Annotated in this window: 46 protein-coding genes, 1 tRNA gene and 1 pseudogene (2 of these 48 only partly in view); 21 read left to right on the top strand and 27 right to left on the bottom strand. The window is 34.8% G+C overall.

Features of this window, described 5'->3' with window-relative positions:
- Window positions 1-911, top strand: partial view of a DUF3857 domain-containing protein gene (locus ACFELV_RS03790; RefSeq protein ID WP_375326821.1) — the 3' end only. Its footprint begins 973 nt before the window's first position; only the last 911 of its 1,884 coding nucleotides appear in the window; the start codon falls outside the window, past its left edge; its stop codon occupies window positions 909-911.
- A gap of 219 nt (window positions 912-1,130) precedes the next feature.
- Here ACFELV_RS03790 and ACFELV_RS03785 read toward each other — a convergent pair whose 3' ends face one another.
- The 9 genes from ACFELV_RS03785 to pheS all read right to left on the bottom strand — a co-directional run bounded on the left by ACFELV_RS03785 (window position 1,131) and on the right by pheS (window position 14,864).
- Complete coding sequence (locus ACFELV_RS03785; RefSeq protein ID WP_375326820.1) at window positions 1,131-1,946, bottom strand: hypothetical protein; 816 nt, start codon at window positions 1,944-1,946, stop codon at window positions 1,131-1,133.
- 663 nt (window positions 1,947-2,609) lie between these two features.
- Window positions 2,610-3,908, bottom strand: coding sequence for a nitrate/sulfonate/bicarbonate ABC transporter ATP-binding protein (locus tag ACFELV_RS03780; protein ID WP_375326819.1), 1,299 nt, complete (start codon window positions 3,906-3,908; stop codon window positions 2,610-2,612).
- A gap of 71 nt (window positions 3,909-3,979) precedes the next feature.
- On the bottom strand, window positions 3,980-5,710 hold the full coding sequence (locus ACFELV_RS03775) for an ABC transporter permease (protein WP_375326818.1): 1,731 nt from the start codon (window positions 5,708-5,710) through the stop codon (window positions 3,980-3,982).
- Between the two features lie 181 nt (window positions 5,711-5,891).
- Window positions 5,892-6,263 (bottom strand): 30S ribosome-binding factor RbfA, encoded by a 372-nt coding sequence (rbfA, locus tag ACFELV_RS03770; RefSeq protein WP_375326817.1) that lies wholly within the window; start codon window positions 6,261-6,263, stop codon window positions 5,892-5,894.
- 68 nt (window positions 6,264-6,331) lie between these two features.
- Window positions 6,332-8,836 carry a translation initiation factor IF-2 gene (infB, locus tag ACFELV_RS03765; RefSeq protein ID WP_375326816.1) on the bottom strand — a complete coding sequence of 835 codons (2,505 nt, stop codon included), beginning with the start codon at window positions 8,834-8,836 and terminating at the stop codon, window positions 6,332-6,334.
- 366 nt (window positions 8,837-9,202) lie between these two features.
- On the bottom strand, window positions 9,203-10,696 hold the full coding sequence (nusA, locus tag ACFELV_RS03760) for a transcription termination factor NusA (protein ID WP_375326815.1): 1,494 nt from the start codon (window positions 10,694-10,696) through the stop codon (window positions 9,203-9,205).
- A 15-nt stretch (window positions 10,697-10,711) separates the two neighbouring features.
- Complete coding sequence (gene rimP / locus ACFELV_RS03755; protein WP_375326814.1) at window positions 10,712-11,203, bottom strand: ribosome maturation factor RimP; 492 nt, start codon at window positions 11,201-11,203, stop codon at window positions 10,712-10,714.
- Between the two features lie 212 nt (window positions 11,204-11,415).
- Window positions 11,416-13,818 carry a phenylalanine--tRNA ligase subunit beta gene (pheT, locus tag ACFELV_RS03750; RefSeq protein WP_375326813.1) on the bottom strand — a complete coding sequence of 801 codons (2,403 nt, stop codon included), beginning with the start codon at window positions 13,816-13,818 and terminating at the stop codon, window positions 11,416-11,418.
- Window positions 13,815-14,864 carry a phenylalanine--tRNA ligase subunit alpha gene (pheS, locus tag ACFELV_RS03745; RefSeq protein ID WP_375326812.1) on the bottom strand — a complete coding sequence of 350 codons (1,050 nt, stop codon included), beginning with the start codon at window positions 14,862-14,864 and terminating at the stop codon, window positions 13,815-13,817. Before pheS ends, pheT begins: the two co-directional genes overlap by 4 nt.
- 127 nt (window positions 14,865-14,991) lie before the next feature.
- Here pheS and ACFELV_RS03740 point away from each other — a divergent pair, with 127 nt between their 5' ends.
- Window positions 14,992-15,732, top strand: a complete 741-nt coding sequence (locus tag ACFELV_RS03740) for a peptide deformylase (RefSeq protein WP_375326811.1) — start codon at window positions 14,992-14,994, stop codon at window positions 15,730-15,732.
- 49 nt (window positions 15,733-15,781) lie between these two features.
- Here ACFELV_RS03740 and ACFELV_RS03735 read toward each other — a convergent pair whose 3' ends face one another.
- Window positions 15,782-16,414: a hypothetical protein gene (locus tag ACFELV_RS03735; protein WP_375326810.1), complete on the bottom strand. Its 633-nt coding sequence runs from the start codon at window positions 16,412-16,414 to the stop codon at window positions 15,782-15,784.
- 474 nt (window positions 16,415-16,888) lie between these two features.
- Here ACFELV_RS03735 and ACFELV_RS03730 point away from each other — a divergent pair, with 474 nt between their 5' ends.
- The 8 genes from ACFELV_RS03730 (at window position 16,889) to ACFELV_RS03695 (ending at window position 24,877) form a co-directional block, all read left to right on the top strand.
- The gene (locus ACFELV_RS03730; protein WP_375326809.1) at window positions 16,889-18,082 is read left to right on the top strand and encodes a fatty acid desaturase; all 1,194 of its coding nucleotides are present in this window, start codon (window positions 16,889-16,891) and stop codon (window positions 18,080-18,082) included.
- Window positions 18,083-18,174: 92 nt separating this feature from the next.
- A complete protein-coding gene (locus tag ACFELV_RS03725) occupies window positions 18,175-18,414 on the top strand; it encodes an exodeoxyribonuclease VII small subunit (RefSeq protein WP_375326808.1) in 240 nt (79 codons plus the stop codon).
- Between the two features lie 147 nt (window positions 18,415-18,561).
- Entirely contained in the window at window positions 18,562-18,723 is a 162-nt protein-coding gene (locus ACFELV_RS03720; protein WP_375326807.1) for a hypothetical protein, read from the top strand.
- An 827-nt stretch (window positions 18,724-19,550) separates the two neighbouring features.
- On the top strand, window positions 19,551-19,808 hold the full coding sequence (gene acpP / locus ACFELV_RS03715; RefSeq protein WP_375326806.1) for an acyl carrier protein: 258 nt from the start codon (window positions 19,551-19,553) through the stop codon (window positions 19,806-19,808).
- Between the two features lie 71 nt (window positions 19,809-19,879).
- A complete protein-coding gene (fabF, locus tag ACFELV_RS03710) occupies window positions 19,880-21,139 on the top strand; it encodes a beta-ketoacyl-ACP synthase II (RefSeq protein WP_375326805.1) in 1,260 nt (419 codons plus the stop codon).
- Between the two features lie 127 nt (window positions 21,140-21,266).
- A complete protein-coding gene (locus tag ACFELV_RS03705; protein ID WP_375326804.1) occupies window positions 21,267-22,184 on the top strand; it encodes a hypothetical protein in 918 nt (305 codons plus the stop codon).
- 89 nt (window positions 22,185-22,273) lie between these two features.
- Entirely contained in the window at window positions 22,274-24,073 is a 1,800-nt protein-coding gene (locus ACFELV_RS03700) for an ABC-F family ATP-binding cassette domain-containing protein (RefSeq protein ID WP_375326803.1), read from the top strand.
- A 264-nt stretch (window positions 24,074-24,337) separates the two neighbouring features.
- Window positions 24,338-24,877: a hypothetical protein gene (locus ACFELV_RS03695; RefSeq protein ID WP_375326802.1), complete on the top strand. Its 540-nt coding sequence runs from the start codon at window positions 24,338-24,340 to the stop codon at window positions 24,875-24,877.
- Between the two features lie 230 nt (window positions 24,878-25,107).
- Here the strand turns inward: ACFELV_RS03695 and ACFELV_RS03690 are convergent, their stop codons facing one another.
- The 4 genes from ACFELV_RS03690 to ACFELV_RS03675 all read right to left on the bottom strand — a co-directional run bounded on the left by ACFELV_RS03690 (window position 25,108) and on the right by ACFELV_RS03675 (window position 28,776).
- Window positions 25,108-26,784, bottom strand: a complete 1,677-nt coding sequence (locus ACFELV_RS03690) for a peptidoglycan D,D-transpeptidase FtsI family protein (protein ID WP_375327503.1) — start codon at window positions 26,782-26,784, stop codon at window positions 25,108-25,110.
- A 30-nt stretch (window positions 26,785-26,814) separates the two neighbouring features.
- A complete protein-coding gene (locus ACFELV_RS03685; RefSeq protein WP_375326801.1) occupies window positions 26,815-27,219 on the bottom strand; it encodes a hypothetical protein in 405 nt (134 codons plus the stop codon).
- A gap of 38 nt (window positions 27,220-27,257) precedes the next feature.
- Window positions 27,258-28,223: a 16S rRNA (cytosine(1402)-N(4))-methyltransferase RsmH gene (gene rsmH / locus ACFELV_RS03680; RefSeq protein ID WP_375327502.1), complete on the bottom strand. Its 966-nt coding sequence runs from the start codon at window positions 28,221-28,223 to the stop codon at window positions 27,258-27,260.
- Between the two features lie 106 nt (window positions 28,224-28,329).
- On the bottom strand, window positions 28,330-28,776 hold the full coding sequence (locus tag ACFELV_RS03675; RefSeq protein ID WP_375326800.1) for a division/cell wall cluster transcriptional repressor MraZ: 447 nt from the start codon (window positions 28,774-28,776) through the stop codon (window positions 28,330-28,332).
- A 408-nt stretch (window positions 28,777-29,184) separates the two neighbouring features.
- On the opposite strand from ACFELV_RS03675, the gene ACFELV_RS03670 reads away from it, so the two are divergent.
- Entirely contained in the window at window positions 29,185-30,579 is a 1,395-nt protein-coding gene (locus ACFELV_RS03670; RefSeq protein WP_375326799.1) for a sodium:solute symporter, read from the top strand.
- 40 nt (window positions 30,580-30,619) lie between these two features.
- On the opposite strand, the gene ACFELV_RS03665 is transcribed toward ACFELV_RS03670, so the two are convergent.
- The gene (locus ACFELV_RS03665; RefSeq protein ID WP_375326798.1) at window positions 30,620-31,522 is read right to left on the bottom strand and encodes a TerC/Alx family metal homeostasis membrane protein; all 903 of its coding nucleotides are present in this window, start codon (window positions 31,520-31,522) and stop codon (window positions 30,620-30,622) included.
- Window positions 31,523-31,573: 51 nt separating this feature from the next.
- Window positions 31,574-32,146 (bottom strand): YqgE/AlgH family protein, encoded by a 573-nt coding sequence (locus ACFELV_RS03660; protein WP_375326797.1) that lies wholly within the window; start codon window positions 32,144-32,146, stop codon window positions 31,574-31,576.
- A gap of 210 nt (window positions 32,147-32,356) precedes the next feature.
- Between ACFELV_RS03660 and ACFELV_RS03655 the strand changes: the two genes are divergently transcribed.
- The 6 genes and pseudogenes from ACFELV_RS03655 to ACFELV_RS03630 all read left to right on the top strand — a co-directional run bounded on the left by ACFELV_RS03655 (window position 32,357) and on the right by ACFELV_RS03630 (window position 43,838).
- Window positions 32,357-33,052: a CvpA family protein gene (locus ACFELV_RS03655; protein ID WP_375326796.1), complete on the top strand. Its 696-nt coding sequence runs from the start codon at window positions 32,357-32,359 to the stop codon at window positions 33,050-33,052.
- Between the two features lie 103 nt (window positions 33,053-33,155).
- Window positions 33,156-33,909, top strand: a pseudogene (gene tatC / locus ACFELV_RS03650) (twin-arginine translocase subunit TatC).
- Window positions 33,887-35,170, top strand: coding sequence for a serine--tRNA ligase (gene serS, locus ACFELV_RS03645; RefSeq protein WP_375326795.1), 1,284 nt, complete (start codon window positions 33,887-33,889; stop codon window positions 35,168-35,170). The pseudogene tatC and the gene serS overlap by 23 nt, the downstream one beginning before the upstream one ends.
- Before the next feature lie 31 nt (window positions 35,171-35,201).
- Window positions 35,202-37,643: a VirB4 family type IV secretion/conjugal transfer ATPase gene (locus tag ACFELV_RS03640; protein ID WP_375327501.1), complete on the top strand. Its 2,442-nt coding sequence runs from the start codon at window positions 35,202-35,204 to the stop codon at window positions 37,641-37,643.
- Window positions 37,644-37,679: 36 nt separating this feature from the next.
- The gene (locus tag ACFELV_RS03635) at window positions 37,680-41,147 is read left to right on the top strand and encodes a hypothetical protein (RefSeq protein WP_375326794.1); all 3,468 of its coding nucleotides are present in this window, start codon (window positions 37,680-37,682) and stop codon (window positions 41,145-41,147) included.
- Between the two features lie 276 nt (window positions 41,148-41,423).
- Window positions 41,424-43,838 carry a putative mucin/carbohydrate-binding domain-containing protein gene (locus ACFELV_RS03630; protein WP_375326793.1) on the top strand — a complete coding sequence of 805 codons (2,415 nt, stop codon included), beginning with the start codon at window positions 41,424-41,426 and terminating at the stop codon, window positions 43,836-43,838.
- A 171-nt stretch (window positions 43,839-44,009) separates the two neighbouring features.
- Here the strand turns inward: ACFELV_RS03630 and ACFELV_RS03625 are convergent, their stop codons facing one another.
- Complete coding sequence (locus ACFELV_RS03625) at window positions 44,010-45,503, bottom strand: carboxypeptidase M32 (RefSeq protein ID WP_375326792.1); 1,494 nt, start codon at window positions 45,501-45,503, stop codon at window positions 44,010-44,012.
- A gap of 135 nt (window positions 45,504-45,638) precedes the next feature.
- Here ACFELV_RS03625 and metG point away from each other — a divergent pair, with 135 nt between their 5' ends.
- A complete protein-coding gene (gene metG / locus ACFELV_RS03620) occupies window positions 45,639-47,162 on the top strand; it encodes a methionine--tRNA ligase (RefSeq protein WP_375326791.1) in 1,524 nt (507 codons plus the stop codon).
- Window positions 47,163-47,165: 3 nt separating this feature from the next.
- The gene (locus tag ACFELV_RS03615; RefSeq protein ID WP_375326790.1) at window positions 47,166-47,663 is read left to right on the top strand and encodes a methylated-DNA--[protein]-cysteine S-methyltransferase; all 498 of its coding nucleotides are present in this window, start codon (window positions 47,166-47,168) and stop codon (window positions 47,661-47,663) included.
- Window positions 47,664-47,983: 320 nt separating this feature from the next.
- Here the strand turns inward: ACFELV_RS03615 and ACFELV_RS03610 are convergent, their stop codons facing one another.
- From ACFELV_RS03610 to ACFELV_RS03600, 3 genes are all read right to left on the bottom strand, one after another.
- A complete protein-coding gene (locus tag ACFELV_RS03610; RefSeq protein WP_375326789.1) occupies window positions 47,984-48,412 on the bottom strand; it encodes a hypothetical protein in 429 nt (142 codons plus the stop codon).
- A 407-nt stretch (window positions 48,413-48,819) separates the two neighbouring features.
- Window positions 48,820-48,896, bottom strand: a tRNA-Arg gene (locus ACFELV_RS03605).
- Between the two features lie 565 nt (window positions 48,897-49,461).
- On the bottom strand, window positions 49,462-49,800 hold the full coding sequence (locus ACFELV_RS03600; RefSeq protein WP_375326788.1) for a tRNA-binding protein: 339 nt from the start codon (window positions 49,798-49,800) through the stop codon (window positions 49,462-49,464).
- Window positions 49,801-50,121: 321 nt separating this feature from the next.
- Here ACFELV_RS03600 and ACFELV_RS03595 point away from each other — a divergent pair, with 321 nt between their 5' ends.
- Together ACFELV_RS03595 and cyaY are read left to right on the top strand one after the other, a co-directional pair.
- The gene (locus ACFELV_RS03595) at window positions 50,122-50,541 is read left to right on the top strand and encodes a hypothetical protein (RefSeq protein ID WP_375326787.1); all 420 of its coding nucleotides are present in this window, start codon (window positions 50,122-50,124) and stop codon (window positions 50,539-50,541) included.
- 538 nt (window positions 50,542-51,079) lie between these two features.
- Window positions 51,080-51,433, top strand: a complete 354-nt coding sequence (gene cyaY / locus ACFELV_RS03590) for an iron donor protein CyaY (RefSeq protein ID WP_375326786.1) — start codon at window positions 51,080-51,082, stop codon at window positions 51,431-51,433.
- Between the two features lie 135 nt (window positions 51,434-51,568).
- On the opposite strand, the gene ACFELV_RS03585 is transcribed toward cyaY, so the two are convergent.
- The 7 genes from ACFELV_RS03585 to recA form a co-directional block, all read right to left on the bottom strand.
- Window positions 51,569-52,237, bottom strand: a complete 669-nt coding sequence (locus tag ACFELV_RS03585) for a glutathione S-transferase family protein (protein ID WP_375326785.1) — start codon at window positions 52,235-52,237, stop codon at window positions 51,569-51,571.
- Between the two features lie 206 nt (window positions 52,238-52,443).
- Window positions 52,444-53,541 (bottom strand): redox-regulated ATPase YchF, encoded by a 1,098-nt coding sequence (gene ychF, locus ACFELV_RS03580; protein WP_375326784.1) that lies wholly within the window; start codon window positions 53,539-53,541, stop codon window positions 52,444-52,446.
- 204 nt (window positions 53,542-53,745) lie between these two features.
- Window positions 53,746-54,327: an aminoacyl-tRNA hydrolase gene (pth, locus tag ACFELV_RS03575; protein ID WP_375326783.1), complete on the bottom strand. Its 582-nt coding sequence runs from the start codon at window positions 54,325-54,327 to the stop codon at window positions 53,746-53,748.
- Between the two features lie 233 nt (window positions 54,328-54,560).
- Window positions 54,561-55,172: a 50S ribosomal protein L25/general stress protein Ctc gene (locus ACFELV_RS03570; protein WP_375326782.1), complete on the bottom strand. Its 612-nt coding sequence runs from the start codon at window positions 55,170-55,172 to the stop codon at window positions 54,561-54,563.
- 63 nt (window positions 55,173-55,235) lie between these two features.
- Window positions 55,236-56,567, bottom strand: coding sequence for a glutamate--tRNA ligase (gltX, locus tag ACFELV_RS03565; protein WP_375326781.1), 1,332 nt, complete (start codon window positions 56,565-56,567; stop codon window positions 55,236-55,238).
- 20 nt (window positions 56,568-56,587) lie between these two features.
- On the bottom strand, window positions 56,588-57,313 hold the full coding sequence (gene fabG / locus ACFELV_RS03560; RefSeq protein ID WP_375326780.1) for a 3-oxoacyl-ACP reductase FabG: 726 nt from the start codon (window positions 57,311-57,313) through the stop codon (window positions 56,588-56,590).
- Window positions 57,314-57,317: 4 nt separating this feature from the next.
- On the bottom strand, window positions 57,318-57,671 hold the end of the coding sequence (recA, locus tag ACFELV_RS03555) for a recombinase RecA (protein ID WP_375326779.1). Its footprint extends 669 nt past the window's final position; only the last 354 of its 1,023 coding nucleotides appear in the window; its start codon lies beyond the right edge, outside the window; the stop codon is at window positions 57,318-57,320.

Here is a 57,671-nt window from a genome sequence, read left to right as displayed (position 1 = left end):
CGATCCTACAAAAGCTTGGTTACAAAGTGCAGCCTATTGTAGTAATGAGAGGAATTTATAATATTTCTAATCCTGACTCATTACCCAATATCGATAACTTTAATCATGTAATGCTTAAAGTAACTAATAACGAACAAAAAGTATATTGGATTGATCCAACTAATCTAGTCAGCATGGCTCAAGGAATCTTTCCTGATATTGCAAATAAAATGAGTTTAATATTAGATTCTAATGAAGCAGGTTACGTGAAAATTCCAGCAATATCAGAGCAAAACTCAACTACTATCTATAATAGTGAATTAATAATCAACAATAATATTATAGATGAAGTTGGTCAAGCTGTGATGCATGGAGAAGCAGCCTTAGATTTTGCAGGAGCGGGACTATATTACTCAACCCAGCAGCTACGCGATATGACTTTTTACTTAATTAGTGGAGTACATCTTAATGAAGAAGACAAGAAATCTCTCGAATTACCCGACCTGACTTCTCGCATTGTAAAAGATCTTACTATTAAATATCACTTTCAACAAAAAAATCTACTTTTTAATACTAATAATGGTGCCGCTTTACGGTTAAGCGGAAGTAATGCAGTTAAGCATATGATCAGTATTGCACCGGATCAACTGTCAGATATTTTTATCGGTATTCCGGGGACCAATGAGAAACATATGCGAATAAAAAACACTATAATTAAACATTGTGAAAAGTTGAATTTTACACTAGACTCTCCCTGGTTATCCATTAATAGACTCTGTAAATATCAAGATAATGGCACAGAATTTATTGATAAAGTAATTATACGAAAAAGTTTTATTACCAATGAAGAATTAAAGACCCCTGAATATAAAAATTTCAAAGAACAGTTAGAAAATAATTTTGATGGAGCTGCGATAATCATCAGTGAATAAAATTATTGTTAATATAACCTAATTAGTCTACAATCTGGCCCGTTTACCTTTATAAACACACTACCCATATAATTTAAAACCGGGCCCACCCATTTATGTATTTTTACATCTACCTTATGAAGAGGGACGAGAAGTGACAGCAAATAGCCTTATTACTTACAAATAAAGAGCCCATTACACTTAATTCAGTAGTTTTCGTCTGGCTGCATTTTTTTGCACTTACCTAGTTATTGATGAGCTCTTATTGCGTTTTAGGAATGAGGGGATGGTGGGTAGTAGGGACCCCTTCCCTTTGACCGCCTGTATCAGCTTGGCAACGCCTGTTGTCTTTACTATATTCCGGGCCTCTTGGCGTGTCTCTAGTTCTTTTAGTTGTGCCTTGGCATTTTCCATGAATTGATCAAAACCTACGTTTGGTTTGAATGTTACTAGACCTGTTAGTTTTGAACTTGCCTTTTTCATGAATTGGTTAAAATCTGCGTTATCTATTGCTTGCTGCATTTCAGGTTCCTTGGTTAATGCACCAACTACTTTCTCAAGAATAACTTTTATTTCCGTAAATTGTTCAGAATTTTTGTCTTCTACCTTTCTCACTTTAGCTTTTAGGTCTGGATTCTTGCCTTCCCATTCCCTAAATGCTTTTTCTATCTTAGCTTCATTTTTTTTAGATCGCTCAAAAATCTTGGGTAACTCAGGGTATTGTTGTATCAACCTCTTCCTTTCTTGCTCTATGTTATACCCCGCTGCCGCAATATTGTACGCAAGCTTTTTAGCTGCATCCCGATCGCTTGTCTTATCTGCCCTCTCTCTCCATTTGCTGTTGGTGGGATTCCATTTTTCTGCTTCTTTAGCCTTATTTAGATCTTTTAATCTTTTATACTCACGAAAGCCTTCACCCAACTTCGGTCTATTACGTTCTTCACTTGCCTTTATTAAGTGCTCACGCCCACTAGGGGGTAATAGATATTTTGTAACCGCTTCTATTTCATCATTGGTTAATTGAGGCTTGATAGTATCCTCTATCTTTTCTGGCATTTTTGTACCTATTTATTATGCTTATTAACAAGGTAGCATATAGAAAAACATTAGTAGTTATTGTATCCTAGGAGATATCTACCCTGTTACCTCTTAACGAGTAACATCATATCCACCACTTTTCCCAACCTCTCTTAGCTTGCTAACAACTTATCCGTACTATACCTTCCGATTTTTCCTTCACCAGTCCATTATGCATAAGATCGCGAGCCTGTTGTGCTAGTATTGCTTGCTTATCCGCAGATACATTATCTGAAAAATGTACTGCTTTTTAGGAGTCCCCTTAATTTCTTCTACCACCTTATTCTCTCAATAAATTTTTATTAAGATAAATTAATAGTAATACAACCCTCAACTAATTAAAAATTATTTACCTAAATTCATTAAATAAATATTTAAAAGTGTTGCATTTATATTAAAATATATAAACTATTTACTAAAAATATAGAGAAACATAGCAAAATACCTCGCTATATTCTGCTATGCTAATATTACTAGAATCTAAATTTTTATTAATTATAAGAGAAGGGAATAATATTGTTGGACAGGTGATTTTAAGCTTAATTTCGCATAAAAGTTGCCCAAGGAAGATAAACAAGAGGTAAAGAAAATATTAGTAAGGATACGATATAGCATGAAGGAATATGTTGATCTCCCAGCTTCTTAAGCAGTAGGATTATCTAAACTAAAAATCTTCTTATTATCATCATAAGAAAAAATTTCTGCATACCGGCCCCATCCTATTATAGATTTTAAGGTAGTAATAGCATCCTCATCTGCTAGGGTATTTATAAGATAAGATTTAAAATGTGAGAAAGAGGCCTTATGATCTGATCTTTGATATAAAGTGTTACATATATAAGAGGCAATAGCTATATTATCAAGTAGATGCTTCTTGAAAATTTTTTTTCTCTCCTCTAAACTACTGGCAGCAAACAATTTGCCGGCTTGATTTAATTTTATATTGTCTGCAGTAACGATAGCAAAATCTAATATTTGCAATGCATTCACAATCTGTAATATTGCACTCATATCATGAATGTGAAACACCTCAAGCAAATCTGACAAAGGAGCATTCCCTTTATATGGCGGGCTAGCTAACGCTTCAATGCTACCAATTAATTGAGTAACTGAAGTTAGATTAATTTTTTGATCGATATTCTGATATTTATTACTTACTACCTTCAAAGGCTTTTCATAGGCAGATACCATACAGCTATATATTTTATCTACTACTACACTAAATTCTGTACTATGAATATCCCGCGGCCTTGTTAAGGCAATAGGGATTTCCGCTACTATTTTTCCAGGATTAGCGGAAAGTATTAATGCTCTATCTGCCATTGTGACGGCTTCTTCAATGGAATGAGTGACTAGCACTATGGACTGCATTTGTGTTTCCCCACGTTCCCATAAATCTAGAAAATCCTTCTTTAGGTTATTAGCTGTGAGAATATCCAGCGCAGAAAAAGCTTCATCCATAAGTAAAATTTCTGGCCTCAGTACTAACGCTCTTGCAAACCCTACTCTCTGCTTCATGCCGCCGGATAATTCTTTAGGGTAAGCTGATTCAAAACCATCCAGACCTATCATATCAATAGCATCTAAAGCTCTCTTACGCCGTTCATAAGTTGATAAATTTAAACTTTCTAACCCTAGTTCTACATTCTCCAAAACTGTCAGCCATGGGAAAAGAGCAAAAGTCTGAAAAATCATACTAATATTACACCGCTCTTTTATAGAGCCTTGGTTATACATTATGACTTTTCCCTGAACTGGTGGTATAAAACCAGCAATTATTCTTAACAATGTAGATTTCCCTGAACCAGACTTACCAAGGATTGCTACTATTTCTCCTGCTCTAAGGGTAAGATTAATATTGTCTAATATTTTTTTTTTGCTACTATCCTCTTTGGTAATAATGTGAGTAATTGATACCAATTCAAGTAAACTATCTGACATAATTTCCCTTTCTTGACCCTAAATATAATTTTAACAATCCAACACTTCAAAAGCAAAGAGTAGATATGACATTAAATTTTAAAACGATTGAGACAATATTCGTGTAAAGGTCTCCATACTAAACGATTAAACAATATTACCAATAAAGCCATAACTCCCATACCTAAAACTATTTTATTAAAATCTGCGGTAATGGTCATTTGTGCTATATAGCTTCCAAGTCCATAGGCGGTCATTGTTTGACCACCAAAAGTAATAATTTCTGCTACTATACTAGTATTCCACGCCCCACCAGAAGCCGTGATCGCCCCGACTATGAAATATGGAAGAATAGCCGGTAACATTACCTTATACCACCAGCTCCACCCTTTAACTCTTAAGATTATTGTTGCATCCTTAAGTTCATTAGGAATAGAAGAAGCTCCTATTATTACGTTAAATAATATATACCACTGCGTGCCTACTATCATCAACGGACTCAGCCAAATGTTGGGGTTTAAATGATAATGGCTAATCACTATAAAGACCACAGGAAACAATAAATTTACTGGAAAAGCGGCAAGAAATTGTGCTACGGGCTGAGCAAAGGAAGCTATTTTAGGATTTAAACCAATATATATCCCAATAGGAACCCATATAAGTGCTGCAATGATAATCAACACCACTACACGAGCCAAGGTCGCTAAGCCTAATTTAAAGACATATAGCACTTCAGCAAAGCCAATATCATAATATAAAAAACAACCTATATAATAAATAGAGACACCACCTATTACTAATAATATTATATACCATACGTAATCTAGCAGAGTAAGCAGAGGGTGAGAAGAATTAATTAACACATTGGTATTTCTTATACCATATTTATTGAATATGGGAGTGTATAATATTAACCTTCCAAGGTAATAAACAGGAAGAGCTAATTTTTTCATTATCCTACTTCTATGAAACAAACTCAATACCCAAGAAGTCGGCACATTACTACCAGGCGTCATTTTATAATGAAATTTATCAGCCCATGCATTTAAGGGCCTAAGTAGCAATTGATCGTATAATATAATCACTAAACTCATAGCTAGAAGAGCATATCCTATCGCATGCAGATTTTTCTGCTCAAGCGCTAAAGCGATATAAGAGCCAATACCAGGTAAGGTAATATTACTATTGCCTACGGTAATTACTTCGGAAGCCACCACAAAAAACCAACCGCTAGATATTGATATCCCAATATTCCCTACTAAAGATGGTATTGCATAAGGGACATTAATTTGCCAAAATCTTCTCCAACTGGACATTTTAAAAATATATGCTACTTCTTGTAATTCTTGAGGAATAGTTTTCAAGGAATAATAAAAACTAAAAGTCATATTCCAAGCTTGTGAAGTAAAAATAGCAAATATTGCCGCACATTCCGCTCCCATCACACTTGCTGGAAACAGGGCTAAAAAAGCTGTCACCGTAAAGGAAATATAACCAAGTATAGGTAAAGATTGTAAAATATCTAATAACGGGATAAAAATTTGCTCGCATTTCTTACTTTTCGCCGCAAGAGTACCATAAATAAAAGTAAATCCCAGTGATATTATCACCGCAATGAGCATCCTTAACAGGGTACGCAGTGAGTAGTTAAAGAGATTAGTATAGTCTAAGGTCACTGGTTCTTGTGTTAATATCGCGATAGGCGCGTTCATTTGTTTTAAGCCCCATGCAATAAAAATAAAGAAGAGTCCTAATATGACAAAAGTTAAGCCATTAAACAGCAGGCTATTATTATTTTTTTGAGAATATTTTATAAAATGCATAACTGCTTTAAATTATTCTAAGAAGACAATTCAACAAAGCAAATGAGTATACTCTATGGATTTCAAGAGTTGGGTTTTATTTTAAGCGGTAGGCGCGCGGACGGTACAAAGAGTATGTGAGCCTAATTAAAACCCCAATAAAATGAAAAAACAACTCTTGAAAGGCGAAAAGTATATACATCTATACCCCTTTATCTTTTAATAATTGCTCTACTTGATCCGCATTATCAAAACCATAATCATAATGAAAACGAATATCAGGAAAATATTTTAGATTAACTTTAGTGGCTACTAAGTGCCTGATAGCATATTTTGAGTTATTTAAGGCTGCTATCAGCTTTTCTGCACTTAAATTAGTATTAAAGGGTACAAAATAACAATCTGCTAATTTTAAATCACCAGTAACTATTACTTTAGTAATAGTTATAGGACAATCAATTAGATTTTCATCTAACTTTTTACCACGTCGTAATATTTCAGCTATTGCTGTATTAACTAATATTGCTACTTTATGTTGTCTATGCCCCTTAGCTTTATCTAAAGATGTTTTCATAACTTACATTACTCTTCCTTGACCTAAGTTGTGTTGACAAAATTTGTTAGTAAAATATCACCTTATTATTATAATAACTGTTTCTTTTCTTCAATAATTTCAAACACTTCTATCATATCGCCTTCTTTGATATCATTATAATTATCAAAAGCGATGCCACATTCAAAACCTTCGCGGGCTTCTTTAACCTCATCTTTAAAACGTTTTAGAGTTTTAAGTTTCCCTTCATGTACCACAACATTATCACGTATTAAACGCACTCCTGCCCCTCTTTTAATGATACCTTTGGTAACATAACACCCAGCTACTTTTCCTACTTTTGTAACCACAAATATCTGCCTAATCTCAACTGTGCCAATATATTGCTCTCTAATAATCGGAGATAACATACCACTCATCACTAATTTGATATCATCCAATAAATTATAAATAATAGAATAGTATCGGATATCCACCATATCTTTTTCTGCCATAATTAACGCATTACTATTAGCCCTGACATTAAAGCCAAGAATAATAGCCTTAGAGGCTCTTGCTAAGGTAACATCTGCTTCCACTATGCTGCCTACTGCTTGATGCAATATTCTTATTCTTACTTCGTCCGCTGGTAATTTTTGCAAGCTAGATACTATTGCTTCTACTGACCCATGCACATCCCCTTTAATAATTACTGCCAACTCTTTCACAAAGCCTGCTGCCCCTGAAGCTTTTAAGAATAATTCTTCAAGACTGGATCTTTGAGTGATAGAAATTTTCTTTTCTTTAGCAATACGCTCCCGATAATTTATAATATCTCGGGCCTGTTTCTTATTAGTCACAACATTAAACTGATCACCCGCTCGGGGTACTTCATTCAAACCGTAGATCTCTACAGGTATTGTTGGCCCTGCCACACTAACATTGACTCCTTTATCATTATTCATGCGCCTGATTTTACCATATTTGGTACCGGCCACTACTATATCTCCATTACGGAGAAGACCACGTTGTACCAACACAGTAGCAGCTGTGCCCTTACCTTTATCAACTCTTGCTTCTATCACTACTCCCGCAGTTAACCCACCATAATTAACCTTTAAATCTAACATTTCTGCTTGCAATAAAATAGCCTCTTCTAGCTTATCTAAATTAACTTTCTGTAGAGCAGAGACAGGCACTATCATAGTATCCCCCCCTAATTCTTCAGCAATTAAACCATAAGGTATAAGATCATTTTTAATTTTTTCTAGGTTTATCCCTGGCTTATCTATTTTATTTATCGCAACGATTATAGGAACATTTGCAGCTTTTGCGTGATTAATAGCCTCTATTGTTTGGGGTTTAATCCCATCATCTGCAGCTACCACTATTACTACTATGTCTGTTACTTTTGCACCTCGGGTCCTCATCTCTGAAAAAGCCTCATGCCCTGGGGTATCAATAAAAGTAATGGCTCTATCTCCCTCTAAATGCACCCTATAAGCGCCAATATGCTGAGTAATACCTCCTGCTTCTTTGCTAGCCAAGTCTGTGGATTTTAAGGCGTCCAGGAGGGAAGTTTTGCCATGGTCAACGTGACCCATAATCGTGACAATAGGAGCTCTACTTTTTAAATCCTCTTCTTTATCCTCTTCACTAATTAATATATTTTCAACATCCGACTCTTGAACCCTTTTGACAGTATGACCTAAAGTAGTCGCGACCAATTCTGCATTATCGGCATCAATAGTTTGAGTGGTAGTAGCTATAACTCCTAGCCGCATTAATTCTCGTATAACATCCGATGAACGCTCCGACATTTTAGCGGCTAGATCCCCTACCATAATTACTTCAGGAATCACTACCTCTCTATAGACCTTTTCTGGCGCCATGTATTGTTCAGCTTTCCGTTTTTCTTTTTCACGTGCTCTTTTTAAAGAGGCAAGACTTCTAGTTTTACCATCACTATCTTCTCCCTTAGAATCAAGCATATTAAAAATATCGGCTTTTTTTAGCTTTTTTGGTTCTTCAACCTTGATTTTTTGGGCTCCTACCTTACTATCACCCATCTTATCTTTTTCTGGAATATCGGCAATTAGAGGGGCAAAAGGCGTCGGTGCCGAGGTCTTAAGATGTTTGGAAACACTCTTATCTTGCCCTACTTCTTCCCGTATGGACGGTCCAACAGGTAAATTTTGTGGTACTTCATTAAGAGGTTCCGGTGTATCTACTACCTGCTCTACAACATTATTACTGCTATCTGGCGTTCGAGCAACAGCAGGGTTGATGCGCGCGAGCTGCGTTAAGGTAGAAACAAATTGATTATCAACATTCTTAGCCTTAGCTTTTTCTGCAGCACTTTTTAGCACAGCTAAACGTCTGTTAAATTCCTCTTTCGCTGCAGAGTCTACCCCTTGAGCATTAGTATTACTAGACCAATTTTTATTAAAAGATAAATCATTGGCGGTAGTACTACTCTTTTTAACCTCAACAATAGTTTTAGCAGAACTAACAACACTTCTGGGCATATTAGCATTTCCCACTGACTTGTTCAGGGTCAGTTTTGAACTGCCAAAGGTCAATCTTTTTGGTTTAGGGTCTTGGTTATCCGTCATAAATATCAGATCTCTTTAACTCATTATTAGTTATTAAAGTTCCCCTCCACCCTGCTACTGAATTCAATTTGACAAGAAAGCCAGCAAGTGGCAGTGAGAGGACAGAATTCTAGTATAGCTGTAGTAACTACTTTGCCTATAGCCTATCGTTCTTTAGTTGGTGATTTGGTCGTTAAAACGCGGCCTTCCCCTACGTAACAACCATCTATGTTACAGTTGTTCGGCGCGGCTTCATTTTTTTCTTCAAAATCCCGAGGGCTTTGTTGAACTATATGCAGGAAGTCTATTTTATAAACTTAAAAGAGGAGATAGAAAAAATAAGCGCATATATTACTTACTATCGTATGTTATGACTTGACCATGCTACTACTTGTTTTCACTAGTACGAGCGGTATCAATTATTAATGCCATATCTTCCTCTTTCATGCCTGAAGTAGATACTAATGACTTAAATTCACCAACTGTTAATTCACCTAAATCTTCTATAGTTTTGATTCCATACTCTGCTAACTTTAATATGAACTCTGGTTGTAATTCTAATACATCAATTAATTCCTGCTCAACCCCTAATTCCTCCAGCTTAGCAATAATCTTCTCATTTTTTATGTTGATATATTCTATAGCGCGGTCCTTAATCTCAGTTGCTAATTCTTCTTCAAACCCTTCAATATCCATCAAAGCTTCAATGCTACTAGAAGCAATTTGTTCTAAAGTAATAAACCCTTGGGCAGATAAAAGCTGTGCTATCACTTCTTCCACATCTAGAGCTTCCATAAATAATTCCGTGGTAGAACGAAATTCTTCATGCCGACGTTTAGATTCTTGTTCTTCGGTCATTACATTGATGTTCCATCCAGTAAGCTTGGAAGCTAATCTTACATTTTGTCCACGTCTCCCTATTGCCAAGCTTAAATTATCTTGGGATACTACAACATCCACAGTATTTCTATCTTCGTCAATCACAATTTTAGTAATTTCTGCAGGGGCAAGAGCGTTCATAACAAATTGAGCAATATTCTTATTCCATAATATTATATCTACTTTTTCTCCATTCAGTTCATTGGTGATTGCTCTTACCCTATTACCTTTAATCCCTACACAAGTTCCAATAGGGTCAACAGTAGAGTCAGCAGCAAAAACTGCAACTTTCGTTTTTGATCCAGGATCACGGGCAATCGCTCTTATTTCAATAATATTGTCATAAATTTCTGGCACTTCTAATTCAAATAGCTTTACTATCATTCTATCATCAGTACGAGATAAAAAGATTTGCGGCCCTTTCGCGACTAACCTTACATCTTGAACATATGATTTAATACGATCTCCTACCTTAAAGCTTTCTCCTCTAATTAGTTGATCTTTTTTTATGATCGCTTCGGCCCGACCAAGATCTACAATAATATTATTAAATTCTATTCGTTTGACAGTGCCATTGAGGATTTCACCTTTTCTTTCCTTAAAATCTTCATATTGCTTTTCTCTCTCTGCTTCAGTCACACGTTGTATTATTACTTGCTTAGCAGTTTGGGCTGCAACGCGCCCTAAGTCAATAGGAGGTAATAATTCATAGATTTCATCTCCGATTTTAGCATCACTTTTTCTCTCCATAACATCTTTTAAAGAAATTTGTGTAAAATAATCTTCTGATCTTTCTACTACTTCCAGCACCCTAAAAAGGCTAATATCACCAGTTTTTCGATTAATTTCTGCCTTTATATTATGATCATTTCCGTATTTCCGACGGCCCGCCACTTGTACGGCTTGTTCCATGGCCAGAATTAACGCTTCTTTAGGTATACTTTTTTCTCTTGCTACCGAATCTATGATCTGCAGAATTTCTATGTTACCGATATTAACCATAAAATTTATTGCCTTTTAAGATTTTTTATTTATTAAATTCCTAAACATTTCTTCTGTTAATACTAAAGATGCCTTTTTGATATGTTCAAATAAAATAATTACTTCTCCCGCACTAGTATTAAGATAAATTTGATTATTTTCAGCTTTAAATATTTTGCCTTGATATCGCGTTTGCCCGTTTAATAAATTTTTTAGTTTTATTGTCACTTCTCTACCTAAAAACTTAATATAATCTTGAAATTTTACTAAAGGTCTCTCTATCCCTGCAGAAGATACTTCTAAAAAATACTTAACATTAATTATGTCTTCTACATCTAACAAGGCAGAAACATGGTGACTTACATTATGACAATCTGCGACACAAATTGTTGATCCATCTAACCTATCTATTAGTATCTCCAAAACTTTATGGGCTGACCCCTTTAGAGTAACTTGTACTACTTCAAAACCCAACCCTTCTAAAGTTTCTTGTATTATATCAGTAACTTGTTGCTCTATAGCTTGCATTATAATTACTAATTCTAATTATTACTTGAAATTAAATATACATATAGTTTTGGTTGGGAAATCACGTAAGTTACTTCAAATTGCAAAAATAAATATGACACAGTTATCAGGAATCAATAAAAAAGGTGGGTTAAACCCACCTTTTTTATTAAGATTAAATAACATTTTATATGATACAATATTTTTATTATATTAGCAATAACTAAAAATTTTTATTCTCTTAATGTTGCCTGAAATTTCTGTTTGGCTCCCAAAATAATTACTGCACTCAACTGACTTAAATCTGACTCATTTAATGTACGATCGTCTGCTTGAAATTGTACTTTAATTGCTACGGATTTTTTGCCTAATGGTAATTTTTCTCCAGAATACACATCGAACAGATCGACAGTTTTTATTATTTTTTTATCAAGACTCTTTATATAAGTTATTAGCTCCCCAACGGGCTGACCAATATCAATCACAAAAGCATAATCTCTGCAAGTGGCTGGAAAATCCGAGACAAAAAACTCTGCTTTTGTGCCAAATTTTGATTTAGTAAATGGTATATTTGCAATATTAATTTCAAAAGCAAATACCTCTTCCTTAATACCAAAATATTTTAATATATTAGGATGAACTTGACCAAACCATGCTATTATTTTGTTTCCAAGCCTTATTACACTAGACCTTGCTGGATGATAATAAGATAAATCTCCTTTAGCAAATTGACAATTATCTATTTTGAGGTTCATGTAACTAAAAGCAATTTCTAAGTCAGATTTAATATCAAAAATATCATATAAACGCCCTGCCCCATGATAATTCGTTACATTATAGTCTCCGCATTTTATGCCCGACGCAAATAATAATTCCCCCTCTACGGTGCATGAGTTAAACACTGGCCCTACTTCCATTACAGCAATATTTTTAATAGATCTATCAAGATTTTTCTGGGCTATCTTTAATAAATTCGGGATAATAGAAGGCCGCATATAGTTATTATCTAAACTAATCGGATTTAATAAAAACAAATCCTCTTGCACTTCAGTAAATAATTGTGCTATTTTACCGCACATGAATGAATTTGTTACTACTTCATCATACCCACAGCTAGCTAAAACTCTTCTAAGGTCCCCTATTCTTCTTTGTTGCTCAGAGCAAATATTCCTTGAGTCTAGCGGCGGTAATTTAATTGATGTTATCTGTTCATAACCATACACTCGCATAATTTCTTCAACAATATCCTCTTTGATCTTGATGTCATGACGCCAGGAAGGTACTAAAATTGTAATTATGTCGTTAGTTAGAGATAGCTTACTATCTTGCTGTGATAGTATAAAGCCTAACCTTTCTAAAATACCACGAATTTCTAATAGGCTGAGGTGCATACCAGTTATTTTAGCAAAACAACTTACAGGAAACTCTAAAGATTTTTGAATAGGATGAACATTGCCTTCATAGATCACCTGCGAGACCTCTCCGCCACAAATAGCTACAATCATTTCAGTAGCAATATTTAAAGCCTTCATAGTAAAGGCTTGATCTATATTGCGCTCAAAACGATAACGGGATTCAGTCTCAATCTGTAACCGCCTACCAGTTCTAGTAATGTAGATAGGAGAAAAACAGGCAGCTTCTACAATAATATTTTGAGTATTGCTACTACAACTACTATGACTCCCCCCTATAATACCTGCAATAGCTTGAGGCTCTATATTATCATGAATTATTAAATCATTTTCCTCTAAAACGTATTCTTTCCCATTTAAAGCTATAAATTTAGTTTTTTCTTGCAGCAACCCTACTCGGATGTTACCTAAAAATTTATTTCGATCATAGGCATGCATTGGTTGGCCAAAACTATATAATATATAATTCATCACATCAACTATAGCTGAAACCGATTTTACTCCTATATTTTGTAATAACCGTTTTAACCAATCTGGACTTGCTCTATTTTGTACATTTCGGATCTCTCTCAGACAGAACAATGCAGCAACTGTTTTGTCTTGGATCTGTAGAGTAAGATTAGACTGAAATGTTTCTTTAATTTTCGGTAATTCTAACTCTTTGAGCTTACCAAGACCATAAGCTGCTAAATCTCTAGCGATCCCATAAACCCCAAGCGCATCACCCCGATTTGGAGTAACATTAACATTAAATACTGGGTCATCTAGTCCATAATATTTTATAAATGACTCCCCAACCTTGGCTACGGAGGGCAATTCTATAATACCTTCAGAATCAGGACCAAGTAATAATTCAGCTTCCGAACAAAGCATTCCACAGCTTTTTTCTCCGCGAATCACTGACTCCTTTATCTTGAAATTACCCTTGGGAATTCTGCAGCCAACCTTAGCTAACACAACTTTGAGTTGTGCTCTAGCATTACTAGCGCCGCAAACAATCTGTAAGATTCCTGCTTGAGTCTCTACTTCACATATTTGAAGTTTACTTGCATTAGGATGCGGCCTAGTATTTAATATATAAGCCACTTCAAAATCACTTAATTCCGCTCCTTTGTCTATTACCTCTTCTACTTCTAACCCCAGTGCAGTTAAACTCTGAGCAATTTTAGATACTGAAGCTTCAGTATCTAAAAACTTTTTTAACCAGGATAAAGTGAATCTCATCTTGCTATTCCTCCTAATCTCCCAACAAAATCAAACATAGAAAAATTATAATGTTTTAACCATCGTATATCACCTTCAAAAAACTGCCTGAGGTCTTTAATATTATATTTTAACATGGCAAAACGCTCAATCCCCAAGCCAAAAGCAAACCCTTGATATTTCGTACTCTCTATATTAACATTCTTTAAGACATTTGGGTGCACCATGCCACAACCTAATACTTCAAGCCACTTATCACTATTTGGCATTTTAATATCTACTTCTGCTGAAGGTTCAGTAAATGGAAAGAAACTTGGTCTAAACCGTATTTCTATATTAGTTGCTGCAAAAAAATCTTTGATAAACTCAATTATCACATATTTCAAATGCCCCATATTAATATCTTCATCAATTACTAAACCTTCAATTTGATGAAACATGGGGGCATGAGTCATATCATAGTCAGAACGATAAGTTCTCCCTGGGGCAATCAATCTAAAAGGCGGTTTACTATTCTCCATTACCCTAATTTGCACTGGCGAGGTATGAGTACGCAATAATAAGTTACGTTCTTCTTCTCGTGCTTTCAGATAAAATGTATCATGCATCTGCCGCGCTGGGTGGTCTTTATCAAAATTTAAAGCAGTAAAATTATACCAATCATTCTCTATAGTAGGACCACCTTGTACAATAAAGCCAAATTTTGCGAAGATGTGCGTTAATTCCTCAGTAACTTGGGTAACAGGGTGTATGCTTCCTTGCTTATATTGTCTTGCAGGAATTGTTAAATCTATCTTTTCTTCAGTCAAACGTTTTGCTAATTCAATCTCCTCTAACATAATTTGTCGAGCTTCTAACAAATGGGTAATTTGTAATTTCACTAAATTAGCTGCTGCTCCTAAATCCTTACGTTCTTCATGGGTAAGCACGCCCAGTTTTTTCAGTTCCTGAGTAATTAAGCTTTGTCTACCTAAAAACTCCACTCTAACTTGCTGTAATTCAGTAATAGTCTTAGTTAAATTTATTTTTTCCTCAGCAGAATTTAGTATTTTATCAATGTTATTCATAATATTCAAATTAGGGAATGTTAATATGGACTCAAGTTCAATATAAAATAATTCATTTACTAATAAAATCAAGGAGGATAGTATAAGAAAATAATCTATACCATACACCGTAATCAAGGAAGTAACGATGCTTAAAGTAAGACAAATTGGTGATGCACAACTTCATATACCTGCTCCCAATGCGGATCTCACTCAGTCCCATCTGCTTCAAAGTTATATAACTATTTTGCAAGAAGTAAATAATTTGTATGGCGGGGTGGGTATAGCATGTAATCAATGTGCAGGAATTAGTAACCCTATCAAACTTTTTTTAGTCGGAGTGGATGATCAAAAAGCAAGAATAGCTGCACAGGCAAGATACCCTAATGAAACGATCCCTAACATTACTATCATGCTCAACCCTAAAATAGTGAGTTATAGTCAAGAGACATATTACCCTTTATATGGCGAAGGGTGCCTAAGTGTTCTTGGCCCTTTGCGGGGCAAAGTACAAAGATATTCTAGTATTCAGGTGCAATATCAAACCTTAGAGGGCAATATTATTGCAAGACAAGCAACAGGATTTGAAGCCCATATAATTCAGCACGAATATGATCATTTACAAGGAATTGTTTATCTGCAGAGAATATTTGAGGATTGCACCTTATCACAAAAAGATTTAATTATTACTTTACTAAACAAAGAAATAAATAGTAGAAAAAATGACGATTCTTATAACCACCACTTAGGCACTAATAAACCGGTGCTTATTTTTGATAGGCAGGAAGAGCAAGTAGTTTTTGACCCTGTTTTGCTATCCTCGCTATTAACTCAATTAGACAGCTCTACCTTAATGGGAATAAAACAGTGTTTGCAATCACCCTGTTAGCTCTAATAAAGTAATGGCATAACCAACCAAAATAACAATATACTTATTTTTAACGACTTAACCCCCCGCTTGGAGCTTTACCTACTACTGTTTTTGTCATTACCTCACCAAACTTCTTAACACTCTCTGCCAATTTACCAATTGCTATAGCATTCTCTACACTAGTTTTAACTGCATTCTTTACTATCGTAAACACTGCATTGCATGCCTCTTTTATTACGTCCTTTAATGCATTTAGAAATTCATTCTCTTGGATTGCTTTAAGGGAACTTGCAAATTTCTTATTAATTGGTTCCTTAAGTTTTTCCAATTGTTCTGCAGCAAATTTTGCTAAACGCCCAATCGGACTCGAATCATATTCTTGTCTATTTATTTTTTCACATGCATCCTTTAGATGCGCGCTTGTGCTCTTGTCATCTAATTTGCTCCACTCTGTCTGAAAGTTCAAAATTTTTGTTGCAACAGGACTCCAGTACCCTTCTAGTTCTTGAAGTGTATTGGAAGGTAACTTACCATTTTGTTTAGCATTCTTTAGCGTTTTATCTATTTGATCTACACATAGAAAAATTTCTGTGAATCCTACATTAAGTTTTTTGAAAGTTTGAATATCTAGATTTGTTGGTGTATTAGTCTCTCTATTATCGCCTCCAAATGTGTGAGCAACAGTGTGTCTTGTTACCATGATTTTATCCTTCCTTAATTAGACCATGTCATTTAAATCGCTATCCAAATGAGCTAAATTAATAACTCTTTTGTAGTATCTTACCACATTTTCTATAACTTAATACTATATTTTCTTTTAAAACACCCAAAAAAATAAATATTCTGATATAATTTATAATTGCGTAAACACCGCTGACATAATGTACTCTTAAAACCGTAAAAGCTGAATTTAGGGGCTTAGGTGCTTAACTTTATGTATAAACTACTAATTAATATTTGCATATTATGGAATAATATATTAAAATAAGACTTTTAATATATAGTAGGGAAGATTAGCAGAATTTGGCTTTGACAAATAGGCAGTAAAGACTTATAAACTAAAAACTGCATTTGCTTAGTTCTCCACATATTTAGTATTAGACAATATGAGATCTTTGACTCATATATCTTTACATTTTATCCTATTATTTTATTTAAGTAATTATCATATATTATGCTAAAAAATATCGATTGGCGTGCTTTTTCTGTACTGATTATCCTTCCTTTTGTACTGTTATATTTACTAGTGCAATATTCAGCTAATTATAGTATAGGTCTATTTGAAATAGGCTTATTGGTCGCAGGGTATTATGGATCTAATATAGCAGTAGGGGTAGGTTTGCACCGTTTGTGGTCACATCATTCCTTTAAAACAAACAAGGTAGTAGAGTTCTTGTTAGCGATTATGGCTGCTGCCACGCTGCAAGGACCAGTGCTATCGTGGGCATCAAATCATTATAAACATCATAGCTATACTGACAAAGATTTGGATCCTCACAGCCCATTAAAATTTAATAATAAAATCCTTGGATTTATATGGTCGCACATTGGTTGGATGATAATCGGTGGTAGCTATAAATCAATCGATCGTATTACTATGGTGAAACTTAGAAGGAATAAAATATTAAAATGGCAGTTAAAATATTATTGGGAAATCGCTATATTGATGAATAGCATTGTTCCTATGCTTATTGGCTATTTAATTAATGGAACTCTGATTGCTGCATATGCAGGTTTTTTATTTATTACTATAGGAAGAGCACTACAACAGCATGCAACTTTTTGCGTGAATTCACTATGTCATTTTATGGGTAGCAAAAAATATTATAAAGGTACTGCTGGAGATATTTGGTGGATGGCTTTATTTCTATTAGGAGAAAATTGGCATAATTTTCATCATGCTTTTCCTTCTGATTATCGCAATGGCGTTAAATGGTATCACTTTGATGTGCACAAATGGATAATATATTTAATGAGTAAAATAGGGTTAGCTTGGAACTTAGAACGTACCCAGAAAATTCGAATCCATGCCAAAATGCATGAAGTAAGTTCCAGTTTATTAGAGGGTCGGAAACAGCAATTAGGTTTACTACAAAGTAAAGTTGAACAATTAGTAGAACATATAAGGATGAAACTGCAAGAGCTTGAAAATTCATCTATTTCTATCAAAGAACAATTAAATAAGTCGTTTATGGAAATTCAGGAATCACTTAAAAAGCTAGCGGAGCAATTACATTCGTCAATACAACTAACTGAAAAATCGTCCGACCAATTACTGAAAATTGCTAGTAAGAAAATTAAGGGCAGTGAAGAAGCAATTTATCAACTATATCACAAGCTGGATCAACAACAATATCTTAGTAATTAGTCTTAAGTTCTAGTGTACGCTTATATAATGCAAGTATACTGATTTTATCTCAATATTTGCCTTCATTAAAAATTGAAATATAATAGATATTTATGCAAAATTTACCTCCTATTAAAGAGATGAGCTTTGAAGCTGCCTTAATGGAATTAAAAGAAATTATCAAAAAAATTGATGCTGGAGAAGAGAGCTTAGAATCATCAATTAATAACTTTGAAAGAGGGATTTTACTAAAAGAACATTGTGAAAAAAAGTTACATAACGCCCGCTTAAAAGTTGAAAAAATTACCAAATTAGCAGATTCTACGGTGATATTAGAAACAATCGATCCTTAAAAAGACGTTACTAAATTATTTGTAATTGACCGCAAATAGACGATAGAATCAACTGCAAGAAAAGCGAGGCAGTAGCAAAGCCTATTTCGATTAAGCATTTTAATTTTTATATTAGACTTCTTGTAGAGCGCGCTTCTGGTAGGGAATTTGAAAGTCAACTCTTCGCTTCAAACTGCAGCGTACGGCAGTAGTAGTGAGGATTTGAGCCTAGATTCATTGCCCAAATTACCATCGCCAGTAGAGTTTCGAAAGAAGTCTATTGAATGGTGGTTAAGTTATAAGCCTGTACTTTTAATTAACAACCACTAACCTCAGCTCTTGACTTTTATCCAATATATATTATATTGCTCTGCTAGAAACAACCATAAGTTACATTACTAAATAATAAGGTGTTATAACTTTCATGCTGTAGTGAAGGATACTTGAATTTTCATCAAGAGCTACCTCTAAAAGCTTATAGGTAATACGCATGCCCAACAAACAAATCGGCCAGATTTATGGTATTACTAGTTATGCCATTTCCCAAAACTAAATTAGCACTAGGAGTACGAGTGTCAGCTACCTCCGCGTACAGACGTGTCACACTACTGGACAAAAATAGAAAATGGTTAAAAAAGTACAAAAATTGTTATCTGCTAAAGCTCGTTTTTAGCAATTATTATCTCAAAAATAACATTTTGTACTTAAAATAATATGTTTTTTTAACCATTTTCTATTTTTGTCCAGTAGTGTGACAGACGTATACGTGAGGAGCAGCAGATCATGAAGTACGACGAACGTAGATAATTAGTTTTCGTAAATGGTATTAAATAGCGCAGGCTATACATAATTTTTATTATCTCCGCCTAATATAGGATTGACTAGGGAAATGCATATAGAGAAATTTAAAAAGCATTAAAATTACTGTTATTTTACACTGGCATAAAATGTTTTTTTGTGCTAGAAAGTTTGAAGTTGTTATACCAAAGTGCAAAATATTATCTATATCTAATATCTTGATACTTAGTGCTGCTACTATCAATTGTCACAGACTAAGTTCTTATATTACACAAGAGAAGATATAAAAATTAAATATAAAAGTTTTGCACTTAAATATTTTTCTAAATTAATTTAAATAAGTTGTGAGGTTCTAAATTATGAGTACAGATAAGGATGTCGAAAACACTGTTATTAAGACTGTTGCTAGCTCATTAAAAATAGATGAATCAAAAATAACCCCAGACTCTAGGTTTATTGAAGACCTGAGAGCAGATAGCCTAGACACTGTTGAATTAATGATGGCAATAGAAGCAAAATTTGGCTGTGATATACCAGATGAAGATGCAGGAAAAATTCTTACTGTTGCTGACGTAATACGTTATATCGAAAACAAACAAGCGGTAGTGAAAAGTTAAATGAGCTTTCATTAGATTTAACTATTATTTTGATTTTATGTTAAGAACTAACACTCAAAAATAGAACAAGTATGTTAACTAGACGAGTAGTGATAACAGGCCTCGGGCTAGTTACCCCTCTGGGTAACAATGTTAAGTCTTCTTGGAATGGTATTATAGAAGGACGGAGCGGTATTAAATCTATCACAGGGTTTAATGTTGATAATCTTGCGTGCAAGATAGCTGGCATAATTGATAAGTCAGACTCTAATGGTTTTAACCCCGAGGCATATATTAACCCTCGCAGTCTACATAAAATGGATTTATTCATCCAATACGGAATTGCCGCAGCAGTAGAAGCAATAGAAGATAGTGGCTGGAAAGCAACCGATGAATTATCAGCAAATAGAACAGGTATAATATTAGGATCAGGTATTGGTGGTCTTAAAATGATTGAAGAAACCTCTGTAAAATTTCATACAGATAATAGTGGTAAGGTTAGTCCTTTCTTCATTCCCGCCTCACTAATTAATCTCCTGGCTGGGCACGTATCAATTCAATATGGTTTTACTGGACCAAATCATGCCTCAGCAACAGCATGTTCTACAGGAGCCCATGCGATAGGTGATGCAATGCGTATGATTCAATATGGCACTGTCGATGTTATGATTGCTGGCGGAGCTGAAGCTCCCATTACTCCAGTGGGAGTCGCAGGTTTTATTGCTGCTAGGGCTTTATCAACTAAATATAATTCCACTCCTGAAATCGCCTCAAGACCTTGGGATAAAGACCGTGATGGTTTTATTATGGGTGAAGGGGCAGGCGTAGTAGTACTGGAAGAATATGAACATGCCCTGGCAAGAGGAGCTGAAATTTATGGGGAAATCGTAGGATATGGTTCTACTGGCGATGCTTATCATATCACCTCACCTCATCCTGAAGGTCGGGGTGCCTATAGAGCAATGGTTGAGGCTCTGAAAGATGCCAAAATTAGCGCTCACTTGATTGACTACATCAATGCTCATGGTACTTCTACTCCAATTGGTGATGTTATTGAGTTATTAGCTGTACAAAAATTATTTTTAGATGCTAACCCAAAAATCCTTATGTCATCTACTAAATCTTCTACAGGGCATTTACTTGGTGCAACTGGTAGCATGGAGCTCATCTTTTCGTTGCTTGCAATCCAGGATCAAGTGGCCCCTCCTACTTTAAATCTGCATAATTGCATAGAGGAAGCTAAAATAGATCTAGTACCATTAGAAGCAAGACAGACAAAAATTAATTATGTGCTTTCAAATTCCTTTGGTTTTGGGGGAACTAACGCCAGCTTGGTGGTTAAACGAATATAAGAGAAAAGCTTTATTTAATCATTCTATTTTTATTATTTCACTTATCTTTTAATTTTTGTTAATATATATTTAATCACCTTTTAAGAATTGGTAATTGAATATCAACAATTAAAATTATGAGGATTAAATGTCTGAAGATAATATCTTAGAATCACAAAATACATTTGAGAATGAGATAAAAACTATTTTATTGACTCATAATGCAAAGTATGATGCGGTATTATTAACTGAAGCAATTCACACGCTAGAACTGATTAAGAAAGCAACGGCTCTACCGCAGACACTTTCTACTTCTCACATTAAAGACAGGTGGGAGAAGATATTACGCCATTCCTTAAGCCATTTTGTTACATTATGGTCGCATAATCCAGAGCTAAAACAGTCATTACTTGATGTATTTCACAAAAATATGCCAAAAGCTCATTATAAAGAAATTATTAAGATTATTGATAGAATTGAAAACCCACTAAAAGCGGACATACCACAATGGGGTCCCACTCAATATGAGTTTGATCATGAGCAGCACGAAGAAAAGCGCAGGGTAGAAAGGCAAGATATACTTAATTCTACAGTATCCGAGTTTAACAATATTGCTATATCACCATTCTTTCAAAAAGAAGTAGGGCGTACAATTAGCAAAGAATTTACAACATTCATTAATCACATGGTTCAAGCTATCGGGCAAAACAAGAACAATATTACTCAACAAGAGCAGATCCTGAACACTTATGTAAAAGAGATAGATAAATGGTGGGAAAAGCAACTCCAGTATATAAATAAGCCTATTTGGCAAAAGTTAAAAGAAGTTATAAATTGTACATGGGAAGTAATCAAGTCATCTAAGTCTCCTATTTCTCAAAAGACGCAAGAGACGCGAGATAAACTGCACAAAGCCGTTAAGAATCTAATCTTTCCTAAGCAACTTGCGAGGGCACTAGACAAAATACCTCCCAGTATCATGCTACGAGAAGACGGTATTAATAAAATATCATCATCAAGAGCTGATCTTAGACATAGTGCTAATAAAACACGCGGTAGAACATAGGTTTAGTATATATGGGATCCTATGTACCGGCTCAAGGTCCACATTACCAATATCAATCTATTATTCAATAAATTAATCATTCTCTAACCATGTCCCCCCCTATTTATTACATTAAAAATGGTAATTTAAGTTTTGCGGATAAAGCGATCTTATCCAACCTGACACTTTATATTTATCAAGGAGATAAAATTTGCCTTATTGGAAAAAATGGCTGTGGTAAATCTAGTTTAATGAAGGTAATTTCAGGAAATTATGAACTGGATAATGGCGAATTATTTCATGATTCTAGTACCACAATCAATTATTTAAATCAGGAAGTTAAGCCTAATTTAAACTTACCTATCTATGATTTCGTGCTAGATCAATTTACAGAAAATGACGTTGATCACGTGTATAAAATTAATATTATCCTCGAGAAATTACAACTTGATAAGTCTAGTAATTTATCTACATGCTCAGGGGGACAAATTAGAAGAGCACACTTAGCAAAAACATTAGTAGCAGAACCAGAAATTCTCCTACTTGATGAGCCCACTAATCATCTTGATATCTCAACTATAGAATGGCTTGAAGAATATGTCAAAGCTTATAGCGGAGCCATTGTATGCGTCAGCCATGATAGAGCCTTTTTAACCAATGTGACTAATAAAATTTGGTGGCTTGATCGAGGAAATTTACGAAAGTCAGATAAAGGCTTTAAATATTTTGAAGAATGGCAAGAAACAATTATTCAACAAGAAGAAGTTATTTTAAAAAAGTTAAATAAAAAATTAGGAGTAGAAAATGATTGGCTCCAAACTGGCGTCACCGCCAGGCGTAAACGAAATCAAAAAAGACTAGCCGACTTAAAGCACTTGCGAGAAATAGCTAAGCAGCAAGCCAGCAAGCTAGCACTATCCAAACAAAGGGTCAAAATAGATAATATTGAAGATGCTAGTAAAAGTAAATTCATCATAGAGCTGGATAGCGTATCGTTTTATTACCCTCAAACCAAAATTATTGATAATTTTAGCTTTAGGGTTAAGAAAGGGGAAAAAATAGGAATAATTGGAGCAAATGGTTCAGGAAAAACCACCTTGATTAAATTAATAACCAAACAACTTGCTCCACTCTCAGGGAAAGTAATACATGGTACTAAATTAGAGATCTCTTATTTTGATCAGCATAGAGCCTGCTTAAACCATCACCATACATTACAACAAATACTATGCCCTACAGGCGGAGATCAAGTATTCTTACCTAATAAAACTATGCATGTTGCCGGATATTTAAAGCAATTCATGTTTGACCCTAAGCTTCTAACGAATAAAGTCGGAACTTTATCGGGTGGAGAAGCTAGTAGACTGCTCTTAGCTAAAACTCTAATTAATCCTGGTAATTTGCTAATTTTAGATGAACCAACCAACGATCTTGATATGGATAGTTTAGAGATCCTATTAGATATTCTAGGAGAATACCCTGGCACATTATTAATAATCAGTCATGACCGGGATTTTTTATATAGACTAGTCACTAGAACCTTAATTTTCTCTAATAACAAAATTATTGATATAGCAGGTAGTTATGAAGATTATCGTCAATTAGTGCATCAAGATTTACCCCCTAAACAAGCAGTAAAATTAGGCAACTACCCTATCAAGGTTAGTCTTAAAGAAGAGGGCAAAGCTAAAAAATTATCCTATAAATATCAGCGACTGCTTGAAACAATACCAATAGAAATAGATGATTTAGAATTAAAGATTAAAAATTTAGAATTAATATTAAGTGATAATTCATTATTTTCTACTAACCCTATTAAATTTAATCAAGCCAGCATAGAGCTCGCCACATCTCGAAAAAAGATTGAAGAGTTATTAAACCAGTGGCTAGAGATTGAAGGCTTCAACTAGGATCTAGGAACATTTCTCTTTCAGCTTTGTTTTTATACCTTCTTTTAAACCTTCATACAACTTAATTCATTGGGCTTTGTTTGATATTAGTTTAAATTTATTAATATAAATGTAACACTACTTATTAATTTATATACTAATTTAGTACAAACAATTTTTAAATAGCTGTGCGTTATATTATTATTAAATTTATGCGCTAATATTAATCTGAAGACAATTCTATTAGATATTTAGTCACTAAATAATAAAAACAGTGGAGTAGTAATGCCAGGACCCAAATTAGGGGAAAAATTTCCACAAATCCTAAATTTCGAAGATTTCCTACAGCAATTAAAGGAGACTCTTAAACCAGTGTCACATCCTCATTATATATCATTAGAAGAGGCAGAAGCACTAGCAGTGGCATCTCCCAAAGATCAAGCTCTCCAAAGACATGCAAACTTAAAGCGTGAACTATACAACAGAGTTAGTACTCAGGTTGTGGTCCTAAGAGATAAGATGGATCAGAAGGATAAGGACGATTATAAGGAATTGAGAGAATTGCAAACCACAATAGAGAAGGCCATAAAGAAAGACCCTGAATTAAAAACAAAGCTGATCCCTGAGGAGGTAGCAGCACATTTTGTAAATATTAAAACATCTATAGAGAGCAGAAATAGCATAGCGAAGATAAAAGCAGCAGCGCTTAAGATAGCTGAGGAGAAAGATCTGCCGCAAAAGATGAAAGAAGAAAAATCAAATAGCCCAAATAAGAGCGTTCCTATAATGAAGCAACTTAAAAACAAGTTGGGCATGTCAAAATAATTGGTTTTGTCTCATATGAGCTCAAGGTTGCGTACCGGCACTATCTTGATGTTTGGAGCAATATATAGGTATGCTGCTCGTACCTGAAGAGTTAGTATACGAAGGTCAACTTCAAGAAGAGCTAGAAGTGCCAAAGCCCGAGGAGCACAGCGTGCATATTAGTACGTGAGCACCGCAAATCTTTAGGCACGATAGAGCTCAATTCTTAAATTTCATCGAGTATAGCTCTTCTATAATTCTTCCCCCTGATAAATAGGCTCTATCCCATATAACGATACTAATCTTTCCAAAACTCTTCCAACCGTAGGCGCAGCCGTCCACCGAGCAGTGGCAAATCCAAATGTTTCTTTAGTACCTTTTGGTTCATCAAACATAATATATATGACGTATTGAGGATTATAGGAGGGCAGTATTCCTAAAAATGATGAAGCTCTACTATTTTTAAGGTACCTTTTTTTACCAGGCCCGGAAGATAGTTTTTCTGCTGTCCCCGTTTTACCACCCACTAAATAACCTTTAACCTCAGCTCGTGCTCCTGTTCCTTCTTTTACTACTGCTCGAAATAACTGTCTCATTTGCTTAGAAGTTCGCTCAGAAAAAACTCGTGTCCCCATAATCCTGTCTCTAGGTTTTTTTACTAAGCTAAGCTCATACAATATCCCGCCATTTATTACCGGGATTACTGCTTGGATAAAATGTAAAGGACTCACTGATAAACCATAGCCATAAGACATAGTAGCGGTCGTCAGATCGCTCCATCTTTTATCAGAGGGAAATAATGGTGTACCTCTTTCTGGAACCTCAATCTTCAGTTGATCTAATAAACCTAATTTCTTTAAATATTCCTTAAACTGCTTCTTTCCAACCTCAAAAATAATTTGAGTAACTCCTATATTTGACGAATGTAGAAAAATTTCTGAAACACTATGCCAACCTGGCATATAATGAGTATCTTTTATATTAAACCCCCCTACTTGCAGATAGCTAGTATCATAAGCATCATTCATCGTGATACAATTAACATCAAATGCTACTGCCATAGTTAAAGCTTTAAAGACAGAACCCATCTCATATATTCCAAGACTTGCCATATTAAATAATTCGTCTGGTTTAGCGAAATTAGGATAATGGGGATCAAAATCCGGCTTACTCACAAATGCTAGAATCTCGCCATTATTAGGATTAGCAATTATGCCTACTGCTCCTTTAGCATTAAATTCCTTAGCAGTACGCTCTATCTCTTCATTTAAAATATTCTGTAACCTCACATCTATAGTTAATTCTAAAGGTTTTTTCAGTTGATCTTCTTTACTTCTATCGGGGTCGGAATTAGTCAAAAACTGATCATAGGCTCGCTCTAAACCTGCTATACCTACCAAATCCCTATTAACATATCCTATTACATGCGATAGCAGGTTAGAAAAAGTATAAACTCGTTTTTGTTCCTGCTCCAATACAAAGCCCGGCATCCCTAAATTGGCTATTGCTTCTTGTTCCTTTGGTAATAGATCTCTTTGCACCCATACAAAAGTTTTATCGGTTTTAAGGTCAGCAAGTAACTTAGCTTGATCAAGCTTAGGTAGAATTTGTGTTAATTTGTCTAAACATTGTGTGGGATTAATTACTTTTTGAGGATTGACATAGAGAGACGCAGAAGGTAAGTTTACAGCTAATAAAGTACCATTACGATCTATGATTTCCTTACGAAATGTATTTTTTATCGAATACTCAGTTTGTTTTACATAATCACTAGTGGCTATCATTATTAAGCGGTATGACAAGCCACAAAAAAATAACGCAAAACACCCACTAACAGTTAATAATCTAATTTTTATATTGTCAACCGAAACATCCCACAAAATAATATCGCTAAAATTTCTAGTGACTTTTATTAAAATATTTTTAATAACAAACATTAAATTAGTAATCTGCATAGATTATTCCACCTTCTTACTAGACACCGTTTTAATATATCTATTATTATTATGGGTTTTATAGCGCCATTTAGTAGTGGTTTTAGTCAAATATTGTAGATCTTGTGGCACCGCAATGACATATTTAGTCGCGACGCGAGATAAAGGATCACTAACCATTTGGGCCACCTTAATATTATCTAATTGCAAATATAATAACATTAATTTTCTAAGTCTAACTGGCGAGGTCAGATATGCTTGTTCTGCTTTTAAGATATGTAACATATTATTCTCTTCTACTAGCTGTTTGGAAACTGTACTAACCTGATAATGTAAGCTAGCAACTTTATCTTTAATAGAAAATAAACCATAAATAGCTAAAGCTATAATAATTACCACTATATAACTTATTATCCTAATTAACATCATGATACAATTCTCCTTGAAAATATCGGCATTAAGAAATTCTAGGTTCTTATATCTTGTCCAACTCTTAATTTAGCAGAGCGGGCCCTTGGGTTGTTGATGATCTCACTTAATGGTGGGCTTAATGGTTTTTTTGTCAGTATTCTGAGCCATTTATTACTATTCTCCCTTTGATCTTGTTCGGATTTGACTGAATATTTAGAGTAAGCTACCAATTTAGGGGAATTGGCTTTAAAAAAATTCTTAACGATGCGATCTTCTAGAGAATGAAAAGATACAATAATTAATTTGCCCCTCTTGGCTAAAATATTTTTACAGTTATTAAGGAACTGTTCTAACTGAGCTAATTCATCATTAACGTAAATGCGTAGCGCCTGAAAAGTTTTAGTCGCAGAATCGATTTTACCTCGCCTAAGACCTATGGTACTATGGACAATGCTTGCTAACCTTGAGGTGGTAGTTATAGCTTCCTGCTGTCTCTGCTCAATAATTTTGCGAGCTATTTTCCGGGAATAAGTTTCATCGCCATATTGATAGATAACATCTGCTATTTCTTGCTCAGTAGCATTATTAATAAAATCTGCAGCACTATAACCGCTACTACTCATCCGCATGTCAAGGGGTCCCTCATGAGTAAATGAAAAACCTCTGTCACTAGAATCAAGTTGCATAGAAGACACTCCTAAATCCATGACAATGCCATCAAATCGTGCCGACCCTAATTTAATAACACTACCTGCAAAATCTGACTGAATAAATTGCATTCTACCCGGATAATCGTTGATTAACTGCTGTGCATAAATTTTAACATTTGGATCCCTATCAATTGCTACTAAATTGCCATTACAAGCCTCAAGTATCATCCTACTGTAGCCCCCAAAACCAAAAGTACAATCTAAATAATTACCCTGATCATTAGGCTGTAAAAATTCCTTAACTTTATTTAGCATCACTGGTATATGGCGTAATTCCTTGTGATCTTGCTGCCCAGAATTAGGCTCTCCAATCTGCAAATTTTCTATATCGTGTAGTGAATTCCCCTGATATAATTTAGTCTTAGGGCGTTTTGTAGCTAAATGCTTTAAACTATTTGACAAGTTGTGACCCATCTTCTTAAATATTTTTTAAAGTTAAACGATTACCTTGAGCGATCTTCCTAGCAGCAGCCAGATATACTTCAAAATTTTGAGGGCACCACATTTCAAAAATCAACCCTTTACCTACAAAACACACTTGCTCTGTGATATTAGCATGTTCTACCAAAGCTTTGGGTAATACTACCCTTCCTTCACTATCTAAGGTAAGTTGCACCGCTTCCCCTAGAATGATTGTTTCAAAAGCATCACGTTCTTCCGAATATGGATCCAGAGTCTGAATTATCTGGCTTAACTCTTCCAGTCTTTTGATACTACACGCCTCAACACATTTATTCCTAAAAGATGGGTAAGCGATAACCCCCTTAAATGACTGCTCTTCCAAAATGGACCTATAACTCGCAGGTATTGACACCCGTCCCTTCTTATCAAGATTATTAATATATTTAGATAAAAAAATACTCATCGATATTTTTATTTGGTACGGGCCTTTTGTCAGTCTAAGCTTTTAATATTTCCCAATAACGCTACAATACATTTAATATAAGTTTGGTAAAATTTGGGATAAAATGGGATTATATGGTATTTCCAAGATATTAGACTACAACTATAGAGTCAAGAATTTTCAAATAGCTCTCGAATAAATTATATTTTTTCTACAAGGGAGTGATATAGAAGCATCAAATGGCGCTTTATTGAGCAAAATTATAAGAAACCGCAGACAAATCAATGCACTATATTAATTGCTAGCACCGGTTATTTAACGTATACTCTGCTCTTAATCCGTAGGAAATCTAGGTTCTGTTCACAAAACCTAACTATTAACTAGTGGTATATAACTGAAAGCAGAAAATAGCAGCAAAACTGAGGTTAGATGACTATTGACATTATCATGGTATTTTCATACTTAATATTGTTACTTATTGTAGGTATATATAATAAATCAAAGCTTACTAGCTTTACCAATTATGCAAATATCCGAAATAATATTAGCAATAATAAATTATTCCTAATCGCCACTATTTTTGCATCTTCTGTTGGCGGAGCTACCACTTTTGGACTATCAGAAAAAGCGTTTTCTGGAGATATCTCGTATACATATGGTTTAATACTTGCTATACCAGTGGATATATTAATAGCTATCTACCTAGTACCCCAAATCATCAAACATTACGGGGCTCAGAGTATAGGGGATATAATGGCTATACATTATGGAAGGCTAGGACGCTTTATTGCAGGTCTTACTACTATTATTGTATCTATAGGTTTTGTGGGAGCACAAATAAGCGTCAGCGGTTATATTTTCCAATATTTATTACACATTAACTATATAGAAGGAGTAATACTAAGTTACGGTATTGTTATCATCTATACTACTTTAGGCGGAATACAATCAATAATATTTACTAATCTAATACAGTTTTTTGCCATGATAATAGCTATTCCGATTATAGCAATATGTGGCCTCCAAGAGATTGGGTTTCTTAACTTCTTTCAACAGATTCCTCCCCAGAAAGTATATCTTTTCCATAATCATAGCTTTGATAATGCTTTACTTCTCAACACCATCACCGCGATGCTGGGTTTTTATGTAATGAATTTATATCCCCATTTCATTCAAAGAACCTTAATGAATAAAAATTCAAAAGAAACCAGCAAAGCGATATATATAAAATCTGCTATATATGCCGTATTCTTAGTATTTGTTACTATCAATGGGTTAATTGCTTATTATCTCTTTCCTAATCAAACTTCTACTCTTGCTCTTCCTTATCTTATTGGCCAGGTAGTACCTGCAGGATTACAAGGAATTGTTATAATTGGATTATTAGCAGCAGTGATGTCTACTGCTGATTCTGATTTAAATATCACGACTATAGCTTTAATAAAAGATTTGTTAAACCCTTTATTAAAAATACAAGACCAAGGGCGCTTATTAATAATTGCTCGAATTACTAATGTGCTAATTGGCAGTATTGCCATAATAATTTCTTTAAAATTTAATAATGTAATTGATTTAGTAGTATTTATTACAGGATTTTGGGGCCCTATCATATTGATTCCTTTAATATTTTCTCTATTCGGTATTACTATATCAACATTTATGATGGTTATCAGTGGCAGTATCGGCAGCATCACTTTTCTTATGTGGGAAAATCTGGGGGGTAGACAGTGGTATGGAGTCAGGGGAGTATTTGTTGGCACTATGGCAAGTTTAATGATATCTTGTATAGGTTTAATATGGAAAAGAGTAAAGTTATCTCATTAATCTGATATTTTTATAGGTAGTGGCATAATTATCATACACTTCAACTTTTCTTTCTCGCCATAAATAGTGAAACCCCTATACCGCCCGCTAACAGCATAATAATTACCAGTAATGAGAAGTAAGAGGAGATATTAATGAAATGCATCACAAATATTTTAACTCCAATAAATATTAAAATAATTGCTAGAGAATATCTTAGATACTTAAAACGCTCTATAAGGTTAGCTAAACAAAAAAACAAATTACGTAAACCTAATACCGCAAAAATATTAGAAGTATATATTATAAAGCTATCATGAGTAATAGCGAATATAGCGGGGATACTATCAAGAGCAAACACTGCATCCATTGCTTCTATAATTATTAAAGACCCCAAGATAGGGGTGATACTTACTTGCCCATTTTGTATTACAAAATATCTATAACCCCTTACTGTATCAGTAAGATTACAATATTTCTGTAAAAACTGATAAATATAGGATTGCCTGATATTAAATTTTTCTTTACTTACATAAAATGTTTTAACACCCGTAATGATAAGTATTCCTCCCAGCACATATAAGAGCCACGAGAATTGAGCAATCGCTACTATACCAAAGTAAATTATTATTCCTCTAAAAAATAGGACCCCTAGCACTCCCAAAAATAATATTCTATGTTGGTACATTAAAGGGATAGAAAAAAACTGGAAAATCATTGAGATAACAAAGATATTATCCAACGACATGGCTTTTTCTATAAAAAAACAAGTGAAATACTCTAGAGCTTTCTCGCTCCCACTATCAAAGAAAATAAACATGCCAAAGGCACAGGATATAGCTAGATAGAACAGACTAGAATAAATACTTTGACGAAAAGTAATTACCGTATTGTGTTTATGAGTAAAGCCTAGATCATGAATTAATAATCCTACGATTATAATAGTAAAAATTAGCCAACCCACTCTCGTCTCCTATAATTAATCCCAATTCTTGAACTCCATTGAGTATATTATTTAAGCATTACCGACACGTGAAGTAAAATGAGATTTTTTTATACCGAGCTTTTCTAAAGCATTATTCCACTTATTTTCAGGATTATCAGCAAAGATGAATTCTTTATCAGTATCCAGCACTATCCATAAATTATCTTTAAGTTCTGCTTCGAGCTGTCCGGCTTTCCAAGAAGTATAGCCAATAATAAATAGACTATTTTTAGGCCCCTGCCCCGCAGCAATATCATAAGATATTTTATGATTAGAGCTAACAGCTAAGTGATTTTGAAATTTTAACAATAAATTTTTATCATAATCATCAGAATGTAGAAAAAACCCACGTTCATGTTCTACTGGTCCGCCTAAATATATAGGCATTACAATATTGCTTGGTACTTGATCATCTACTATTTTAAAAAATGATTTAACCTCTATTTGATTAACTAAATGATTAAATATCAAACCCATAGCACCTTCTTCAGTATGAGATAACATATAAATAAGGGATTTATTAAATATACCCTCAAACATATAAGGGGTAGATATTAAAACCTTACCAGATAAATTATCAAAAATCTTATCATTGACGCGCATAAAGCCTATTATAATTTCAAAATATTATTATAATTTTTCATATAACATGAGCTGTTGATATATATAATATAAAATCCTCTCTATTCAATAGAAAAATTTTAGGTTGTGTTGACAAATTTTTTAGTAGATTTTTTGAAAAAATTCTTACCGAAAATATAAATGTCCGGCTGCAAGAGGTAAAGAAGTCTATTTAATCAAAAAAAGCAAGATATGCTCACCTGGTTTGATCTCACAATATTAACCATAATTACTGCTTCCTCCTTGTTAGGATTATATGGTGGCCTGATAAAACTTATCATTGGTACATTAGGGTTTATATGCTCAATTATTATTACTTATTTTTTCTCCCCATACCTCACTAAAGTTATTACTAAATATTTGGGTGATTCTATAACTTTAGAAATCGTATCTGGTATTATTTCTTATATTATCTCTTTAATAATATGTAGTCTAGTAACTAGTAAATTTATTACAATAGTATCTGTTATTAGAGGGGGGATGATTGATAGAACTCTTGGACTTACTGCTGGTTTCCTTAGAGGAACTATAATCGGTTTACTATTATTCAAGACTGTAGTCATTCTCTTTGCTGATAGTTCTTTCAAAACCAAGTCCCTAACAGACATTCTCCAAAATGCTACTATAGATAAGTACCCAAATTGGCTGCAAAATTCTGCTACGACCCCTTATTTTCATACAATAAGTAAAAATTTGATGGATATTCTACCTTTACACCGGTTAGAATTAATTAAATTACCTTATCACTCCAAAAAAGCTGATTCTAAGAATGTGCCTAAAAAACCACACTTTCCTAAGAATTCCACCCCTAAAAATATGCACATTATGAAAGAGCTCAATCAAGTGCTAGACGAAATGCTTATAGACAGAAAAGATAATAAAGATTAAAAAGATTAAAAAGATTATAATCAATTCAAGATAACTGGTACCGTTATGACTATTTTATCGTTACATGCTTAAATGCCTATCAACTTACTATGCGAGATAATATATGAAGTCTTATACTATTATAGAGCATTTTTCAGAGCTAAAAACTAGAATTTTTAGAATATTTTTGGCTTTCACTATTTGTTTTATTATCTGCTATTATTTTAGTAATAATATATATAATATTTTATTAGAACCGCTTGCTAGATTAAGTGAGAATAGTACCAGAAAAATTATTTACACTGGTCTGACTGAAGCATTTTTTACTTATATCACACTAGCAGCTTTTTTTGCATTATTACTTACTATGCCACTTATTGCGCTAGAATTTTATTTATTTATCAGACCGGGCCTATATAATAATGAAAAAAAATATGCTGCCATTTTACTGGGGATGTCTCCTATCCTCTTTTGGAGTGGTAGTATATTTGTATTCCATTTTGTGATGCCGCGAGCATGGCAATTTTTTCTAAGCTTCGAAAATAATAATATTATTGTTCCAATAATACTAGAAGCAAAAATTAGTGAATATTTACATTTAGTAATTCAATTAATCCTTGCATTTGGTATAGCTTTTCAGTTACCAATTATCATATTAATATTGAATTTATTAAAAATATTACAAGCTAAAGATTTAAGTAACAAACGAAGATTATCGATTGTCATTAATTTTATTATTGCAGGAATCATAACGCCGCCGGATATATTAAGCCAGTTTGCCCTTGCAATACCAATGATTTTATTATATGAGGTGTCAATTATTATGTGTAAACTTGTAGAAAACCGAGGAACCCAATGTTAGATATAAAGTGGATTAGAGAAAACAAACAAAAATTTGATGATTTACTGATTAAACGCGGTATTCCTCCGATGTCTGATCAAATTACTAAATTAGATGAGAATAAACGTCAATTAACTAATTTAATTCAGCAATTGCAGCATGCACGCAAGAAAAAATCAAAAGAACTTGGTAGTATTATGGTTAACAAATCGACTGACGACCTTGAGACAATGAAACGTGATGTAGACGATATTAATGAAAAATTAGAAGAATTACATTCAAAATTAAATAGTAACCAGGAACTACACAATATATTAGAGTTACTCCCTAATCTCCCTGATGATGATGTACCATGTGGTACTGATGAAAGCATGAATAAACTTATTAGAACAGTTGGAGAAATTACTCCTAAATTATTTATCCCTAAGCAACATTTTGAGCTTGGAGAAAATTTGGAAATGATGGATTTTGTTAATACTGCCAAAATATCTGGTAGCCGATTTGTCACCCTACGAGGAGATCTAGCGCGGCTAGAACGCGCTTTAATCAACTTTATGATGGATACCCATACTCAAGAGTTCGATTTTACCGAATTATCTCCGCCATCACTAGTACGCTCAACTGCTATGTATAATACCGGACAATTACCAAAATTTGCTACTGATTCGTTTGAAACGGTCAATGATTATAGACTTATTCCTACTGGTGAAGTCTCTCTGGTGAATATGGTGGCTGATACTATCATTGCTAGAGAAGAATTACCGATTCGTTATGTTGCACATACTCCTTGCTTTAGGTCTGAAGCAGGAAGCAGTGGCAAAGATACCAGAGGTATGATCCGCCTGCATCAATTTAGTAAAGTTGAATTAGTCACCATTACTACCGCGGACGAATCCAAACAGGAACATGAATATATCACTAATGCTGCAGAAACACTGCTAAAAAAGCTTGATTTACCATATAGAATTATGCTGCTCTGTACTGGGGATATGGGGTTTGCTGCCAACAAAACCTATGATATAGAAGTATGGTTACCAGGACAAAAATTATATCGCGAAATCTCTAGCTGCTCAAATTGTGGAGATTTTCAAGCACGCAGAATGAAAGCACGATATAAAGAGTTTGGCAGTTTGGACATGACTTTTGTTCATACTTTAAATGGCTCAGGCCTACCAATTGGGCGTACAATAGTTGCGATATTAGAAAATTATCAAAATGCCGATGGGTCAATCACTATTCCAGAGGTTTTGATAAGCTATATGGGAGGAACAAAAAAAATTCATAATTGTAAAGAGTAAAAATTTTTATTAGGTATAATTAGTGTTCACGATAACTCAAAATTCTAGAAAAGTTGATAAGGCGTTATACAATAATGCTGCTGAAGAATTTATTCCAATTGCTTGTCACTATAATGCTGATACCTTACTAACTAAAAATGGCGAGTTATTGCAAACTATCCAAATAAATGGTATTAATTCAGAAAATATAAGTAGCAAATTGTTTAACTTACGTGAAGTAGTGCGTAATGCGATCAAAAAAAATATTAAGGGTAATAATTTTGCTTTTTGGATACATACTGTAAGACGTAAAATTAATTTGGATGACCCAGCTCCTTATAATACGCTATTATCTGCTAATATTCATAATTTATGGCAGCAAAAAAATTTTTGGGATGATAAATTTATTAACACTTTATATATAACCATAATTTACGACTCCGCTAAACTGAAGGTGACAAATTTTGGCACTTTTCTTACTTCTTTATCTTTTAACAAAATAGTAGAGTTTCAAAACAACTATCTGGATAGCGTTTTTATCAAATTAAACAGCACAGTAAATGCCATGCTTGCAGATTTACAAGATTTTGGAGCAGTAAAATTAGGAATTATCTTTGAAGAGGAAGAATCTTATTCTGATCTAATGTTTGTATATCATAGAATTATCCATCTTAATGAAGAATATTCGTTAGTACCAATTGCTAATTTATCGCAAATATTAGCCTCAAATCAGTATGCAGTTGGGAGCGATAAAATTGAAGTTATCAGTCAACACCATCCTAAAAAATTTGCTTCCATCATTTCTATAAAAGAATACCAAGAAGTATCATCAGCTGCTCTAGACAGCTTTTTACAGATACCGGTAGAACTAATTGCTACTGAAATATTTTACTTTGTTGATAAACAAGAAGTAACTAAGCACTTTAAAGAGCAAGCCTATATTCTACAAGTAAGTAGAGATGAGAAACTGGCAGAAATTACGGGGCTAGATAAAATAATGAATCTTGATGATCTCCTCTCTAATCAATTTTGCAAACAACAAATTTCTATTGCTATCATTGCTTCAGACCTAGAGAAATTAGATAGGTCAGTTGCCCAAGCATCTAGGGAGCTTTCCAAAATTGGTATCGTCCATATCCTAGAAGATATAAATTTAGAACAAACATTCTGGGCTCAGCTTCCTGGTAATTTTTCCTACCTTCGTAGGATGGCCCCCACTATTATCGATAATACCGCAGCTTTAGCGTCACTACATAATTTTCCTACAGGTGCACATACAAATATTTGGGGCCGCGCAGTTACATTACTAAGGACAGAAAAAGGCACCCCTTATTTTATGAATTTCCATAATAAAGACAGTAATAGAGGTAATACATGTATTTTTGGTACACCGAACACTGGTAAAACTATTTTAACAAATTTTTTAATTTCTGAAGCTACTAAATATAATCCAACCATAGTTTATATTAGCAATAATGATCACTCAAGGATTTTTATTGAAGCCCTTGAAGGGACATGGGTCAACCAAGATCACCATTTAATCAACCCTTTCTTAGTAGATGACACTCCTGAATCCCGAAATTTTATTAGAGAATTTTTAAAAATTATTTGTAATAACAATTTTTCTCCTCTCCTAGACGCAGAATTAAATTTTTTAGAAATAATTATTGATAAGATTTATAGTATAGATAAAAAAGACCGTGATTTTACGGTAATTTTACAGCAGATAGATTTTTCTACAGAAAGCGGCACCCTAATCAAATCTAAATTATCTGATTATGAAGCAGGTGGATTATATGATAAGGTGTTTAATAATGATAAATTTCTAGTACGGGAGTCTGGGGTAATAGGGTTTAATTTATATTCTTTTACTGACCAATCCTTTACTGAGCGTTTTTATCCGCAAGACCGAAAACTGATCGATATATTCGCTCTAAAGTTAGAACGCCATAAAAGTTTATGTGCAGGATTAATATATGCATTAAATTATCATTTAACTCTTATAGGACAAAAACCAAAAATCTTGGCAATTGATAATGTAGAATCCTTGTATAAACCAGAAAGTTTTGTTAACATATCCCCCATGATTTCAGAAAATTTATTTAAAAATAACGGCATTTTAATTAGTAACTTTAATTTTGAATATCTACAATTTCTAAAGCCTAACGCTTTACAAAGCTGGTTAAACTTAATGGATACTAAAATAATTTTACCTTCAGAAATAAGATCTGAATATTTAGAAAAAATTTTAGAATTAAACGCTTCAGAAATAAACAAATTATCGAAATTTTCTGTTGTGTCACGAATGTTCCTAATGAAGCAAAATGACCAAACTGTTGCTTTAGAGTTAAGTATTGGGGGCTTAAGTGGAATCACTAAAATTTTATCCTGTAGAGAACCAGAAATACAAATATACCAAAAAATATTAGAAAAATACCCTGGTCATCCTGATGATTGGATTAACCCATTATATAGAGAATTAGACCAAGGTTAATCACCATATGGTCTAAAATAAGAAGAGGACTAATACGTGCTAAAAAAATATTATCTAGCGTTTTTCTTATTGATCTATTCTCTTTCTGCATATTCATCATCAGTTTGGGATGACATCGCTCAATGTGTTACAGATCTATGTAATTGTGGTAGTGATCCAATCACTGAAAAATGGAATCAGAACAATCTTCGATATAACGTAAAACTCAACCGTATATGTGCACCTTGGGGTAAAGAAGCAGGGCGAGACAGTGATAATTGCTTAATGAAATATGAAATGCCGCAGCCAGGTATTGGATTTTATCATCAATATTGCGCTCAAAAAACACCTGATAGCACCTTTTTCAACCCAAAAATTAATATCAGAGCTGTCAGCTGTGACGCCTTTGCTTGCTGGAGCAACTCTACCACTTTAAAATGGGATGGCGAGTGTGTATTATGGCCTGGCCCTTATCTTATACCTTTGCTAAGAATTTGCGCTCGCGTTGCAATGCCCAGCGTTCCTCCTGACGAATTCCATAAAAAAGCAATACCCGCAGATCCTGGTTATACCAAAGGAATACATTTAAATGAGTTTGGAGCCGAGGTACCTGACTTAACAATAAAAGATGAGCAGGGTAATGTATTGAACTTTGACAAACCAAAATTATGTGCTTACGTGGATCCTGGTTTAGTCAATATTCTATCAGAGAAAGGCTTCAATACAGATCTACTAGATTGGAATCCAAATAGTCAACCTCTCCATAAAACAAACACCTTACACCCTGTAATAGCAGTACTGGTCTGGTTATTTGATGAGGGAACTCCAAACATAGCAGAAATGTTAGGCAAATTATTAGAATCAACAGGTGCCGACAAGGTACCAAACATTAAGGTCTTAGAACTTATACTCAAGACTATAGGACAGCTTGTTGAGAAGGCTAAATTCGTGGTAAAAGCTTTATTACAACAAATCGGGTCATTAAATAGTGTGGTAGAAGATGAACAACTTGGGTGCGTTGAAATACCTCTTGGCCCCTACCCTCCTCCATATTGCCCTACCTTAGAGTTTATTATTCCTACTCCTACTATTAGCCCTATATGTAGTAAAAAAAATGCAGATGGCAAATTCAAGCAAAATTCTCAGGACCCGTGTGTAGTATCACGCCTTAATAATAATATCATTAATAACGTAGTACGTATTAGTCTTGATAATTTAGTGCCTCTTTGTAAGGACGCAAATATAGATTCTCCCAAAACTGACCAATGTGTAACAATAACTCCCTCCTCCTTATCTCCTAAAGATACCCACGATAAAACGGAGCAACGTGATACTATCAAACCATGCCCAGACACAACCGGAAGTGGATTTTGTGTTAAAACCACAATACCTTTGAAATGCAGTGTTACCTCTCCAGACATCGGCTGTCAAGATGGTTTCCGGGTAGTCTATGGCCAGAAAATAGGCGATACTATTAAACAATATGATTATTATGTTGATGATCTAGTAGATTGTAATAGTAGTGAGGCATCAGGGAAAACTGCTTGTCAATTAGTATGGGGAGTCAATACTGGCGAATTCATTGATGTACCCCTTCCTTTTCCTCCGACAGAAGGCCCATATGATATACTATCTTTGAAAAAAACTGGAATATCTCTTCAAGACAACCGTAATATAGCTGCGCCTGTTGTTAGAAATTTTGCTGTCGCGATTGCTAGAAATACTCTACCAGATCCTGACATCGCCCCCTCTCTTCCGCGAGACCCAAAATCAATTTGTGTTTCTGAAGACGGGGAGCTAGTGGGTTGTGCTAAACGAGTGTTAGATGGCTATGTAATGAAAGTTTACCCGTGTGATAACTCGCCTGATCCTAAATTGCAATGCAGCACTAAGAAGTATTTTACTCCTGAATTTATTGCAGCACTAGAAGTATTAGGTAAAGACGGTAAGAAGATTAATTCTACCAGTAGAGTTGTGGCCCCTTTAACGGTTAATACTATCCCTAAACTACTACCAGGTACCACAGAAAAAGTAATAAATTTAGCTGGTCTACAATTCTCTTCTTTCATGGCTTTTATTTCTGACGATACCAGCAAATATATTGCTATACCTTTTTCTTCGTTGGATACACATGTATTAAATCCATTAACCAGGTACGGAGATTATGAAGGATCTCAAGGTAACAAAATTCCTATTGACCGCCAAACAATGAGACCTATGGAGGCTGGACGCTATTTAACCGGATTGGAATATAAACATGGTCAATATATTCAAGGAGGTACACATGCTTGTTTACAACCAAAAGATATGGTCAAATGTACTCCTGGTAATTATCCTGATAGTAATCCCCCTCAAGAAGCTAATTGTGTATTAACTAAACTCCTTGAGGCAGATATAGTTGATTGTGATCACTTTTTCTCTGAAGTTATTATGAAAAGCTACTCAGCTCTTAGAATATGCAATCCAGATCTTAAAGAAGGCAAAAACCAACCTGGTTGCAAGGTATTAGAATCTCTAGATGGGGAGAAACAAAAGAATAGCGTAACAATCTATCAATGTGGATCAGTAGTATGCTATGAAAATAATATTCATCCTGGCACAGAAATATGCAAAATTTCAGTGGATGTGAAAGATAGGATTACGCCTGATAGGTTTACCCCTGACTCATCAGGCATACCGATCAATAAGGAAGGTCAAAATTTTACTTTAAAGTATCAAGGTGCTACTACAGTAGATACTCTAGAGGGTACTCTAAAGAGTACTCCAAATTATGATATCAAGAATATTTCACAGGGTACTCCAAATTATGATAAAAAAACACAGGCAATTAGAGACAAGACTCTTTTAGAGTTAGGTTTATGTGTACCATATCCTGTCCCTACCTGTAACGCCATTACTTCCCCAACCTCTGATAGCGGTAATGCTACCTGGCCTGAAACAAAGATAGGGCAACAAGCTACCGGTGTATGTCAGGCTGGTTTTGTATCTGCGGCTTCCCTTAAACGTTATTGTATATCAGATTTGCAACACCAACCCCCGCAAGTAGAATGGGAGACGTTACCTCCATATGCAGGTTGTCAGCCCGTCTATTTAGTGAATGGCCTGCAGTCTAAATTTACCCGTAATGCCTTGTATCCAAATTTCCCTCATAAGGAAGAATATGATAAAACAACAAAGATAGGTACTATCTCAGTAGGTGACCGAGCTGGAGCTCAAAATTTAGATCTAACCAACAATTTAGCAAGTCCATTATGTTTAAGCTACGACTTTGATATAAATATAAATGCACTAGAATATTTTACACTAGGTGATAATATCAATAATTATTTCGAGGGCACACATCTATTAATATCACTCAATAATCACACAATTTACGGCTTAACTTCTAGCAAGGACGAGAGATTGATTCTTGTCGACGTTAATATATTATCTCAATTAATTAATGACTCAAATAATATTAAAATTTGTATCAAGACAAAAAATAGTAAAAACTTAAAGCTAACCATGAAATATAAGCTCAAATAACCGCAACCTTAGAAGGGAAGTAGATCTATTCTACCCCTTGCTCCATCCCCTTAACCATAATCTAAGTTATTTAATATTTTCTTGCATTCCTAAAGAATCTTAAAGTGTGTATTAAAACTACAGTCTTAATATTTTTTAAGCAATTTGTTATATTTTTTATAATTATATTAGAAATAAGTTATAAAAAGAGCTTTAATATTTCTTAATAACCTTTAACGATTAGAAGAGTTATACATAGTCAATCGAACTATAATCTTTGGCAAGGAGGAAAATATTATGGGCATTATAACTAAGTCACAACAAATTACCACGTTGCAACGTCCTACCTGGTTGGCAAAAGCAGGAATGGGCAAAGGTGTTGATAACGATCGCCAACATTTGGGCATTATTCTAGACGCAGAACAAGTCATTAAAGTACGTCAGACTAATAAAGACTTTACTGATAAACTGACTTTACGTTTGCTCAATGACGGTACCAAGCTCAGTGATGGTACCCAAACGGAAAGCTGGGTCTCTTTTGGTAGCGATTGGGTGGAAGTTAGTGCTAAGGCGGCGTCAGTGCCATTTATTGACACTCCATATACCGCTAGCCCACATAGCCCTATAATCCCGGCAGTGGAATTCGAATACCCAGATATCGCAAAAACGCTACCGGTGTACCATAAAGGGGAGAATGAAAGTGAATTTTTTACTCTCTGGGATAGACAAAATGCCGAATTCGCATTAATAGACTCACAATATGCAATGATTTTGGTGCCCAGCGCCGACAAAGACTACTTAAAGTCTATAGGTAAAGCAGATAATAAGGCTGCAGATAAGGTAGATAATATAGATGGGCTAATTGATTATTACACAGATATTTTCTCTCACTACAATGAGTGGGCTGGGCTCTCGTTTGAACCACAGCGGCCTACTGATCTTAATATTGCTAACCGTTATTTTTTCAAGGAGGATAAAGGCGCTGGAGCTTTTTATTCCGATTCCAAATGGATAGCAGACCCTTACCCTAGTCTTATAGACACCTGGCTTCCGCCGGGGGATCAGTGGGCTATCCTCCATGAAGCTGGCCATACCCTTGAGGTCGGGATTCCGAGCAGGGATTTGGGTTATGGTGCCGTAGACATAGGTACCAATATTTATGCTGCCTCCTATCAGAAGATGACATTGGGAGACCGCAAATACAAAGAAGTAGGATGGATGCGCGACCCGAGATTAGAGAAAGACATCCCCGATTTTATTAACACTGGCAAGCCATTGAATGAATGGGACGCACTAACCAAGCTTCATTTTATGATGATGATGGTAGAAAAAGCAGGCTTGAATGCCTTTACGCACTTCAACCAGCAATATCGCCTACTCAGCAATAGCAGCGACTTTGTAAGAGAAGATCACGAACTGCTCGATATGCTTTCAGCAAGCTTTGCTGTTGCAGGAAACCAAGTAGACGTAACACCGTTTGTGCAATTAGTAAAAGGCTACCTCACACCATTCCAGCGTGGGCACAACAGTCTCAGTCACGCCAAGGCTGTTTACCCGCTAAATCAACTAGTGCAAGAACCTAAGTTGACTGAGTTGCAGCAAGAATTGCATCTGATCACCCCCTTTAACCTAGTGGATGTTCAGCAATTACGATTCTCCGGAATAAAGAACGACGTGAAGCTGCGGCTGAACATTGATGATTTCAGGCAAATTTCTGGTGAAAATCTGATCCTGTGGGATGGGGGCCGTGAAGCAGCGGAACTGCCAATCAACAGTCAGGATCTGGCACTGGGTAAACTGCCAATTGGTGTTTACACTATGCGCCTGCCAACCGGTAAAGACAAAAAGTACGACATACAGAGCAACTACCTAGTAGTAAAACAAGATGACCACAACCAACAGCAAGTGGATTTTGTACACAAAATCGGCTCACCCCTAGCAAACCAAACAATCGATATTTTGGGCTTGGGATATGCGTTGATTGCTACCGTGCGGGTAGATCACTCTAAAGGTAAGGTAATGATGGATGTCGTTAGCCAAAATCCAAACATTGAACATCAAGTCCCGAACTATTCACAAGTGGTGGTACGTAATAAAGTTAATGTAGAGAAGTTCAGCAAAGCTATACCGGGTGCCAATGCCACGTTAAGCCACGACGAGATTTCATTCTCCTTCGGTGATAAAATCGAGATTTATAACGATAATCTGTCAGCTGGCATGCATTCGAGACCATCCTCTGATAGTATACTCGATCTGCAGAGCAAAACTAATATTCTGGAGATCACGCCAAGCGGCTTAAAGAATGAGGCACTGGGCAAGGATTCGCAAGACTCATTGCTGCTGTGTCTGGAGAAGGCAGCAGCAGCGCTGCGTGGCGACCCCTTAATGCTTAATGCTAGCTTTGCTGGTCCCAAGGATGACATCTATTTGGCAATTGATACCTTTACCAGCCCACAACGTGAAGAATTGTTAGAGAAATACGCTGATTGCATTCCAACTAACAATGCCGCACCAAGCGATAAACTTACTGTCCAGAGTAGTAAAAAAATTAATTTGGTTCAGCTACAAAAAGACTTAGAACCACATGAGCATGATATCTCTGCTATGAGTCAAGCCAACTCTAGTAACATTTTGCCAGCTGCAACAACGCAAATACTAGATGTGCTAGGCGCAACCCAGGGTATAGATATGGCCCCGACAATGGAACTATAACATAATACTAAAGAGGGTTTATATTCTCTTTGTATATTACAATTTTCCTCTTGATGGGGAAAGCTTGAGATTACTTATCCTTATGATGCATTGGCCTCATAAGGATAAGTAAAGATCCTCAAAAGTAAGACATAGGCAGAAAGTTGACGCGTCAATTAAGATCTTATCTCTCTAATCAGTTAAATATTTCTGTTTTAAATAGGTTAAAAATATCTGAGGCTGCACCTCTGCCTTACCTGTCGCATCCTCAAGCAATTTACTAGTAGTTTTTAATGAGCCATATTTTCTAATATTATTATTTAAGAAATGATTGATATTACTGAAATCTCCTCCAATTATTTCTGCCTTGATATTACTATTTTTTATTTGTGCTTGGTGCATTAGCATAGAGGCAATAATCGCTCCATTAGTATAAGAAGGAAAATAACCAAAACTGCCCATCGGCCAATGAATATCTTGTAAACATCCTTCTCTATCATTTTTCGGCCTAACCCCTACATATTCGTGCATCTTATTGTTCCAATAATATGGTAAATCATCTAATGATAATTCCCCTTTAATTAATGCTTCTTCCAGCTCAAATCTAATAATCACATGTAAAGGATAAGTAACTTCATCAGCCTCTACTCTAATATAACTCCTGGACACTCTAGTAACTAATTTGTAAAGATTATCAGCACTATATTCTGCTCCTTGCAAATTAAATTCATCTCTCAGCAAGGTAGCTAAGAATTCACAGAATTCCCTTGAACGTCCTACTTGCATTTCCATAAACAAGGATTGGCTTTCATGAATTGCCATACCTTTCGCGTTTCCCACAGGTTGATTTTTATATGGTGTAGGTAGATTATATTCATATAATCCATGACCTGTTTCATGAATCACTCCCATTATGCCAGAAATAATATTATATTCATTGTATCGATTGGTTAATCTTATATCATAAGGTGTACCTCCACAAAATGGATGGGCTGATTCATCTAATCTACCAGTAGTAAAGTTAAATTCCATGATCTCCATTAATCCTTTGGCGATTAGTTTTTGTAAATCTTTACTAATAGGTTTGGTCATTGGCAACACTTTGTCATTGCTTTGCTTTGCAATTACCTGATCAATTAAGGTAGGTAGGGTAGTTTTGATCTCATTAAACACTTTCCTAATGTCTTCCGACTTACGACCTGGATCATATTTATCTACCAAAGCCTCATATGCACTACAATTTAACGTAGGAGCTTTAGCTTGCGCCATTTCTTTGGTATAATCTAATACTGACTGTAAATAAGGTTTAAGTAACTGATAATCATTGTTTTGTCTAGCCTCCCGCCAAATCATTTCACATTTGGTACTGGCCATAATATATTTTGTTCTTAAATCCTCATCTATACATTTAGACTCAATAATAGATTTTTTTATTGCTTGCACATTAGCTAATTGCCATTCATCCAACAACTCGGCATCTTGAGTACAAGAGTCGACTAATTCTCCTAATTTACTTGATGTTAATATAGAATGTGTTAAAGAAGATAAATACGCTATTTCTTTAGTTCTACTATTAATTGCCCCTACTGGAATATTCACTGAAATATCCCAATAAAGCACCGAAATCACATTATCGATATGCGAGATTTTCTCTAATTCTTGTTTTAATAAAATATAATTTTTCATTTATTACCCTGATTCAAATGATTTTTATAGTATACTTAATTAATGAAAAATATTATATAGTTAATAATAATCTCAATTCGATATACAAATATCACGCCACCCTAACAAAGAGCAACTCATAAAGTTATTTTTATTATGCAAAATACCTACTATATCACCACCCCTATTTACTATGTGAACGATGTCCCTCATATAGGGCATGCGTATACTAGCGTAGTGTCTGATGTCATGGCCAGATTTATGCGACTATTAGGGAGAGACGTCAAGTTCTTAACCGGTACTGACGAACATGGACAAAAGGTAGAAAAAGCGGCGATTGCCCGTAATATGGAGCCACAAAAATTTACTGATCAAGTTTCCCAGCATTTTCGTAATTTAATGTTATCCCTGAATATCTCTAATGATGATTTTATCAGGACTACAGAAGCACGCCATAAGCAATCAGTAAGACATTTATGGCAACAATTAGTCAGTAGCGGTAATATTTATCTTAGCTCTTATAATGGTTGGTATTCCATGCGTGATGAAGCGTTTTATAATGCCTCTGAAATAGTAGATGGACTAGCTCCTACTGGTGCTCCTGTTGAGTGGGTAGAAGAACCAAGTTACTTCTTTCGCCTGTCAAAGTGGCAAGATAAATTGCTGGAGTTTTATTCCAATAACCCTAATTTTATTAAACCAGTGACGCGATATAATGAAGTAATTAGCTTTGTTAAATCTGACCTTCATGATCTCTCTATTTCGCGTTCTACTTTCGAATGGGGTATTAAAGTCCCAAATCATGAGGAGCATGTGATATATGTATGGTTGGATGCTCTTACTAACTATATTTCTGCGCTAGGATACCCAGATACCCAAGGTAATTATAATAAGTTTTGGCCAGCTGATGTGCATGTCATGGGGAAAGATATCTTACGTTTTCACGCAGTATACTGGCCTGCCTTTCTTATGGCTGCCGGGCTTGAGCCTCCTAAGAGCATAATGGCACATGGATGGTGGACTAATGAGGGGCAGAAAATCTCTAAATCTTTAGGAAATGTTATTGATCCTCTAAAATTAATAGATGAGTTTGGCCTAGACCCCGTAAGATTCTATTTAATTCGCGAAGTAATACTAGGATCGGATGGAAACTTTTCCCGAAATAATTTTATTAATAGAGTCAATAGCGAATTATCTAACAAGATCGGTAATTTGTTACAGAGAACATTAACTTTGATCTATAAAAATAATGAAGGCAAAATCCCATTAATCAGTGCTGCTACCCTAAATAAAATTTATGATTTACCCTTAATGCTCAGAGTGGAGGAATCAGCGTTAAAAAATTCCTCATTGATGAGCTCATTTGATATTAATGCGGCCCTAGCAAGTATTATTAACTTAGCTGACGAAGCAAATATATATATTGATCAAGAAGCACCTTGGAATTTAACAGCCACCAACCACGATAAAATGTCTGAAATTTTATATACCTTGCTAGAATTAATAAGATATATCGCTATAATGTTACAACCATTTGTTCCTGATTCTGCTAGTAAAATGCTTGATCAATTAGGGGTTCCATTAGATGATAGATTATGGAAACATTTAACTAGAAACTATGCTCTACAGCCAGGAAGCAATATTAATATGCCCATGGTGGTATTTCCAAGAGTAGGTTGATTCATGCCCAAAATAATATATCAATATATTAATTTACCAATATCCACAATATTATTAACTTCAGATGGTACTGCTCTTACTGGCCTATATTTTGCAGGGCAAAAGCATGCAGCCACACCCAATATTAAAGATTATGAACAGGGCCAGTTAAGTATATTCAGTCAAACTTATACAGAACTAACCGAATATCTAAGTAACCGGAGGAAAGAGTTTACCATTCCTTATAATTTTATAGGCACTGATTTTCAAAAAAAAGTATGGTCTAGACTTTGCAGCATACCATATGGCCAAGTTTTAAGTTATAAAGCAATTGCTGATTTAATCTCAGCACCTAATGCATTTCGCGCAGTAGCAAACGCTATCTCCCGCAATAACTTATCAATTATAGTACCATGCCATAGAGTGATAGGCAGTAATTTCAGGCTCACTGGCTATGCTGCGGGCTTAGCTATTAAACAAAAACTGTTAAATTTAGAGAGTGGAATCGTCTCGTCTATTTAACAATAGTTTTAAGATTAATAGAATATTGATTATATACTCATTTGATTACCAGAACCCTAATTTTATTTGCCAGTGGCCGTAGGCGCGCGGAAGCAATATACTAGTACATAAGTATAGCTAAATCCTGGATAACAAGACAAAACAATTCTTGAAAAAGCAACTGATACCAAATTGCTTGCAAGACAGTAGTAGGAATATGAGTGGTGAAGCGCGCGGCACCTAGTATCTCTAGGCGAGCACGACGAATCCTGAAATACGACCACCTAATGTGAAGAAAACAATTTGGTATGAGTATGCTAGTTTGTGTTAAGCTGACTTGACTATTGTAAGTAGGTGTTCTCAGAAAAGTTACCCATTAATTCTAACGCCGTGGGATCCTGCGTCAACTCGGCTGTAACAGAAGCACAAACATATACCATTTCTATAGCCCACTTAACGTCTTTGGGCTTATATCGATTTAACTTTTCTTGCCAGCTATTCTTATCCGCACCCGTAAGGTTATTACTATCATGCTCTTTTGTGTCCTGATCTATATCTTTTGGTGACGTATCAATTAACTGTAAAAAATCTAGTACTTTCTCCCTGGCGATAGGATCAGATACAAGGCTATTGTCTTTTTCTGGATAGTTAGCACAATAATCATGATCTCTAAGGAAACTCTGATCAATAAGAATATTGATTAAATCTTTACATGAAATATTCAGGGTTAATTTTTCTTTTAATTCAGTTTCTTGTTTCTTGTTCCTCATTACTTCTCTATTATTTAGTTAATTGCCATTTTCTTTTACTATTCATTTATAAAAATTTCTACTCTTTTTAATTTCTTACCCTTTTATTCTACTGCGAGTCTGTTGAGAATTGCCTTAGTATACGGCAGTATATCATTACAATAGTTGTATCATGGTACAAATAATGATATTATTAAGAGAAAAATGTCAACAAGTCCCTATAGCAATAGACTTCTTTTAGAGCTCGCTTCTGGTAGAGAGTTTGAAGAAGACGCGGAACGCTAGAAACTTTCAAAGGTTCAACTAAGGAGGAAAAACGTAAATTGCTAAATTTTGTATTTGCTAACCTGAAATTAAAAGACGGGAAGCTGAACTTTATGCTACGTCCCTAATTTGACGCATTCGTAAAATGCACTAAAATTGAAGAATGGCGCACCCGAGAGGAGTCGAACCCCTAACCTTATGATCCGTAGTCATATACTCTATCCAATTGAGCTACGGGTGCTATATAGATAATATGATCAAAAAAGCTTATTGTCTTCCTTGTCACTGCGCTAAGCAATTCTATGTTTAAAATTATTTTGTTCAAAGTTATGCCTTTTTGCAATGATAAGAGGGTACGCTATACTTAGTGCGTGGTCCAGCATAGGCAAAATGAAAACTATCTTAGCAATGCAAAGAAATATATAAACCAGAATGGTAAGCAACTCTGCAACCCTGAATAATGTGTAATACCATTTCCCAAAACTAAATTAGCACTAGGAGCACGAGTGTCGGTTACCTCCACGTACAGACGTATACGTGAGGAGCAGAAGATCATGCAGTACGACGAACGTAGATAATTAGTTTTCGGAAATGGTATAAGACCCATATTAGGTATCAAACTACATCCCTATTAAAACTCTCATATTATACTAATAAACTGACGTTACTGTCAACAAAAAAAGCTGTTGTTAACGGCCAGTGGTTATTTGAACTTCTTGGTTATGACTGGTTTAAAGATAGCACTTTGCTAGGGTTTATATCGCTTTTTGTTGATAAAATTGTAAATCAGCATTTATGACATGACACTAACACATCTTCTGACCATTTGGCACCACTGGTTCCACTTTAATTAAACATATATCATTATTTGCATCTGCAAACCCAACTAATAAGAACTGTGATACGAAACCCGCGATATTTTTCTCGCCTAAATTTACACATCCAACAATTATTTGGCCCACCAATGTCTCAGGAGTATAATGTTTTGTTATTTGTGCGGAGGTTTGGAGCACCCCTATTTCACCCCCGAAATCAGCCCACACTTTAAAAGCTGGTTTGTGTGCTCTAGAGAATGTCTCGACTTTAGTAATAGTGCCGGAACGTAATTCCACCTTCTCAAATTCTTCATACGTGATAGTATTCATACTTTGCTTGTTTTTTTATAGAGTGTTCAAAGATTTAATGGAGTATATTATATCTCCTTATGAACACAACACAACGGATATTTACAAACTCATAAATATTTATATATAAATATTTAAACCTCTAATTTTAGTAAATCGGAGCTAATAATAGACTCGTATGATTTGGTATGAGCAAATCTTAGTTTAATAGAGATTATGAGAAAATTTCATATCCCACTATTAGTGACCAGGGAAATTTCCGTATACTATATAGATCACAACAACTTAATACATCCCACAGGTATTCTTATGATTACACTCTTAGCGTCAATAACAGGTTTTATGAGCTCTATTATTCCAGAAATCTTAAAAATCTTTAAAGAACAGAAAGACAAAAAGCACGAACTAAATATTTTAGATCGACAGATTGAAAATTATAAACTGGGACATAATAAGCGATTAACCAAACTAAATATGGTAAAAGAAGTAGCTGAGAATAATATTCTATATTCCACCTATAAATCAGGAGTACATTGGGTTGACGCTTTGAATGGATCAGTCCGCCCTATCCTAGCCTATAGTTTTTTTATTATGTATGCAGGCGTAAAATACTTACAATATAAAACTATCAAAAATACTACTCTACTTATAGAATATATTGATATTTTATGGAATATAGATGACCAAGCAATCTTCGCAGGTATCATTAGTTTCTATTTTGGACAAAGAATGTTTAATAAACTATGGAAACGTAAAATATAATACCATGCATCAAACTATAAGGAGAGAGGAAAAAACAGACTTGTATTATAAGTTTAAGGGAGTATATTCAAATTACTTTATATTAGCATTTTTATGCTGTAATACCATTTCCGAAAACTCATTATCTACGTTCGTTGTACTGCATGATCTTCTGCTCCTCACGTATACGTTTGTCCAGTAGTGTGATACGTTTGTACGCACAGGTAGCGGGCACTCGTACTCCTAGTGCTAATTTAGTTTTGGGAAATGGTATTAGACTTCTTTTAGAGCTCGCTTCTAGTGGGGAATTTGAAGAAGGCTCTCGCAAGCGCAAAACCGCAGCGTACTATGCGTGTATGTGAGGATTTGAGCCTAGATTCATTGTCCAAATTACCCATAGAAGTAGAATTTCGAAAGAGGTCTATTGATACTTTAAGTCACCTCCCTAGGTTGGTGTTGGCAAAATTTTTTAGGTACTTTTTTGGATAGACTTATTAAAATTTTGCATTAAAATATACTTTACTTTTACTCTTAATTCAAATAGATGCAGGATCACAGAATGGATAATAGTAAATTTTCAAGATTAGCAGAACGAACTATAGCATTAATTGCTGATACAATTGAAGTAGAAGATGATAAATGTCTTCTAGAAATTGATTTTCAAAATGACCTTTTACACATTACTACTACTCAAGGAATATTTGTGATTAATAAACATTCTGCAGCAAAAGAAATTTGGCTCTCCTCTCCAATTAGTGGCCCGTATCATTTCTATTATCTTAATGGTAAGTGGCAAACAAAAACCAATGATGATTTAATGCTTATCCTAGAGCAAGAACTAAACATTAATTTTTCAAAACTACAAATTTGTGACAAGATTCTTCCTACTATGAGCCAACTAAATTCAATATAATACCATTGCCCAAAACTAAATTAGCACTAGGAGTACGAGTGCCCGCTACCTGCGCGTACAGACGTATACATGAGGAGCAGAAGATCATGCAGTACGACGAACGTAGATAATTAGTTTTCGGAAATGGTATAATAATTAAAAATCTAAATCAACATACCAAGCAGGGGGAATAAAACCTGGAATATGGTCTTGTAACAACGAGCGAAAGCTAGGCCGAGATTTGACTATAGCATACCAGTGTTTTACTGTTAACCATTTATCCCAATTCAGCTCTCCAAAATAGTCCAAAACTGATATATGACAGGCAGCTGCTATATCCGCACAACTGAGAGTATTTGAAGCAATAAAGCTCCGACTCTCTAATAAAGTAGATATATAACTTAGATGATGAGATAAATTATTTTTACAAGCTCTTAAGAAAGCCGTACGTGGCCCTTCCAGTTGACAAGACGGCCTTACTATTTTCTCGTCTACAATTATTTTTGTTACTTCTAGATAAAATTTGTCATTAAACCAACTAAGCAATCTCCGAATTTCTCCTCTAACTTCCGCGTCTTCATCCATTAAATTAAAATTAGGATATTTCTCATTTAAATATTCTGTAATGGGGTAAATTCCTGCGATAATTAATGTCGATGCTTCTTGTAATACTGGCAGTGTTCCAGCAGGATTAAGTAATAAAAATCTCTTATTTTTTTGCCAATAATCTTCTTTTATTATAGTAAAAGGAGCATCTAATTCCTTTAAAAATACCCGGACTTGACGCGATAATGCACAAATAGGATAATGGTATAATTTTCTCACTCCACCTCTTTTTTACAACTCAAATAATGATTCTCCTCAATATTTTATAATAGACATTAGACTTCTTTTAGAACTCACTTCTGGTAGGGAATTTGTGAAGAAAGCTCCTCGCTTCAAACCGCAGCGTACGGCAGTAGTAGTGAGGATTTGAGCCTAGATTCGACGGACAAATTACCATCGCCAGTCGAGTTTCGCAAGAAGTCTATTTAAACATTGAAACGGAAATATACTATATCGCCATCTTGCATTTGATAATCTCTTCCTTCTAGACGGATTTTCCCCAGTTCCTTGGCTTTTACTTCCCCCCCTGCATTTATATAGTCATTATAACTAATAATTTCAGCCCGAATAAAACCTTTTTCAAAATCAGTATGTATTATCCCTGCTGCTTTCGCAGCTACCGTACTATTATTAAAAGCCCAAGCATGAGTCTCTTGGGGTCCTACAGTAAAAAAGCTTTTTAAATCTAATAAATTATATACCTCTTTAATAATTTTATGCAAGCCCGGCTCATGTAAACCTATACTATTTAAAAACTCTACCTTCTCTATTTCATTATCTAACACTGCAATATCTGCTTCAATTTTTGATGAAATAATGACATATTTGGCATTTTCTGCTTGTATCTTTTTTGCAACCAATTCAGTAAATTTATTCCCTAAAACTGCATCTTTTTCTAGCACATTACAGGCATATAAAACTGGCTTAGATGTTAATAGTTGTAATGAGTCTAGATCTGCTTTGCTATAAGCACCTATAAGACTACGCGCTGGCCTGCCTCTACTCAAACTATCTTGCACTTCTTGTAATAGCTCGATTGTGCCTTTTAACGCTTTATCACCACCCTTAACACGCTTCTGCGCATTTACCAGCCGTTTTTCTACTGATTCAAGATCTGCAAAAATTAATTCTGTCTCTATTATCTCAGCATCATTTATAGGGTCAATTTTATTATGAACATGAGTAATATCTATATCCTCAAAACAACGTAATACATACAAAATAGCATCAACTTCTCGAATATGAGATAAAAATTTATTACCAAGTCCCTCCCCTTTGCTAGCTCCTTTTACTAATCCAGCAATATCAACAAATTCTATATAAGTTGGGATAATTTTACTTGAACCCGCAATCAAGGCTAATTTTTTCAGGCGAATATCAGGTACAGGTACTATTCCTATGTTAGGCTCTATAGTACAAAAAGGATAATTAGCTGCTTCAGCTGCAATACTTGAAGTTAAAGCATTAAATAATGTCGACTTACCCACATTTGGCAACCCCACAATACCACATTTCAATGTCATAATCTTGATTTATAATATTTCTGTTCGCAGAACCTAATTAACCTCAATTTGATATAAGGAAAAATGCATATTCGCAGCAGTTCTTCGTATGCATTTTAACTTATGTTATATTTTAACAATTAGGTGTAAAACCACTTTAAACCTGATTGTTTCTATATATTTCTCTGAAATTTGATGTCACTTGTGACCTCGAATTCAGGTTAATTAAGGTGATATGTTGGCATCCTGTCTAATCATTCCATTGTTAAATTTTTCCCATTCCTGAGAAAATAAAAAATGAAAATTATCTATTACTATTTTAATAGAACGACCAATAATTTTACTCTCTTCTTTAGTAAAAGGAGCAAGAACATAATTTGCCACATTCTGATGGAGCAAAGGTCTACCGACCCCAATTCTGACCCTGTGGTAATTATTCCCTATATGTTGATCTAAAGATTTTAAACCATTATGTCCACCGTGACCACCCCCTAACTTATATTTAATTCGCCCAACTTCTAAATCAATATCATCATGCAAAACAAAAATATCTTGCGGTTTAATACCATAATATAAACGTATCGTCTGTACTGCTATCCCCGATAAATTCATATAAGTTAATGGTTTAGCTACTAATATTTTATGTTCTCCTATTACCCCTTGAGCAAGTTCTGAATGAAATTTCGGCTTAATAGCCCAAGGTAAGTCATAATGATGCGATAAAAAATCTACGGCGCTAAAGCCAGCATTGTGACGAGTATTTTGATAATCAATTCCTGTATTGCCTAACCCAACGACAAGTTTCATAAATAACCACAAGTTGCACCCTCACAAACGTCATTGAGAGCGCAGCAAAGCAATCCAGAAAAAATATATCTACTAAATCGTGTTATGGATTGCGCGCGTATAGCTTAAGAAAGCCTCCTCGCAATAAATTTTGAACTGGGCTGATTTGATTTTCAGCTGCAAGATACAATTTTTAACCAGCCTTGAATGATTTATATAGCAAGATGACAGAGGAGGTCCATATAAAAATATCCTTACTTAGCTTTGACCTCATTGGTCGCAGTCTCCTCCCCCTCGGTTTTACTTCCCTTACGGCCGATAATAGTTGCAAGGATAAAATCATTTTTACATACCATTTCACTACCCTTCGGTAGTACTATCCTATTTGCTTTCAACGATTGTCCTATATGCATATTAGTAACATCAATAGTGATATTTTTAGGAATATTATTAACATCACATAGAAGAGGTATAGTTCTTTTAATAATATTAAAAAATCCTCCTCTTTTAACCCCTAATGCTCTATCTCTCCCTTCATAAATTACTGGTACTTCCATTTTTTGGGTTTTTGCCTCTAAATGCACAAAATCTACATGCCGCACTATATCAGTGATAGGATGTAACTGTACAGCTTTTGGCAATACTTTATAAATATTATTATCTATTTTTAACTGCACCACTGTTGAAATAAAGCCAGGTTTTCTATAATGTTTTGTTATTTCTTTTTCTGCCACCGTAATGGCTAGTACTTCTTTTCCAGCCCCATACACCACCGCCGGTACATACCCTTTACTACGTAGGTCTCGTGCACTACCTGTACCAAACTTCTCTCGTATAGTTGCTTTAAGTTCTAATACTTCGCTCATCCTTTTCTCCTAAGGGCTTTTAAACTGTGCAATGATAGTACTAATTGTGTAAAAATACAAGTATTAATTTAGACGTTTTATAATTTCCTCTCTACTGAGCAGCGGCAAGATAGCAGACATTTCAGGTCCCGATTGCTTCCCAGTTACTGCCAATCTCAAAGGCAAGAATACCTCTTTCCCTTTTGTCCCTGTAACTTCCATAATTTTCTTAGTCCAAATATTCCAACTATCTAGGGTGATAGGTTTATCCTCTAATAGATCAGCAGCTTGTTTTAAAAAATCTTTATCTAACCCTTCCTTCTTGAATGGAGTATAGCAAATATTCCACCACTCCTTTATTTCAGGTAATTTCTGTAAATTAGATCTCACCATTAACCAAAACTGTTCATTTACTTGCTCACAACCAATTTCGGATAAACGATCTTTCACTGCTTCAAAACTAAGGCTAATTAATAACTTATGATTTAAGCGTTCTAATTCTTCCGGCAAGTAAGTAGTAGGGCTTTTCGACATACTACTTATCTCAAAACTCTTAACCAAATCGGCTAGCGTTTTAAACGGCGTAATAGGTAGGGAAGAACCAAGTAAGCTAAAATAGCTGTTAATAGCCATAGGCTCTAAGCAAGTTTTATCTCGCAAGGCAGCAATATCGAACCCCCCTAACCTTTTTGAGATTTTCTCATCACGCGCTACCACCAAACTTAGATGGGCCAAATTGGGCACTTTGGCCCCTAGCGCCTCAAACATTTGTACCTGAATTGCTGTATTAGTCACATGATCTTCTCCCCTAATAATATCAGTAATAGAATAATCAATATCATCAATCACTGAACACAACATATAAGTCATACTATTATCTTCGCGCACTACTATAGGATCACTCAAATTTTTACCCTCATATCTTATTTCCCCCTTAATCATATCTTGCCAACTGATAGTACTATGAGATACTAAGAATCGGTAATGTGGCTTTTTGCCCTGCCTGATATAATTGCTTATTTGGTCTTGCGTCAACTGCAGAGCAGCTCTATCATAAACGGGCGGTAATCCTTGCGATAATTGCAATTTTCGCTTTAATCCAAGCTCCTCTGGGGTTTCGAAACAAGGGTACAACCTATTTGCTTGCACTAATAATGTCTTGATAGATTCATACCTGCTAAGGCGAGTAGATTGAGAAAAGGCTTGATCCCAGTAAAGTCCTAAGAATCGTAAATCTTCTTCAATTGCTTTTTTATACTCATCTTTACTACGTTCAAAGTCGGTATCATCAAACCTTAAAATAAATTTTCCATTATGCTTTTTAGCATATAACCAATTTATCAAGGCTGTTCTACTATTACCTATATGTAATATCCCTGTAGGAGATGGAGCAAATCTTGTAATAATTGTTTTCATACTAACTATTCCCTTTAATTCTACACCATTAACATCCCACCATTGACATGAATAGTTTGTCCTGTAATGTAGGAAGCTTTATCGCTAGCAAGGAACGCGACTATATTTGCTATATCTGCTGGTTCTCCAAAAGCCTTAAGAGGAATTTTCTGCATGATGGCTGCTTTTTGGGCCTCATTTAACTTATCAGTCATATGGGATTTGATAAAGCCTGGCGCAATAGCGTTAACAGTAATGCCTCTAGCCCCTACTTCCAATGCTAAGGCTTTGGTCATCCCTATCAGTCCGGCTTTGGAAGCACAATAATTTGCTTGTCCTGGGTTTCCAGACACCGCAACGACCGAAGCTATATTAATGATCCTACCATAACGTTCTTTCAGCATTTTTTTTATTGCTTCACGATTGAGAATAAAGTTAGCTTTTAAATTTACCTCAATCACTTGATCAAACATCTCATTGGTCATTTTGATTGCTAACATATCTTTAGTAATACCAGCATTACAAATCAAGATATCAAGTTTTTCAAGACTCGCCACTAAACTACTACATTCCTCAGTATTAGTAAGATTACATACCGCAATTGTATAATTCTCTTGCAATACTTCTCCCAATTCGTACAATTTTTCTTTATCGCTACCACTGATTATTACATGGCTACCTAATAGGTGCAATAATTTAGCTATTGCTCCTCCGATAGCTCCTGTTGCTCCAGTAACTAAGGATATTTTACCTATCAAATCTATCATTTTACTATTCCTCTTCAATTATTTCAGTATCAAAAATAACATTATTAGTATGAGCAGATTTTTGCCTAATTATTTGTTGAATTTCATTGCAAATATCTGGATGATCTTTTAAATATTGTTTAACATTTTCTCTCCCCTGCCCTATTCTAATTTCCTTATAGGAAAACCAGGACCCTGATTTTTCTATTATTTCTAATTTTACTCCTAAATCAATTATTTCTCCTTCCTTAGAAATGCCCTGGCCGTATATAATATCAAAATCAGCAGTTTTAAATGGTGGCGCCACTTTATTTTTTACTACCTTAACTTTAGTTTGACTACCAATTAACTCTTCTTTATCCTTAATCGTTGAAATTTT

This window comes from Candidatus Tisiphia endosymbiont of Nemotelus uliginosus (assembly GCF_964264835.1).
Classification (GTDB): domain Bacteria; phylum Pseudomonadota; class Alphaproteobacteria; order Rickettsiales; family Rickettsiaceae; genus Tisiphia.
Note: the sequence above shows the minus strand (reverse complement) of the source record. Positions and strands in the feature narration are given on the sequence as shown.

Coding starts and splice junctions, on each gene's coding strand:
- ACFELV_RS03785 (WP_375326820.1), bottom strand. CDS start 1,946: ATGCCAGAAAAGATAGAGGATACTATCAAGCCTCAATTAACCAATGAT.
- ACFELV_RS03780 (WP_375326819.1), bottom strand. CDS start 3,908: ATGTCAGATAGTTTACTTGAATTGGTATCAATTACTCACATTATTACC.
- ACFELV_RS03775 (WP_375326818.1), bottom strand. CDS start 5,710: ATGCATTTTATAAAATATTCTCAAAAAAATAATAATAGCCTGCTGTTT.
- rbfA (WP_375326817.1), bottom strand. CDS start 6,263: ATGAAAACATCTTTAGATAAAGCTAAGGGGCATAGACAACATAAAGTA.
- infB (WP_375326816.1), bottom strand. CDS start 8,836: ATGACGGATAACCAAGACCCTAAACCAAAAAGATTGACCTTTGGCAGT.
- nusA (WP_375326815.1), bottom strand. CDS start 10,696: ATGGTTAATATCGGTAACATAGAAATTCTGCAGATCATAGATTCGGTA.
- rimP (WP_375326814.1), bottom strand. CDS start 11,203: ATGCAAGCTATAGAGCAACAAGTTACTGATATAATACAAGAAACTTTA.
- pheT (WP_375326813.1), bottom strand. CDS start 13,818: ATGAGATTCACTTTATCCTGGTTAAAAAAGTTTTTAGATACTGAAGCT.
- pheS (WP_375326812.1), bottom strand. CDS start 14,864: ATGAATAACATTGATAAAATACTAAATTCTGCTGAGGAAAAAATAAAT.
- ACFELV_RS03740 (WP_375326811.1), top strand. CDS start 14,992: ATGCTTAAAGTAAGACAAATTGGTGATGCACAACTTCATATACCTGCT.
- ACFELV_RS03735 (WP_375326810.1), bottom strand. CDS start 16,414: ATGGTAACAAGACACACTGTTGCTCACACATTTGGAGGCGATAATAGA.
- ACFELV_RS03730 (WP_375326809.1), top strand. CDS start 16,889: ATGCTAAAAAATATCGATTGGCGTGCTTTTTCTGTACTGATTATCCTT.
- ACFELV_RS03725 (WP_375326808.1), top strand. CDS start 18,175: ATGCAAAATTTACCTCCTATTAAAGAGATGAGCTTTGAAGCTGCCTTA.
- acpP (WP_375326806.1), top strand. CDS start 19,551: ATGAGTACAGATAAGGATGTCGAAAACACTGTTATTAAGACTGTTGCT.
- fabF (WP_375326805.1), top strand. CDS start 19,880: ATGTTAACTAGACGAGTAGTGATAACAGGCCTCGGGCTAGTTACCCCT.
- ACFELV_RS03705 (WP_375326804.1), top strand. CDS start 21,267: ATGTCTGAAGATAATATCTTAGAATCACAAAATACATTTGAGAATGAG.
- ACFELV_RS03700 (WP_375326803.1), top strand. CDS start 22,274: ATGTCCCCCCCTATTTATTACATTAAAAATGGTAATTTAAGTTTTGCG.
- ACFELV_RS03695 (WP_375326802.1), top strand. CDS start 24,338: ATGCCAGGACCCAAATTAGGGGAAAAATTTCCACAAATCCTAAATTTC.
- ACFELV_RS03685 (WP_375326801.1), bottom strand. CDS start 27,219: ATGATGTTAATTAGGATAATAAGTTATATAGTGGTAATTATTATAGCT.
- ACFELV_RS03675 (WP_375326800.1), bottom strand. CDS start 28,776: ATGAGTATTTTTTTATCTAAATATATTAATAATCTTGATAAGAAGGGA.
- ACFELV_RS03670 (WP_375326799.1), top strand. CDS start 29,185: ATGACTATTGACATTATCATGGTATTTTCATACTTAATATTGTTACTT.
- ACFELV_RS03660 (WP_375326797.1), bottom strand. CDS start 32,146: ATGCGCGTCAATGATAAGATTTTTGATAATTTATCTGGTAAGGTTTTA.
- ACFELV_RS03655 (WP_375326796.1), top strand. CDS start 32,357: ATGCTCACCTGGTTTGATCTCACAATATTAACCATAATTACTGCTTCC.
- serS (WP_375326795.1), top strand. CDS start 33,887: ATGTTAGATATAAAGTGGATTAGAGAAAACAAACAAAAATTTGATGAT.
- ACFELV_RS03630 (WP_375326793.1), top strand. CDS start 41,424: ATGGGCATTATAACTAAGTCACAACAAATTACCACGTTGCAACGTCCT.
- ACFELV_RS03625 (WP_375326792.1), bottom strand. CDS start 45,503: ATGAAAAATTATATTTTATTAAAACAAGAATTAGAGAAAATCTCGCAT.
- metG (WP_375326791.1), top strand. CDS start 45,639: ATGCAAAATACCTACTATATCACCACCCCTATTTACTATGTGAACGAT.
- ACFELV_RS03615 (WP_375326790.1), top strand. CDS start 47,166: ATGCCCAAAATAATATATCAATATATTAATTTACCAATATCCACAATA.
- ACFELV_RS03610 (WP_375326789.1), bottom strand. CDS start 48,412: ATGAGGAACAAGAAACAAGAAACTGAATTAAAAGAAAAATTAACCCTG.
- ACFELV_RS03600 (WP_375326788.1), bottom strand. CDS start 49,800: ATGAATACTATCACGTATGAAGAATTTGAGAAGGTGGAATTACGTTCC.
- ACFELV_RS03595 (WP_375326787.1), top strand. CDS start 50,122: ATGAGCTCTATTATTCCAGAAATCTTAAAAATCTTTAAAGAACAGAAA.
- cyaY (WP_375326786.1), top strand. CDS start 51,080: ATGGATAATAGTAAATTTTCAAGATTAGCAGAACGAACTATAGCATTA.
- ychF (WP_375326784.1), bottom strand. CDS start 53,541: ATGACATTGAAATGTGGTATTGTGGGGTTGCCAAATGTGGGTAAGTCG.
- pth (WP_375326783.1), bottom strand. CDS start 54,327: ATGAAACTTGTCGTTGGGTTAGGCAATACAGGAATTGATTATCAAAAT.
- ACFELV_RS03570 (WP_375326782.1), bottom strand. CDS start 55,172: ATGAGCGAAGTATTAGAACTTAAAGCAACTATACGAGAGAAGTTTGGT.
- gltX (WP_375326781.1), bottom strand. CDS start 56,567: ATGAAAACAATTATTACAAGATTTGCTCCATCTCCTACAGGGATATTA.
- fabG (WP_375326780.1), bottom strand. CDS start 57,313: ATGATAGATTTGATAGGTAAAATATCCTTAGTTACTGGAGCAACAGGA.